The following is a 57,671-nucleotide window of genomic DNA, read 5'->3' as shown; positions in this document are numbered from 1 at the left end:
TATGAAAAGCAATGGAGACAACATAGTGAAAATCGACTATCATATGAAAAACAAGTGAGTGATATTGAAATAGGCATAGCTGAGATTGATCAAGCTGTTCTACAATCGCAGAAAGCTTCAACACAATACTCTGAGACAATTCGCAATCAAGAAAAAAACGAGGAAGTATTACGATTATTTCAAGACTATAAAACAAACAAATCTAATATGAAGACCCTCGAAAATCAATTACTTGAAAAGAAAAAGAAGATTACACAAGCTGAAATCCAATTAGGTGATGCTAAGAAAGAACTAGAAGAGATGGAGCGGGCTATCTTTCAATCTCATGCTAGTCTGTTAGCATCTAATCTTGTTGATGGTCTGCCATGTGCGGTTTGTGGTTCAGTGACTCATCCTAATCCTGCTATACATGATGAAAACAATACAACTCAGGAAGCTTTTGAACAACAAAAAGAAAAAGCGAACAAAGCGGAGCAGTTGTTTATTAAACTTCAAAGGGAGTATGATAAGCTGCAAATGCAGTTTGAAAATATTCAAGATAATGTCAACAAACAAGTTACTGCTCTCGAAGATAAAGTATCGGACTTTTGTGTGGAAAATATCGATGATCATATACAATATAGTATTGATTTAGCTAAGAACTTATCTATAAACGTGGCGAAACTACTCGATCAGAAAAAAGCTTTACCGGATTTAGAGCAAAAGAGAGTAACGTATAAAGATAAGCATACAAGTCTATTAACATCATTAAAACAAGAGAAAGAAAAAGAAGACTCATCAAAAGAGCTATATATTAAGCATCAGACAAAATGGTTAAGCATGATGGAAAGACTCCCTGAACAGCTAAGGTCTTATGCTGACTATGAAAAAGCTTTAAAAGCTGCCATTTCAAAACGTGATGAGCTACAACAATTACTTGAAAGTAAGCAAAAAATATGGCAGCAATACCTACAAGAAGAGACGAAAGTAAAAAGCACGATTGAGACATATGAAGAAAATCTATCGTCTCTTCAGGTTGAATTAGAACGTGAACGAGATCTTTTTAAGCAGGAGATGGAGAATCAAGGTTTTGAATCATATCAGTCATATGTAAAAGCTAAAAAAGAAGATTTTGAGATAGAAAAACTGAAAAATGAAATTGAATCTTTTGATAAGGAATATCAACATGTAAGTAGCTTATTTACAAATATAGAATATGTATTGAAAGATGTAGAAATGCCTGATATTGAAAGTTTAGAACAGCAAGTGCAAAATCTAATAGATGAAATGAATAAACAGCGAGAGATTATAAGTGAAATGCATGTAAAAATACAGCAAAATGAAAAGGTTATTCGGAAAATGACCATGGCAATTGATAAGCGTAAGGAAATTCAAAGGGAATATGAAACAATCGGTCATTTATATGAAATTTCAAAAGGTCAAAACCCTTTCCGTATTACATTTGAACGTTTTGTATTAGCTGCCTTTTTAGATGACATTTTACTAGAAGCAAATGAGAGATTAACAAAAATGACCAGCGGTAGATATCGTTTATTGAGAAAAGTCGATCCAACTAGAAGAAATATTCAAAGTGGTTTAGAATTAACCGTTTTTGACCAATACACAGGTACTGAAAGGCATGTTAAAACGTTGTCTGGTGGAGAAAGTTTTAAGGCATCTCTTTCTCTTGCCTTAGGTTTGGCTGCGGTTGTTCAACAAAATGCAGGAGGTATTTCGTTAGAGACAATGTTTATCGATGAAGGCTTTGGAACATTAGACCCTGAATCATTAGATCAAGCAATCGAGGCGTTACTAGATATTCAAAGTAATGGACGCTTGGTAGGAATTATCTCACATGTTCCAGAATTAAAAGAAAGAATTGATGCAAGGCTTGAAGTAATGGGTCAACAAAATGGGAGTACTACAAAATTTATATTAACGTAAATCATATTAGGCGTATCTAAAATACAATCATTTTGGATACGCCTCTCGTTATTAAATAAGAGTATTTTCCTATGCATTTTCCGATTTCACAGTTGTTTTCATAAATCCTTGTTTTTTTGTTACTTGGTAGTTCACTAAGAATATTCCAGTGAAAATTAGAATTCCACCTATAATAATGTACCAATGTAAAGGTTCGTCTAATAATAATGCTCCAGAAACAACTCCAAAAAAAGGAGCTAAAAATAAAAAAGCACTTGTTTTGCCAGGCTCACCTTTTTGAAGTAGGAAAAACCATAGTGAAAACTGAACAATTGAAGCCATTATCGCTAACCATAATAATATAATGATTGATTGGCTATTTATACTAAATGAAGGTGTTTCTAATAAGAAACTAAGCAATAACAACAAGCATCCTCCAAAAAACATTTGATAGGCAGAAAGTACCCAAGTGTCAAAAGCTTCGCCCCATTTTTTTATTAACAGAGTTGCAAAAGCCCAGGAAACTGCAGATAAAAAACCTAACAGAGTTCCAACTTTTAAATCAATTTGTCCTCCCATTGTTATAAATACACCTATAAAGCCCAATAAAACACCTCCCCATTGTATTACTCTGTAGTTGTTTTTAAAGAAGATGGTTCCAAGTATAACTACCAACAATGGATTCATAAAAGTTAAAATCGAAGTGGCACCAGCATGAATGGTTCTTAGACTAATAAATATACACCCCATTACTCCAGTAGTTTGAAAAAAACCAATAATAATCATTCTTAGCCAATTCTGTATCGTTTTAGGATGGGTTCTTTTTAGACAAGCAACAATTATCATCATGATGACTCCAGCAATAAGAAAGCGCAGCGAGACGAGTAGTAAAGGTGTTGTGTGCATAAGTCCAATTTTACCAATTGCAAAAGAAGAACCCATTAAAAATGTAGTAATGATAACAAGTAATCCAAATAGATATTTATTCATATTTATCTCCCTATGTAATTAAAAAATATCAATAATGTTTTTTATGACTAGATAGCTGTCAAATATTATTTGAACTAATTAAATAGTCACTAGATATTACTCTTCACATTTGATGACTATAAAAGAAGTGAAATTAGCTTGATAAGTTGAGATAGAAAAAAAGAAAACCACCGTATTTTTTATACGGTGGTAGAATTCTCTGATGATGGATCTTTCATAAAAGTAAAGGTACAAATAGCTTAGTCGCTTTAATTAAAGATAACACATTTCATCTTTATTACAATCTTTTCCATGTGATAAATTTAAAATATTCTCTATTTTACTCTATGTGGGCAAATTCCATCGAGGCTGCTCCCGTAGAATTCTCGCATCATGCCCTTAAACGACTTTTTTGCTCATCTTATTCACAAATCGAAACAGCCTTTATTAATTACATATCATGACTTGAATTATGTTTTTGACGACTGTGTTTCCGATTTTTTACCTTATGAGAGCCACTTAAAGGCGCAGGCTGCCCAGATTGATGTTCTTTTATAGCATGCTTCTTAGGTCCTTTACCATCAATTACACTCATTTACGATTCCTCCATTTTTTGAAAAGATTTTTATTGAAAAATAATGATTCACACTAGCGAAACATGGGAAATAAGCTTCAATAAAATCTAACTAGTTTAACTTTTTTTCTGTTGAGAACGAGCTCAATCAAAGCAAAGTTTCACTTTATAAAATTTGTAAAGTACGCTGTTTTTATTCATCGAATAAATGAAATGGTTTTGGTGAAATCTATCAATAAAATGATGAAAGGAGTCTTATTATGCCTTATAGAAAAGATAATCAATATGCCTTTCAAGAAGCACAAGAAAAAACAAAAGAAGTAAGTGATGTTCTTGAAAAAATGGATTCAACTGATGCAGCATATGGTCAGCAATTAAAACATTTGAAACAAGAAATAGAAGTAGCATATCAACAAATTGAAAATGCGTTGGAAATTGCGTCTGAACATCAAAGGAAGCAATTAGAACAATATCAGCAATTCTTACATGATATAGTTAGTGATTTGCAAGAATCATAAATGGGGTCATTCAACGTTATTATTTTATATTTCCTCTAAATGAATGAGAATCGTTTTCCTTCTTTTGTAATGCTATATTAGAATAACTTGACACTTTCTGGAGCAATTAGTAAGTTAGAGTAGAATCTAAAATTAATACATATTTGGAGGGAGAAAGCTTTGAGCAGTCAAATGGATTTTTCACAAGTTATATCTAATCGTCATTCAGTTAGGGAGTACGATTCCTCAGTTGTTATTTCTCAAGAAGAAATTAAAGAAATGATACAGGAGGCATCCTTAGCTCCATCTTCTTGTAATTTACAACCATGGCGCTGTTTAGTATTTAAAGATAAACAAGCCAAAAAAGACTTGAAAAAAATTGCTTATAATCAAGATTGTATTGAAACATCTTCAGCAGTAATAGCCATTCTTGGAGATATTGATATGTATAAAAATGCTGAAGCTATTTATAAAAGTACTTATGAAGCAGGATATATTGATGAAGAAATGATGAAAACAAATGTTGAAAAATATACAGAGTTGTTTTCAAAGGCTTCTATTGAATCAAGAGCACAAAGTGTCTCATTTGATGCGGGATTATTTTCTATGCAGCTAATGCTAGTAGCAAAATCTAGAGGCTACGATACAGTAACAATCGGTGGCTTTGACAAAATAAAATTTATTGACACTTTTGATATAGACGATCGATATTTACCGATTGTATTAATTGCGTTAGGTAAGGCTGCTTCACCAGCGTTTAAGACAACGCGTTTACCAGTGGACAAAATTACTTCTTTTATTTAACAAAGATAGATGTCCTATTCTATGGAAAAAGGTTGAAGCTTTAATAGAATCGTTTGTATAACAAATGAAGAGAGGTTCTTCAAAAAGTTCATTTTTAAATGTTTGAACTTCTTGGAGACCTCTTTATTACATTATGGGTTATAATGGTATAAATACATAACTTACTACGGTTCAAAAGGAGAATAGGAAAATGAAAGCATTAATTCATGCGGGTAAAAGTGGATTTGCAGGTTTATCATATGGTCGTATTCAAGAAGGAAGTCCTGGACCTGGCGAGGTTCGCGTTCGTTTGAAAACAGCGGGTTTAAATCATCGTGATTTATTTGTACTTAATCGTCATCAGCCTGATGAAGCACCTTTAGTAATTGGTTCAGATGGTGCAGGTGTCATTGAAGTTGTAGGGGAAGGTGTTGATGTTGACCAAATCGGTAGTGAAGTAATAATCAATCCGGGATTAGGTTGGGATAGAAATAGTGATTGCCCGCCTGAAGAGTTTGAAATCATTGGACATCCTTTTCATGGAACATTTGCTGAAAGTATTATAGTGCCTATTGAAAATGTAGTAGAAAAACCCAAATATTTAACTTGGGAAGAAGCAGGGGTATTATCTTTAGCTGCCTTAACCGCTTATCGTGCTCTTTTTACAAGAGGGAAAATTAAACATGATATGAAAGTCTTAATACCTGGGATAGGGAGTGGTGTCGCTACATTTTTACTGCAATTTGCAAAAGCAGTAGGAGCTACTGTATATGTTACTTCACGTTCTAAAGAAAAAGCTAATGCAGCTCTTCGTCTAGGTGCAGATAAAGCGATTGATAGTAATGTTGATTGGGATGTTGTGCTTAATGGCGAGAAAGTGGATTTAGTTATTGAATGTGTTGGGGCTGCTACATTTAATAAATCATTAAAGCAACTTCGACGCGGAGGGACAATTGTTACATTTGGTGCTTCTGCGGGAGATGAGGTTCAAATTAATTTGAGAGATATATTTTATGGACAATATAATATCTTAGGATCTACAATGGGCAGCGCTGAAGAGTATAAAGAGATGTTATCTTTTATTGAAGAGAATCAAATTAAACCTGTTATAGATGGAATGTATACGTTAGAGCAGTTTGAAAATGCGTTTCATCGTATGGAGAAGGCTGAACAATTAGGGAAAATAGGATTTATCATTAGCTAATAGTGAATAATTGAAAGACGTTACAAAAGTGTTTTAGATAGCCCTTTGTAACGTCTTTTTATTTGTTTATAAATAAGTTCAGTAAATACATTCAAAGCTATATGTATTACTTGTTAATAGGCGAGAAAGTTTACGAAAATAACCTATTTTAATTAATCTCAATATTACCAACCGAAACAGATATGTTTAATTCGCGATTTTTGAAATTGTTGCTCTTAATGTTTTGGCCTGCTCCATTTATTATTATGTGATTTTTTAGTTGTGTATTATTTGTTGTAATGTGTCCATTTTTGGTTTCAATATTTAGTTGTATATCAGTTAAGTCTTGAGAAGATGGTAAAAGAATTTTTGCGTTTCCGTTAGATAGCTTTATGGTATTTTTCCCAATTATTTCTGAGAAGGTTATTTCTTTAAGACTACCCACATGATTATTAATTGCCACTTCTCCCTTTACTTTCCCCATTATAATAGCGCCATTTTTGGCAATGACTTGTATAGAAGAGCCTTTAAATGAATCTACCTTAATGTTTCCAATATTAGAAACTAGAGTTGTGTGATTTATTACTTCTATATCTTCTAGGTGAATATTTCCGTTTTTAGTATGAACCTTAATGGACGAAAGTAACCTTTCTGGAATGAATAATTGCAATGTTGTTCTTTTTACATTGCCAGGGATGAAATACATCCATTTTTTGGGGATAGCCTTAACAGTTAAAGTCGCTTGGCCTTTATCATATTTCAACGCCAGTTTTGGTTTTATGAAAAAAGATGCTTTCCCTGACAACTTATAATGTATTTTTGTCTCGCTTTTTAAAATCTCAATGTTTGTAACATCTGAATTAATGATAATATGATTTACTTCTTTAAGTTCTTCGCTGTTAACAGCTTTACTTTCAGATTGCTTTAATAAAATAGCCATTATTGAGAACGCCATTATGAAAACCCCCATTATACTGAAAAATGATTTTACTTTTATATTCTTAATTCTTAACAAAATAATTACCTCCCTTATTAAATATTTTAGTAATTAAAACATTTAGTTATTATAATATATATTTGTTTTAATAATCTGTCAATATGGATCATCGTGTGTCGACTAATTTTGAACAAATTGTATTTATACATATAAAAAAGCAAATCAATATGATTTGCTTCAGAATGTATACAAAAAGACATGAAAATAATTTTCTCTTCATGTCTTTTGTCATTATTTGTATTTGTAAATAGAAAAACGGAAGATGTAAGTTCTTTATGATGTACTTTTTAAGTAATTTTCAACAATATTAGCTCCGTTTTCCTGTGAAAGTAGCCAGCCATTTAAAATTTCTTGTAGTAAAAATAAATATCGCCAGTATGGATCTTATACGAAAATCTTGTAAGGTTCTTTTACGCATTCAGTTGATTGGAGTGGAGAGCGGCGACTCCTACGGGAAAAGCGGCTCGGCCCCGCCCAAGGAAAGCGTCCGCTCGCAGCGGAAATCAACGTTTTTTCTACAGTCTGAAGCAAACCGATAACAGTTAATATGCTAAGAATGTTTATCATTTAAGCTTACATGGCAATTTAAAAACAATGAACAATTGGTAAGCTAATGACAGAAAATGAATGATGTTAACCAAACGTTCTATTTGATTTGTTTACAGTTTATTTTGTAATTTTATCAAATACTTTATTAATGTCTTTTAAAATATCTGAAATGTTCATTAGTTGTTCATCTGAGAACTTTGAAAAAATGCTAGCTATTTTTGTTTCACCTTCATTAGTAAGTGAGACTCTTACGACCCTTCGATCATCTTTAATCCTTACTCGTTCTACTAATTGTAGTTCCTCTAGTTTGTCGCACATATTTGTTGCCGCCCCAGGAGTTAACATAAAACCTTCTGCAATTTCAGTGATTTTCATATGTCCATATAGCTTAAGCTTTAGTAATAATAGAATAAGATTTTCTGAAAGAGTGTCATCATGCGTGAGGAGTTTAATGAATTCATTTGATTTCTTTTGAAGTTTAAACATTTCATCAACTACATTTTGTATGTTTTCTTCTGTAGTTTTATTCATCTTGTTCATCCCTTTTTATTTTAGTTACTAAAATATATGTTGATTATATATTATATTTATTAAAAATGATACTGATAATATCATTTTCAATATTTGAATTGTTGATATATATGAGTAAATAATCAGCTATTTATACTCGTTTTAAAAGATTATCTCGTGTTGCTGTTGACTTTGTGTATATATAATGAGATATTGTGTATATACTATATATACAATATGATGTGTGGTGATTAAATGGATATCATAATTAGTAATTCAAATTCGAAACCAATATATGAACAGATTTCCTCGCAAATTAAAAATTTTATTATGACAGGTATTCTTAATGAAGGGGATGCACTCCCATCCATGCGCTTGTTAGCAAAAGAATTACGGGTAAGTGTTATAACGACGAAGCGAGCTTACGAAGATTTGGAACGTGATGGTTTTATTGAAACGGTTCAAGGTAAAGGAAGCTTTGTAGCTGGAAAAAATATTGAATTTGTAAAAGAAGAACAGCTTAGAATTGTTGAGGAATACTTAGTAAAAGCCGTAAATGTTGCAAAAAGTAGCGGAATTACAATCGATGAACTTCAAGAAATAGTCAATATGCTTTATGAGGAGGAGTAACAGATGGATGCTATCTTAGAAGTAGAACATGTAACAAAAAATTATGGAGAATTTGCTATTAAAGACTTGAACTTTACCTTACCTAAAGGGAGCATAATGGGATTTGTTGGTGAGAATGGCGCTGGTAAAACAACTACTATCAAATTAATTTTGAATTTAATTAAGATGGATAATGGTTCGATCCAATTATTTGGATTAGATCATATTAAGCATGAGAAAAAAATCAAGGAACAGATTGGTGTCGTTTTTGATGAAAGTTATTTTCATGATAATTTAAAAGTTGGAGATATTTCTAAGATTCTAGATAAGGTTTTTAGTAATTGGGATGAGGAGCTCTACAATCAATACATAAACAAATTTAATTTACCTAGAAATAAGACGGTAAAGGAATTTTCCAAAGGAATGAAAATGAAGCTATCTATTGCAACAGCTTTATCACATCATCCGAAACTTCTTATATTAGATGAAGCTACAAGTGGCCTTGACCCTGTCGTTAGAAATGAAATATTAGATGTGTTTTTAGACTTTATTCAAGATGAAGAAAAATCTATTCTATTATCTTCTCATATTACGAGTGATTTAGAGAAAGTAGCCGATTATATCACATATATTCATAACGGTAAGATTATCTTTAGTGAATCAAAGGATGAATTAATGTATAATTATGGTTTGTTAAAATGTGGTAAGGGTGAATTCGAGGATATAGATTTAGAAGATATAATTGGCTATCGGAAAGGTCAATTTGGCTATGAAGTTTTAGTTAAAAATAAGGAGCAAATGCACAGAAAATATCCAAAAGCCGTTATAGATACAACAAACATAGAAGAAATTATGTTATTTCATGTAAGAGGTGAGCAAAAATGACTGGATTATTGATTAAGGACATTTTAAATTTGCGAAAATATGCGATGACAATGCTTATTTTTATAGTGTTTTATTCCGCGCTTTCCTTTACTATGGATGATCCAGGCTTTATTAGTGGTGCTATTGTGCTTTTTTTTACAATGATTTCAATCACTTCTTTCTCATATGATAATCTTGCAAAATGGGATAATTATGCATTATCTCTACCTATTACTCGTAAAGAAATGGTGTTGAGTAAATATATACTGGCGATGTTATTGGCAATAGGAGGGACATTATTTTCTATAGTTGCTGGTGGTTTAATCGTTTTTATCAAAGATATAACGAGTTTTAAAGAACAATTAGTCATTTCATATTGTTTATTTGTGATTGCAACACTATTTATAAGCGCATTATTACCTCTTATTTATAAATATGGGGTTGAGAAAGCGAGAATCATGATCGTAGTAGTGATTGGTTTGCCGTCCATCCTTCTTTTTGCTCTCTCAAAAATAGGAGTTCTTATGCCGACCGATGAACAATTTATGCTGTTACTTAAACTATCTCCTATTTTCCTTGTAATCGTTCTTTTTGTTTCATATTTTATTTCATTAGAAATTTACAAAAAAAAAGAACTGTAATGGTTCTATAATTAGAAGGAGGCTAGTATGGCTTCCTTCTAATTATTTGTACGTAGCGATTTGCAAGAACCTAACAATCATTCTGTCTAAATTTGGCGATTTGTAGAATCTTTAGATTTGTTTGTCGTCCGTGTACTTTAATGGTCGATATTAAGAATAAGAAGACAGAATATGATACTAAAGCTACTGCTATTGATTCTTTTTACGTTTTTTATTATTTTGTCTTTGTACAGCGGTTAATGGCTCATTTGCATATTCCTCATTGTAACCAGCTCCAGTTCCTTGAGCAGATGCTGCATTCATACCTGGTCTGACATGATTCGCCTTTTTTTTCACCAATTTAATCACCTCAATTCTACTTATTTAGCTTATTTTCCCCTAATTATTTATTTTATAAAAATAATAATATTTATTTATAAATGAAAATGTTTCTCAATTGATCCACTGAAAAATGCAGTAATATCAAGGTTCATAATTTAGTCAATTATTTACTATAAGAAATACTTATCATTAACAATAACTTTCTTGTAATTTACTCATGATGTTTATTTTTGTAAAATGTATATGAAAGGGAAGTAAGATAAAATAAATATTCATACTTTTCGACATATTCGTTTTTTTCCTTTATAGTTAAAGTAGAGCTGGGCAAAGTGTTTGTCGAGCGGAATTTCTATGGCTATTTATTATAATTAAGGAAGAAAAGAGGGGGAACGTGTAATGGCAAAAAATGATATTTTTAAAGCGCGCTCTTCTTTCAATGCGAACGGAAAAAGCTACAACTATTACCGTTTAGGTGCATTAGAAGAAGCAGGAATCGGCGCAGTTTCTAAATTACCTTATTCAATTAAAGTTCTTCTTGAATCTGTATTACGTCAAGAAGATGGCCGAGTAATTACAAAGGAACATGTTGAAAACTTAGCAAAATGGGGAACTAGCGAAGTTCAAAATATTGATGTACCTTTTAAACCTTCTCGTGTAATTTTACAAGACTTTACTGGTGTTCCAGCAGTAGTTGACCTTGCTTCAATGAGAAAAGCAATGGCTGACCTTGGTGGAGACCCTGAACAAATTAATCCTTTAATTCCTGTTGACCTAGTTATTGACCACTCAGTGCAAGTTGATAAAGCTGGTACTGCTGATTCATTAAAAGTTAACATGAATTATGAATTCGAACGTAATAATGAGCGTTATCAGTTCCTAAGCTGGGCGCAAAAATCTTTTGATAACTATCGTGCAGTACCACCTGCAACTGGTATCGTTCACCAAGTTAACTTAGAGTATTTAGCAGCAGTTGTTCATGCTCTAGAAAATGAAGACGGAACTTTTGAAACATTCCCAGATTCATTAGTGGGTACTGACTCACATACAACAATGATCAATGGTATCGGTGTTTTAGGATGGGGTGTAGGTGGTATTGAAGCCGAAGCAGGAATGCTTGGTCAACCTTCATACTTCCCAGTTCCAGAAGTTATCGGTGTTAAACTTATTGGTCAACTTCCAAGTGGAGCAACAGCTACTGACTTAGCTCTTAAAGTAACACAAGTGTTACGTGCGAAAGGTGTAGTAAATAAATTTGTTGAGTTCTTTGGCCCTGGTGTAACAACACTTCCATTAGCAGACCGTGCAACAGTTGCAAACATGGCTCCTGAGTATGGTGCTACTTGTGGTTTCTTCCCAGTTGATGAAGAAGCATTATCATATATGCGTCTAACAGGAAGAAATGAAGAGCAAATCAAGGTTGTTGAAGAATATTGCAAAGCAAATGGTTTATTCTTAACTGCTGATAGTGCAGATCCAATTTACACAGATGTAGTTGAAATTGATCTTTCAGCAATCGAAGCAAATCTTTCTGGTCCAAAACGTCCACAAGATTTAATTCCATTATCACAAATGAAAGAACAATTCCATAATGCATTAAACGCACCAGCAGGTCCTCATGGATTCGGAATTGATGCTGCTGATAAAGAAAAAGAAATTATTGTTAAACTAGCTGATGGTTCAGAAGTTCAAATGAAAACAGGAGCAATTGCTATTGCTGCAATTACAAGCTGTACAAATACTTCTAACCCATATGTACTAGTTGGAGCAGGTCTTCTTGCTAAGAAAGCAGTAGAAAAAGGGTTACAAGTACCCGCTTATGTTAAAACATCTTTAGCGCCAGGTTCTAAAGTTGTTACAGGATACCTAGCCGATTCTGGTTTACAACCATACCTAGATCAATTAGGTTACCAAATCGTTGGTTACGGATGTACTACATGTATCGGTAACTCAGGTCCATTAGCTCCTGAATTAGAAAAAGCAATCGCTGATTCTGATTTATTAGTAACATCAGTACTTTCAGGTAACCGTAACTTTGAAGGACGTATCCACCCACTAGTTAAAGGTAACTACTTAGCTTCACCACCATTAGTTGTTGCTTATTCACTAGCTGGTACTGTTGATATTGATTTCGCTACACAAGCAATCGGTAAAGATAAAGATGGCAAAGATGTAATGCTTTCTGATATTTGGCCAACAGCTGAAGAAATTAAAGAAGTTGTAAACAAAACAGTTACTCCTGAATTGTTCAAAAAAGAATATGATACTGTATTTACAAATAACGAACGTTGGAATGAAATTAAAGTAGGTAATGATCCATTATACACTTGGGATAATGAATCAACTTACATTGCAAATCCTCCATTCTTCGAAGGATTGAAAGCAGAAGCTGGTACAGTTGAACCACTAAATGGCTTACGTGTTGTAGCTAAATTTGCTGATTCAGTAACAACTGACCACATTTCACCAGCTGGATCAATTGGTATCAAAACTCCAGCAGGTTTATACCTACGTGAAAATGGTGTTGAACCAAGAGATTTCAACTCATATGGATCTCGTCGTGGACACCACGAAGTAATGATGAGAGGTACATTTGCAAACATTCGTATCCGTAACCAAGTAGCTCCTGGTACAGAAGGTGGATACACTACTTACTGGCCAACTGGCGAAGTTACATCAATTTACGATGCTTGCATGAAGTACAAACAAGACGGAACTGGCTTAGTTGTTCTAGCTGGTAAAGATTACGGTATGGGATCTTCACGTGACTGGGCTGCGAAAGGTACTAACCTTTTAGGAATTAAAACAGTTATCGCTGAAAGCTTCGAGCGTATTCACCGTTCTAACCTAGTGTTAATGGGTGTTCTTCCATTACAATTTAAAGAAGGCGAAAGCGCAGATACTCTTGGATTAACTGGTAAAGAAACAATCGCAGTTACTGTTGATGAATCTGTAAAACCAAGAGATTATGTAAAAGTAACAGCTACTGCTGAAGATGGTACTGTTAAAGAATTCGAAGCATTAGTACGTTTCGATAGCGAAGTTGAAATTGATTACTACCGTCATGGTGGTATCTTACCAATGGTACTTCGTGAAAAATTACAAGCTGCGAAACTACAAGCTTAATATTATAGAAATGATAGAAGAGCCCTAAAAGTAGATGATCTACTTTTAGGGCTCTTTTAACTTTGTATGTTAACTTATCTATTATTGATTATGAGTAAAATGAAGGCGAACGAAGTATTTTTATCATAATTTTGTTAATAAAACATAGGATAGATTAATAGTCTTGAATTTATATCAAAATTATTGTTTAATAGTTTTTTTGATAGGAAATAAGATAATATTTCTTTGTTAGGAGAGACATTAATGAAAATAATAATGATTATTATATCTATTCTAGTATTCTATATAGTAGTTGAAGTTGGTGTTAATATTTTTCTTAATTATGGTCGTGAAAAAGAAAAAAAGTCATTTAAAGAAATATTTAAGAGATTTTCTAGGAAAAAACAAGGACAGGATGTTTAGTGCAAGTAGATGATTACTCTTGTATTGTTGATAATCTGATGGCTGAAAGACGAGAAGACAAAATATAATTATAGAAGAGGGTGTCCAAAAAGTAAAAATTCGATGGATATCCTCTTCTATTTTATGTAAGTTTTGTATTCTTACTTATCTCAACTAAAGAGTAAAATAAAAGATGCATAGGACAAAGCCCGTAACATTATTTTTTTAGAATGAAAATATACTATATATCAAATAGTCGATAAAAAATGGAGTTAAAATAAAGCGTAGGGGCCTCTGAAAAATGATAAATCACTTTTCAGAGGCCCCTTAATCTATTTCTTCACATATATGTAGCTTTCAAACTATCTGTAATGAATTTTTTAGCAAGTCTCTACATCAAATTCTTCTACAGGCCACCAATGGTTTCCGTCGGATTCTAGTAGATCATCTGCGCTATTAGGTCCCATAGAACCCGCTGGATAGTTCGGGAAGCTAGTTTCTTTTTCATTACTCCATATTTTTGATATGTTATCTACGAATTTCCAAGATAATGCTACTTCATCCCAATGCGTAAAGTTAGTGGCATCTCCACGCATAGCATCATAGATAAGTTTTTCATATGCTTCTGGAGTATTCATTTGATCGGATGTTTTTTTACTATAGCTTAATCGAATAGGTTTAGTTGATACAATTTTTCCACCTGAGTTTTTTACATTAAGATGTAGAGTAATGCCTTCTTCAGGCTGAATATGTATCACGAGTAAGTTTGGACTTAACTCTTCACTTGGATTGTAATATAGATTCATAGGAATATCTTTAAATTGAACAACGATTTTTGTTGTTTTTACCGTCATGCTTTTCCCTGTTCGAATATAAAAAGGAACACCAGCCCAACGGAAATTATCGATTTTGAGTCTTCCAGCTACGTACGTTTCTGTATTAGAGTTTTCATTTACCATTGGTTCATGACGATAGTCTATTTTCTTTTCTCCACCAACTTCACCTTGTCCATATTGTCCTCTTACAAAATTCTTCTCCACTTCTGTATTGGAATAAGTTCTCAATGATCGAAGTACACGAATTTTTTCATTACGAATATCTTCTGTATTTAAGGAAATAGGAGGCTCCATTGCTAGTAGAGCAACCATTTGTAACATATGATTTTGGACCATGTCTCTTAAGGCACCACTTTTATCATAATATCTACCACGTTCTTCAACACCTAGTGTTTCACTAGATGTAACTTGGATATTTGATATATAACGATTGTTCCACAACGGTTCAAACATCATATTAGAAAATCGAATAACTTCTATATTTTGCACCATATCTTTACCGAGATAATGGTCGATTCGGTATATTTCATTTTCTTCAAAAGAGCCACGAATCTTTGTGTTTAATTGTTCAGCAGATTCGAAGTCTTTTCCAAATGGTTTTTCAATTATGACACGTTTATAACCTTCTGTTTTTGTCAATCCTGATAATTTTAAATGTTCAGTTATCGTGCCGAAAAATTCAGGAGCCATAGCTAGATAAAACAAGCGATTACCATCTAATCGGTGGATTTCTTCTGTTCTTTCAGTAAGGTCTTTCAATTCTTTATATGATTGGGAGTTAGATACATCATGAGAGTGGTAATAGAAATGATTAGTGAATTCTTCCAACTCTAAATGATTAATCTGTTTTACGGCTGAGAGAATAGACTCTTTAATCATGTTATGATATTGATTTATAGTAAGTTCTCTTCTTGCTACACCTATTACGGCAAAGTGTTTATTAATTTTTTTTCTACTGTATAATCGGAAAAGAGAAGGATATAATTTCCGATGAGCTAAATCACCAGTTGCTCCAAATAGCATAATTAGTGAATTTGGTCTCTGTTTGTTATTCACAATAGGAACCTCATTTCTGCAAAGTTGTATATAATAAATATAAAAGTATAATAAATTACGTTATATTAAATTAATTATTATTATATATCATTATATTCAGAAAATGAATTATCACGACTTACAATCATATTATCTTTCGAATTTTTTAAGAGATAGTGATCATGAAATACTGCTGGTATAAGTTTTAAGTGATATACTGTTGCGAATTATGGTAATCTAAGTATCATGCGAAAAGGGAGCTTTTTTAAAATAATAAAATAGATAATATAATATTAATGTAGGATTGGGAGGGACATAGAATGGAATTTGTATTTTTAGGTACAGGAGCAGGAGTTCCTGCAAAAACTCGAAATGTTTCATCCATAGCCCTTCAGTTGCTCGAAGAAAGAAAGGCTGTTTGGTTATTTGATTGTGGAGAGGCTACACAACATCAAATATTACATACTTCCGTAAAACCGAGTAAAATAGAGAAAATATTCATTACTCACTTACATGGAGATCATATTTTTGGTTTACCGGGATTATTAAGCAGTCGTTCTTTTCAAGGAGGTACAGATGAACTTACTGTATATGGACCTGAAGGAATTTCCGAATATATTACTACTTCATTAAAAGCAAGTGGTACACATTTAAAGTACCCTTTGACCATTATTGAAATTATGGAGGGAATTATTTTTGAGGATGATTCTTTCACAGTGGAAGCTCGTAAATTAGATCACGGAATATTAAGCTATGGATATCGCATAACGGAAAAAGATCGTCCTGGGGAATTACAAGTGGACGAATTATTGAAGCTTGGCTTAAAACCAGGACCTATATTTAAAAAAGTAAAAAATGGAGAAATCATTCCATTAGATGACGGTTCTATTATAAATGGGAAAGAATTTGTTGGTGAGCCTAAGAAAGGGAAAATTATAACGATTCTAGGTGACACTCGGATTTGTGAAAACAGTAAAATACTTGCAAATAATTGTGATTACCTAATACACGAAGCAACATTTGCAGCTGAAAGTGGGAAAATGGCCTATGAATACCATCATTCAACTACTGCACAAGCTGCTACTATTGCAAAAGAATCAGGTACTAAGAAATTAATATTGACACATATTAGCTCACGTTACTTGGCGGAAGATATCCATCATTTACTTCAAGAGGCTATCGAAATTTTTCCGAATACGATTATTGCTGAAGATTTAATGAGACTAAAAATTGTTAAAACTGATGTGGATTAATTCACATCAGTTTTTTAAAATTCGGAATATTGGATAAAACGCGTTTAAGGGGTAGGCAATACTGGCTATAATATAAGTGTAGAATAACGATGATTTGATTGATATTTTACAAAAGTGAGGAAATTATATAGGGGTATTTTTCTAGGAAAAATGTTTAAATACTGTTCTTATAGTTTTCGATAAGAAGGGCATTGTTCAATTGGATTTTATCATTTGAATAATGCTTTTTTCTACAAATAGGGAGGAAAACATCATGACCATAATAAATCAATTAAGACCTACTGCTTCTACGAAGACTATGCTTAAACATGAAACCGATATTCATCTAAAAAGTCACTTTGCTGACATTTTAAAATATCAATCATTTCAGAAAATAGACCAAGAACATTTCCATGTCCTAGCTACATTACTTGAAGATGCCATTCCAGAAGGAGTAGAGATTTTACTTAATTATTTGCAATATTTACAGGGGAAAGAACACATATCGATTAACAGAAAAGAAGTTGAGCAATATATGCATTCTTTACTCCATGCCGAAAGAAATGAGCAATATTATGAAAATATCACGTCATTCTTTAACGTTCTTATTGATAAAAAATATCCCGTGTGTAAATTGTTAACTGCTTTTAATCAAATTCATTTTTATTTCCAAACTATCTTACTTTCCAAAAAAGGTATGCGTCCAAATAGATGCTTGGAATTAATGACGAGCTTACAAAAAGGCGTGAATATTGAACAGCAACTATTAATTGATATGTCCAATAAGCAACTACTAGAGGTAAATGCTATTAACATATCAAATTTAATAAACAAAAATACAGAAATTATGTTTATGCGAGACTTTTTATCGAAATTAGATACGCAAGATCATCAAATCTTGAATATTAAAGCTGCAAGTGAAGAATTATCTGTGTCTGTAGATGAAGTAGCGTAACATGCTGTGTCGGTTGCAGAAAACACAGATGAGGCAGTCGAATTATCTGAGGAAGGACAAAAAGTAGTAGGGGATGCTATTAATGAAATTATCTTAACCAAAGAAGAGTTTGCTCAAATTGTTACAAAGGTTAATGAGTTACAAAATTCAGTTGCAAAGATTGAAGAAGTAGTTAAAGTAATTCATAGTATTGCAGATCAAACGAATTTATTAGCTTTAAATGCCGCAATTGAAGCTGCAAGAGCAGGAGATGCAGGTCGCGGTTTTGCTGTTGTAGCGGAAGAAGTACGTAAACTATCTGATAATAATGTCATGTCACTAAAAACAGTTAAGGATAATGTTGCGACACTTCAAGCTGTATCGACCGATATTTTTAATCTAACAAACAAAACAAAGTCCGTGATTGAAAAGGGTGTTTCAGAAGCTCAAAATACGATTCCTCTTATTTCACATATCATTGAAAGAATGAAGGATATTAATGATAAAACAAATGGTACAGCAGCAACTGCTGAACAACAGTCGGCTGGAATAAATGAAGTAGCTAAAAGAATGACGAATATCGCGAACATATCATCAGAATTAAATGATTTAAGTCATGTTACGATTGATGCTATACATGACCTAAGTACGTTGATTAGACAATATCGTGATTGTGTCTTTGATGGCACGACTCAACTTACTACACGAGCTTTACTAGAATTAGCGAGGTCAGATCATCTACTATGGAAATGGAAAATACATAATATGCTTCTTGGTGTAGAAACTGTACATCCAAATGACGTGAATGAACATACGGATTGTCGTTTAGGTAATTTGTATTTTAATCAAGATACTATTGAAATGATTGGTGAAAATAAGCATTATCAAGAACTTAATCAACACCCTAAAGATGTGCACGATTACGCTAGAAAATCTGTAATAGCATATGAATCTAGAAATATTGAGGAAGCAGAAATGTACTTTAAAAAACTAGAAAGTGCCTCTGAAAAGGTAATGAATTTAATTGATGAGATTATTGAAGATTTAGGTTTATGAAAATAAAACTAAGGAATGTTATTTAGTTAGAATAATCGATATATAATGCAACATGATGATTTCTCCCAGTAGATTTTTCAAAAAATAACCTCTATTGAATAAGGCTCTTTTTTTAGCAAATCTATGTGTGCCTCTTGATATCATTTTTTGGTATTTGAACGATTAACTTCAAAATAAAATAAGATCATGTAATGTGAATAATGAGCGAAAATGCTTGAGACTCACTAATCACGAAGTGTAAAGATTAGAGCAAGATTGAACAAGGAAAGGTAATATTACTCTATGAGAAAACTTTTTATTTTAAAGAATATAGGGATTGTTCCTATTAATCTGTTTTGATAAAATAATGAAAAATCTTGACGGGGGTTTCATATGATAAAATATCCGTTTTTACCAAAAGGGGCAACAATTGGTGTTACAGCGCCTTCTTCAGGAGTTCCGCCTGAGTTGCATGATTTAGTAAAGCTTTCTTGTCAAAAGCTTGAAAAAAAAGGCTATAAGGTTGTTTGCGGTGAGACTGTTTGGAGTCAACATAAAGCAAAATCATCTCCAGCAAATCAAAGAGCCGATGAATTTAATAAGATGATACAGGATGAAGATATCGATGCGATTATCCCTCCATGGGGAGGAGAGCTACTTATTGAAATACTTGAACATATGGATTTCGAAAATATAACGAAAAAATGGATTTTAGGTTATTCGGATATTAGCTTATTGTTATTGGCAGTTACATTAAATACTGGGATTGCAACAGCTCATGGGACTAATCTTGTAGATTTAAGAGGAGAGTTAACAGACGAAACAACTGCTATGTGGGAGAATGTTTTAACAGCGAATGTAGGAGAATCTGCTATCCAATATTCATCAAAGAAATATCAAAAAGAATGGTCTCACGATCAACCTTCTCCATGTGTATTTCATTTAACAGAGAAAACGTATTGGAAATCGGTATCAAAGCAAATGGTGCAAATACAAGGGCGATTACTTGGTGGTTGTATAGATGTCATAAGACATTTAGTAGGCACTCCATATGGTAATGTATCTCATTTTAGAAGACTATATATCAATAACGAACCGATAATATGGTATTTAGAAAACTGTGAAATGTCTACCGTTGATTTAAGAAGATCATTAGTACAAATGAAGTTAGCTGGATGGTTTGAAGGATGTTCGGGTTTATTGTTTGGGAGGAGTAGTGCAAATAGGTCAGTTAATGATTATACAATAGAAGATGTATATAAAGAGTTATCAGAAGAACTTGAAATACCAATTATTTTTGACGTTGATTGTGGTCATGTACCTCCACAGCTTACATTTATAAATGGGGCATTTGCAGAGGTGCATGTAGAAAATGGTAAAGGCACTCTTATTCAATATTTTAAGTAATGACAAGAAGTTAAGGTGTTTTATTAAAAGATATGTACATTACTAATTTAGTAGAGTGTAAGATTTCTGTTAATAGATTATGAAGCGTTTCTTACAAAAATGGGCTTTTTTTAATGGAAAGGCAAGTGAGTATAAATAATGTTATGCCATTTACTAGTATGAATAAGTAACTGTTCTTTTTAATAGATAGGATTATCGCTATGAAGCCTATAAGAAAGACAAAAGGAAAAAGGATGAAAGAAAAGATGTTTAAGTAACACAATTCTGTTAATACGACTGAAAAAAAAGTTAGAAATACTTTAAAAAGAGAAATATTCATTTGTACCCCCTTAGTATTTTTAAGTAATCTATATCGTAATTGTTAAGGTATATATTATGTTAACATATTTTCAATGTTGTTTATTCATCTTGTATTTATTGTTGGAAAATAGACAATATAATGAACAAATTATGTGTTGACAAATAATGTTGTACAATAGAGGAAAGTTTGATTGTTATATTAATATTATTAAAGGGTGTAATACTGACTGAACAACATCTAAAGATTACATAAATGGAACAAATTTATCTGAAATTAAAGAGGAAAATCTTTCTATATTTTGATTGATTTTAACTATCAATTATCGTAATATTGTATTAATTCGATATATTTAGCGTTGAAGAAGAAGAGTAGAGAAAAAAATGGTTACAGAGAGCTGATGGTTGGTGCGAATCAGTGCCGGATTTTTGTTGAATGGGCTTCGGAGCTTCTAGATTGAAAAAGTAGTAGGTCTAGCGGATTGTCTTACCGATAAAAGAGACTACGTATCGAATTTGATTGTTGTTTCTGTACGGAATGAGTGCGTTTACTTGGATAAGCGAATAAAGGTGGCACCACGGGTTACTCGTCCTTTTTTAGGATGAGTAACCCTTTTTGTGTTTCTATATAGGAGGGTAAATAATGAATAAAATAATTTTAACAGGGATTAAGCCAACAGGGCGGATACATTTAGGGAATTACATTGGAGCGATTAAGCCAGCACTAGAGCTCGCTAATAATTCTGAATACAAAGCTGCTTACTTTATTGCAGATTATCATGGTCTAACAAAAATTCATGATGGTGACGAAATGAAAAAATTGTCATATATGAATGCCGCAACTTGGTTAGCGTTAGGTCTAGATCCAAATAAAGTCATTTTTTATAGACAATCGGACATTCCTGAAATTTTTGAATTAAATTGGATTTTAGCTTGTTTTACCTCTAAAGGTTTAATGAATCGAGCTCATACATATAAAACAATGGTTGAAACAAATAAGGAGAATCATAGAGATATCGATCAAGGTATTAATATGGGAGTTTTTTCGTATCCGATTCTGATGGCAGCAGATATTTTATTATTTAAGACTGAAACTGTACCTGTTGGAAAAGATCAAATACAACATGTAGAAATTGCGAGGGATATCGCAGAGAGTTTCAATCATATATATGGAGATACGTTTGTACTACCAAATTATAGAGTTCAAGAAAGTACATCTGTTTTACCGGGATTAGATGGGAGAAAGATGAGTAAGAGTTATAATAACACGATTCCTCTATTTGAAGAACCTAACCAATTGTTTAAGCTAATCAATAGGATTAAAACAGATTCGTTACCTGCTGAAGCAGAAAAAAATCCAGATCAATCGATTATTTTTACATTATTTAAAGAATTTGCTTCTCCAATTGAAATAGCAAATATGAGAAATCGATTTGTAACTGGAATCGGGTGGGGAGAAGCTAAAAAGGAATTGTTTGTTGTGATGAACCAATTTCTTGAAGAGCCTCGTGAGAAGTATAACAAGCTCATGGCTTCGCCTAAAAAGCTAGATGAAATTTTACACTATGGCGCTGAAAAGGCGAGGGAAGTTAGTCAGCCATTTTTAAAAGAGATTAAACGTAAGATTGGCTTGTTCTAATTCATACAACATCATAATAAACCTTTTAGATCAATAACCTAATGTAAGAAGACAAATATCCTAAAGTGAAACTGACAAAAGTCTGTTTTCTGAAAAAATGATTGCTTTTTGTAATAAGACGGATATGTTAAAATTGGTAAAAATAACATTTGTGAAAAATAGGGAGTTCTGATCTATTTAGGAGTGATATTATTTTTTTGATATAAGGGAGGAGAAATTCATGGGAAATAGTTTTTCATCACTTCTGCCAAATCATCAAGAATTTATCAAGAAGCAAAAAATTTTTTTTGTTGGCTCAGCACCATTATCTGCGGAAGGACATGTGAACATATCTCCAAAAGGTCATGATGTATTACGTATTTTCTCTCCAACTGAAATTGCATATTTAGATTTAACAGGTAGTGGTAATGAAACGAGTGCACATTTACATGAGAATGGTAGAATCACTTTTATGTTTTTAGCTTATGATGGATTGCCTATGATATTAAGACTTTATGGAAAAGGGAAAACAATATTACCCGAGACAGAAGAATGGGAAGAGTTCATACAGCATTTTGAAATTCTTCCTGGCGCGCGGCAAATTATATATGTTGAAATAGAATCGGTTAAAACATCGTGTGGATTTAGTGTCCCTTTTTATTCATATGGAGGAGATCGTAATATTCTTCATCAATGGGCTACTAACAAAGGGGATGTAGAATTAGATTTATATCGAAAAAAGAATAATTCAATAAGCATGGATGGGATTGTTACCCCACTTGGAGAAGGGATATCTAGCATTCATGATGATTAGAAGGAATGAAAAGGACTGAAAAAGATATCGATTTTCAGTCCTTTCATTCGTCTCCTCGTTAGTGTAGTAAATGTATGATTGACTGGATAAGGAACCTTTAAAGAGTAATACCAAGTACACTATTTGTTGCTCTTTTTAAAGCGAATGTGAAAATGTAAAAAATGTTTTTGCTCCTAATACATTTAATGGTCTTCTGAATGTTGACTATCATCGCTACTTAAATTTTGATCAGTTTTTGTTTTAACAATTTGTATACTTTGCTGATCGTTATTTTCGATAACGTGTTTTAGGATTGACAATTTATTTTACCAAAACTGCTAATAGTAGGAAAGCCATTCCTTTAATTCTGCTAAAGGCTCCGGCTGTAAGTGATAAATTTTTTCTCTCCCTATTTTTTCTCCAGAAACAAGTTTTGCTTCAGAAAGAATGTGCAAATGTTTAGCGATAGCTGTGCGACTTATCGGAAAATGCGAAGTTATTCTTGAAATCGGTAAATCCTCCTTTAAAAGCAGACGAAGTACTTCTCTGCGAGTTGGATCAGCGATAGCCTGGAATACATCATATTTGGGAGGAGATGAAGTCATTTATATCTCAACAACTTTCTTTAATTTGACATTTACGATATCAATCCAACCATGATTCATTCTATCACGGATAACAGAGCTTTCTGTGTTTGCCTTCGAAATAATCGCTTCTTTTTCTCCCCACCCACCATGAATTAAAGTGAATTCTGTTTTTTGGTTTCCAAGATCTTTCAAGATAAATGAAACAATCCATCCATCAGTATCCCATGAAAACTTAAGTAAATTTGGTTCACTCACTTCTAACACTTTACATGGAGAAGGTCCAAATGGTGATTGTAAATGAAATTCTTGCCCTACTATTGGTTGAAAATCATCTGTGGTCATAAACCATGAAGCAATTCCTTCTGCTGTCGATACTGTTTCCCAAACTTTTTGTATAGGTGCATGATAAATAACCGTTTGTTTTATGTCTTCTAATTTATTTTGTTTATTCATATCTATTCTGAATCTCCTTTAATTAACTAAAAAGTAACACCTTATGGTTTTGTGTTGTATCATATAACACCTTTTGGTTTTATGTCAATGCTATTTATTATTATGTTCAATAATCACCCGCTATATAGTTAATATTAAAAATATTTAAAGTTTTGAATTAATGAAAAAGTTTGATAACATGAAATTAAATGAAAGGAGGGTACTAATATGAAAAAAAGAATAATGAAGTTCCTATCAATTGGAATTGGGTACTCTACCGCCGTTTTTTTTATTTGATCTAATCATGGGATAAGTCTGTTTATTTTTAGATAAAACGACCTATGTTCATTGATTAGGAATTTCTAATTCAAGTACAAGAATCCACAGATCGTTCTCTGTGGTATTGTTTTAATACAAAAACCACAGACCTTTCTGTGGTTTGTTATTTTTTTACTCTGTTGTACGTTACTGTTGATATAAAAAAGCGGAATTTCTTCAGACATCTGCGAATAAGCTGCACATTGGAAATATGCGAGCGAGGATGCTTACGATTATTCTGTGGAAAGAGACCCATTTTTCAATATATAAACAGTATAGTTTAATAGAGTTTTTTCATAAAGGAGGAAGTAAAATGGAAATAAAGAAAGAGATTTGCATTAGATTATTAGAAGCATCTGATGTAGAAAATTTATTAACTCTTGAGAGAGAGAACAGGGACTTTTTTAAACTATATACACCTCTAAAAGAAGAAAAATATTATACGTTTGAGGGACAAAGTGAGAGAGTGGAAAAAAGTATGTTATTAGCAAAGGAGGGTACGATGTATTCATTTGGGATTTTTCGTATCAAAAATCATCAATTAATAGGCAATATTACTTTATCAGAAATTGTAAGAGGACCATTACAAAGCTGTTGGATTGGATATTATTTAGATAAAAAGCAAAACGGAAAAGGCTACATGACTGATGCTGTTAAGGATGCAGTCCATTTTGCGTTTAATGAATTGAATCTGCATCGTATTGAGGCTGGGGTTATGCCTCACAATAAAGCATCAATAAAGGTGTTAGAAAAAGCAGGGTTTCATAAAGAGGGGATTGCGAAAGAAAATGTACAAATATATGGAAAATGGGAAGATCATCAAATATTAGCGATAATAAATAAATGATAAACAGTTTATAAGAGCAGCAGAGTAATAATTACTGAATTATATTTGATTTTATATAAGAATTATGGATTAGTTAACATAAGATTTATGTATTATACTTCAAGAAAATAGAGACTTAAAATAGGAGGTAATAAGGAAAGAGGCGATTTGATATGAAAGCAATAGTTGTATCGGAGTTCGGTTCACCAGAAGTGTTGAAATATACGGATATTAATATTCCCAAAATTAATAACGAACAAGTCTTGATAAAAGTGGAGAAGAGTAGTGTAAACTTTGCTGATATAAAAGCTCGTTATGGTAATAAAGGAAATCAAATATTTCCCTATGTACCTGGATTAGATACAGCGGGAGTAATTGTAGAAATCGGCAGTGATGTAAAAGGATTAGAAATCGGTAATAGAGTAATCGCTTTCCCATCAAGGGGTTCATATGAAGAATACGTAGTAGCTGATGCGAATTTAACGTTTGTAATTCCCAATAGTGTTTCCTTTGATTTGGCAGCAGCTTGCCCAACGGTATCTTTTCTCTCTTATAAACTATTAGTTGATGTCGCTCGGATAGAAAGAGGAGAAACCATCTTAATTCACTCTGCAGCAGGAGGTGTAGGAACTACAGCTATACAACTTGCAAAAATGTTGGTGTAAATATTGTATTGGATTCTGTGGCAGGAAATACAACTGAAAAAAGTCTAGAATGTTTGGCGAGTTATGGACGATTAATACAATTTGGGAATTCTAGTGGTAAGCCAGGAATAATTAAAACGAGTGATTTGCATTCTAGTTGTCGATCGATACTTGGATACAGTCTCGGAACAACGAGAAAATTAAAACCAGAATCGTTAAGGAATACTGCCAATCAGGTGTTAAAATACTTAGAAGATCGGTCATTAAGTATTCATATTGGTAGTGAATTTCCATTGAGTGAAGCAGTATTAGCACATAAACTGATGGAAAGTAGAAAAAGTTTAGGGAAAATAGTATTGAATGTTTTGAACTGAGATGTATTGACGAAAAAATTTATAGGTTCTTCAACTTGAAATCGGGTGCTTTTTTCGTTTATGAGTAACAAGAAGGCTACATAATCAAACCACATTCAGAGGAGAATGTGGTTTGATTATGCTGGATAATGGATGGTCATGCTTAAACGGGTTAAAGTGTTGCCAGAATTATGGTAGCTATGTGGCCGATCCGCTTTAAAGCGAATCGAGTCTCCACTTTTCACCGTATATTCAAGACTATTTACTCGAATGGTAATTTCACCATCAAAAACTGTAATAAATTCCTCTGTTCCATCTCGATGTCCATCAGCACTTAGGTATCCGCCTTTTTCAATCTCAACAGAATAAATTTCAAAGCGTTGATTTTCTTGAAAAGGAAAGTAAGGATATACTCGATATTTGCCGTTATCTTCAGAAAGCACTTGAATATCGCTTTTTAGAATTACTTTTGTATCTGGCTGAGGGCTATGAATAAGAGAAGTAAAGGAAATTTTTAATCCATTTGCTATTTTCCAAATAGTTGTTATGGTAGGACTTGATTCACCACGCTCAATTTGTCCAATCATTGTTTTACTAACTCCAGTTAGTTCAGCTACTTTTTCAAGACTTAATTTTTCGTTTTCTCGTATAGTTTTTAGATTTTTCGCGAGAATAAGATGAATTTCTTCCATAAAACACACTCCTAATCGTGTACAATATAACGTCTATATTATACAATATAAAGCAAAACGTTATATTGTTCATTTTAGGCATTATAACATACGGAGTGGGGGGAGTTGTATAATGCCTTTTGTATCATTTTTGATATATGTGATTGTTACAAGTTTTACACCAGGGCCAAATAATATTATGGCGATGATGTTTGCTAACCAATATGGTCTAAAAAAGACCATAAGATTTTGTTCAGGAGTCAGTGCGGGATTTTTCGTCATTATGTTATTATCCACTTATTTTAATCTCATGCTTAAAAGTGTTATTCCGAAAATAGAATTGATTATGAGTATTGTAGGGGCAATTTATATGGTTTATTTGGCCATGAAAATTCTTTTTAGTAAAGATACGGTTCAAAATAATGAAGAAGATAAAAATAATGGTTTTTTTACTGGTATGTTCTTGCAATTTGTTAATCCAAAAGGTATTCTATATGGCATTACGGTAATAGCTACTTTTATCTTACCGTATTACAATTCACATATAAGTTTATTATTCTTTGCATTGTTCTTAGCATTAGTTGGTTTTTTAAGCACCCTTAGTTGGAGTTTATGTGGCTCTGTTTTTCAGAAATTTCTTTCAAAATATAAAACTCCATTTAATATTATTATGGCATTATTGTTAGTATACAATGCTATCTCTATTTTGATTTAAAATATAGACTGTTTTCATAAAGTTTGTAGACTTTTATCAAACCAAGTAGTAAAGTATTACCTTAAATTCGGCTCTAGGAGTCTCGCATTTCACGCATCAAAAAAGTTAATGTAAGACCAAAAAAAATAATAGGATAATATAGATTAAAAGGAAGAAATAGACAGCTAATCAATATTAGTAAATGAGGAAGTATAAATGAAAGAAGAAATTTTAAAGGCTATACAACAAATTGAAATAGATTATGAAGTAAAGGTATTATTTGCCTGTGAATCAGGTAGTCGTGCTTGGGGTTTCCCTTCTAAAGATAGTGACTATGATGTTCGTTTTATTTACGTACATAAACCAGAGTACTATTTGAGTATTGATCCTGTCGGTGTTGGGAAAAAAAGAGATGTTATTGAGCTGCCAATTAACAATTTACTTGATGTTACGGGTTGGGAGCTTACTAAAGCATTGAAGTTGTTTAGAAAATCTAATCCACCTTTATTAGAATGGTTACGCTCAGGCATTGTATATTATCAAGCCTTTTCAACAACCGATCGAATAAAAGAGCTAAGCGCAACTATTTTTTCTCCAACGTCATGTTTGTATCATTATCTAAATATGGCTAATACAAATTTTCGCGAATATTTAAAGACTGATATGGTACGAATAAAAAAATATTTCTATGTGTTACGACCGGTCTTAGCGGCACGCTGGATAGAAGCTTTTCATGAATTCCCTCCAATCGAATTCCAAACTCTTCTGGAGAAAGTTGTTCCTGATGGAGAGTTAAAAAAAGAGATAAATGTATTGTTAGAACGTAAATTACGAGGGGATGAGCTAGATATGGAGCCTCGTATAAATTTAATTAATTCATTTCTCGAACAAGAATTGAAGCGTTTGTTGGAGTATGCACAGAAGGTTTCAAAAGAAATAGAAGACCCAACTCCTCAATTAGATATATTATTTCGTAATACTTTAAATGAAGTATGGAAATCGTAGTTTTGGATTTATGGAGGACTTATTTTCAGAAGAAAAGTTGAAGTAAAATGTAAGAAGGTGCTTGGTGCTTGTGGTCCAAGCATCTTTTTATTATGTTCTTAGTCATTTTCGTTTGTTTATTAGGAAAGTGTTAGTATAAATCTATTTATACTAAATCTATTAGATTCTTCTACATATTGTGACAATATTAGTATGATAAGAGAATGAAAAAAGACTGTTAAAAACGAACTGGCTATATTTGGAATTTGTTTGTTATCAGAATTCGTAGGATTATGCAAAGATTTTTCTATAAAAGAAATATATTTTGTTTTTGTCTCTTATTCTCGAGTATATACGATTGAAGGCGCACGAATATGTTAGATACGGATTAAGAAACAACTAATTATGTATGAGTAGGAGTGATATATATTACGATTGTATTATTTTTATTAGCAGGATTAGGTGAAATTGGTGGTGGATATTTAATATGGCTATGGCTAAGAGAAGGAAGACCATTTTATTATGGCATTTTAGGGGCAGTTAGATTAACATTTTATGGTATTGTTGCAACTTTTCAATCTTTTCCTTCTTTTGGACGTGTTTACGCAGCATATGGAGGGATTTTCATTGTTCTATCAGTCTTATGGGGATGGGGAGTAGATAAAAAAGCTCCTGATGTATACGATTAGATTGGTGCAGCCATTTGCTTACTGGGTGTTTCAGTTATGTTGTGGGGACCACGAAATTAATAGTACTGCAATATTAAAAAATCAAAACTGATTAGTCATGGCGTTATATACTTGATTTTGATGAAGTGTGTATTCATTCTGATTTATGGTTATCTTGTGACAATGAGAAACGTATTAAAAAAACTACAAGGGTAAGCAAATCAAGTCACTGAGAAGAATGTTTATATCAATCGTTGTCGTTTTAGTAAGATGTCTCAATGAGGCAAGTCTATGTTTATTTTTGGTGAATAAACCAATCAAAAAGAGCGAAACTGCTTTTTTGTTAAAATTTTTCATATAAATATAAGGGTGTTAGGATGAAACAGTTATTTTACACTGGAATTGAACAGGCAAAGTCGTGTATATTTCCAGTAATGATTTTTTTAAGTCTAGCTATAACAAAGATTGTAGAAATACCATTTATCGCTCGCTATGATTTAATTCTATTGATTTGTTTAGTTACACAGATTGGAATGATTGTTTTTAAAATAGAAACATGGGATGAAGTCAAAGTCATTGCAGTCTTTCATCTAATAGGGCTTGCATTAGAATTATATAAAGTACATATGGGTTCATGGAGCTATCCTGAAGATGCTGTCACTAAAATTTTTGGGGTACCGTTGTATAGCGGTTTCATGTATGCGAGTGTTGCAAGTTATATGTGTCAGGTATGGAGAAGAGTGGATTTAAAATTGTCAAATTGGCCACCTACATGGGCTGTTGCTATTTTGAGTGCTAGTATCTATTTTAATTTTTTTACGCATCATTTTAGTTATGATTTTCGTTGGGTGTTAAAAATAGTAACCTTGCTTATCTTTTTTCGTACATTTGTTCATTTTACAGTTAATAGGCGCACATATGCAATGCCGTTATCTTTGTCTTTTATTTTAATTGGTTTTTTCATTTGGATTGCAGAGAATATAGCAACTTTTTTCGGAGCATGGCAATATCCAAATCAACAACAGCATTGGGAAATCGTTCATATTGGTAAAATTAGTTCTTGGTTATTACTTGTTATTGTGAGCTTTTTAATAGTGGCGCAATTAAAACATGTAAAAGCAAATCGAGAGAAGCTAGGTTCATTAAATCACGAAAAGACAATGTAAATAATGAATGAATTTTTCTAATACAAAGCGCTCCGAACCATAAGGTTTGGGGCGCTTTTATTAAGAATCAGTGACTTTAGATATGATCATATTAGCGTATGCTTGGGCCATCATTTTGTGTTAAGTGTACACCATCTTTTACGAAATATTCATTATGTCCAGCACTATTATTATACCAATCTATGATAGAAGTATTATTGTGTTGTGAGAAGTAGCGGCATTTAATAATGATTTGTTTACATAGTTTTGCCAATGGTCAGGGACACATGTATTAACAAGGGAAACCTGTTTGTCTTTACCAATGGAATCAATGTTGCTAATTGTTTACTGTGAAAGGCACCATTAGAGCCCAAAGCGATAATAACAATTTCTCCTAAATTTCCTTGTTGTTTCATTTGATGAATGATTGCTTCTGCCTGGTGTATTTGTCTACTTATTTTTGCGTCTATTATTATATTTTTCTAAATATGGAGCGACTGCAATCATGACGGAATCTCCGATAACACTTATCTTTTTAGGGTTTTTTGTTTAGTTTGAGTTTCTTGTGAGATTATATTTTCCTCGACTCATCAAGATTTTGGAGTGTGTTTGTCGAAATGAAGAGGAAAGAGATTATAAAAATAGAATATTTAATTTAGTGAATATAATTAGCGATTGAAGTGTAAGGTGCGAGACTTTTGTGGGAGACACCACCCAGTATCCTGGGGCGGAAGCTAACTAAACCTTTATTCACTACTTGTTCATAGGTAAAAAAGTTTATGAAAATAGACTTTATTTATGGTTAATAAATGGAAAGGGGCATTCTTGTGACAAAAGGAGGGATGGAAATGAATTTTCCAAAGTTAGAAACGAGTAGACTTAACTTAATTCAAGTATTGAATCAATATGCTGAGAATCTATATGATATTTTTTCAAGAGATGAAGTTACGAAATATTATGGAATGGATAGCATGAAAAGCGTTCAAGAAGCTCACTTGTTAATTGAGCATTTTTATAAAATATACGAGAATAAACGAGGAATTAGATGGGGGATAATATTAAAAGAAAACGGTGAATTAATTGGAACAATTGGATTAAACAATCTTAATATAGGGAGTAAACGAGCTGAAATCGGTTATGAATTGCACCCGGCGTATTGGAATAAAGGATTTATTACGGAGGCTGTTAAGGAAGTATTAAACTATTCCTTTAACGAATTGCAATTATTTAGGGTTGGGGCAGTTACATATCCACAGAATAGAGCATCTATTCAGTTGTTGAAAAAAATGGGGTTTTCTAAAGAAGGATTGTTGCGAGGTTATTTGTATCAAAATCATTTATCACATGATGTTATCATTTTTTCTTTGCTTAAAACAGAATGGCAAGAATAATTTATACATATTCGAAGTCCAATAAAAAGAACATGTAACAATGGATTACATGTTCTTTTTATTGACTAGCTTACTGTTCTACCAGCCTCGTACATATGGTTTTGGTGCCGCTAATTCTGTTCGTAATTCTTCTGCAGCAGTTCTTGGCCAATAAGGATCTTTAAGTAATTGTCTGCCAATAAAAATGAAGTCTGCTCGTTCATTTTGTAATATTTCTTCAGCTTGAAGCCCTGAAGTGATAAGACCTACTGCGCCTGTGTTAATTTTGGCAAGCTGTTTAATTTTCTCACTATAAGGTACTTGATAGCCAGGAAATACTTGGATTGTAGCTGGAACTACAGCGCCCGAACTGACATCAATAACATCGACACCATCATTTTTTAACCATTTTGCAATAGTTACGTAATCATTGATAGTTAGACCTTCTGGGTGATAATCGTTTGCTGAAATACGCACAAATAAAGGACCATCCCAAACGAGCTGTACTGATTCGATAATTTCTTTTAGGAAACGATACTGATTTTCAAGTGATCCACCATATTCATCCTTACGCTTATTTGTTAGAGGCGATAAGAATTGGTTAATTAAGTAGCCATGTGCCGCATGGAGTTCAATTATATCGAAGCCTGCTTTCTTAGCTCTTAATACAGCTGCTTGAAAAGCTGCAATTGTTTCCTGTATTTGATTTATTGTTAATTCTTTAGGTGTTTGATATTTATCGTCAAATGCAATAGCTGAAGGTGCAAAGATATCTCCACTTACAGTCGCTTTTCTACCTGCGTGAGCAATTTGGATAGCTGCTTTTGCATTGTTCTCATGAATGAGTCTTACTATTTCCGATAATCCCTCAATATGCTGATCACTCCAAATTCCTAAATCTTTCGGACTGATTCGACCTTGAGGGGAAATGGCGGTTGCTTCGAGCATAATTGTTCCTACTCCACCCACAGCTCGACTACCATAGTGGACTTTATGCCAATCTTCCACTTCGCCATTTTCTTTTTCTGAACTATACATACACATCGGTGACATCACAATTCGATTTTTGACTGTTACATTTTTAATGGTATAAGGTGAAAAAAGTTTGGTGCTCATAAACATGGTTCCTCCTTATTGAAAAATGAAATATTGGCCTCACTAATGAAATAGCCTATATAAATAGTATAACAATATTATTAGTCGGAAATGTAGGAATAAAGATTGCAGTTGCAGAGATATTAATTGAAGATTCTACAACTACTATAGATTATATACAAAAAAGAGGATGTCCAAAAAGTAAAAATTCGATGGATATCCTCTTTTGTTTTATCTGAGTTTTATACGATCCTTATCTTAACAAAAGAATAGAATAAAGTGATGCACAGGACAAAGCACGTAACTTCAGCTTTTTTTAGAAAGTAAACATACATTTTATAGCAATTAGTTCGTAAAAAATGGAAATCGGTTACAGCGTAGGAGCCTCTGAAAAATGATATAAATCACTTTTTAGACGGTCCCTTTTTTTCATATTGGGTTAAAGTTCCTTGGTGGAAACTCATTTGCCACATGCCATTTTTTCGTTTCCAGATTGAACTTCGTAAAGAATGCTGTTGCCTTGTACAATCTACTATTCGATACGTAACCAGAGCGATATCTTCTTTTAATGGATGTAGGGGAAAATCAAAAATCTCCATGTCTCTAATCGTAATTCCCTCAGGTCCAATTTCGTTTTTATACCATACCTTTCCGGAGCTTGAGAATTCAAAAAAATCATCCGCTAACAATATAGAAAGCTGTTCTGATAATTGACGTACATCTGGCTGTAACAATAATTTTTCCAATTGATATAATTGTTCACTTAAAGATGTTGGAGAGCTTTCCGTGTGGTAGCCTCCTTTTATCAGTTTTATTAAATAGAAATAGTCTTTTTATTTATTTCTTCCGTAAGCTTTTGCCCCATTCGCTTAGATTGCTGAGCAGCTTCTACGATACATTCTGTCAATGCTTCCTGAACATTTCTGGATTGTAGTATCTTTATTCCAGCCTCAGTTGTGCCACCAGGTGATGTTACTTCCTGTCGTAATACTTTAGGAGTTTTTGGTGACTGAAGTAGCATTTCTGCTGCGCCAATAATGGTTTGCAAAATTAACGATTTCGCTGCATCTTGTTCCAGTCCTATTAATTCAGCTGAGTTTTCCATAGCCTCTATTAAATAATAAATATAAGCTGGGCCACTACCTGAAAGTCCGGTTACAGCATCTAATTGTGATTCATTGACAAGCGTTACTGTACCAATTGTTTCAAGCAGTTCTGTAGTCATGGTTAGCTGCTTTTCTGTCACAACGCTATTATGAGAAATAGCAGTGGCCGACTGTCCAACTGCAGCTGATGTATTTGGCATTGTTCGAATAATAGCCATTTTTCTTTCAATGATCTTTTCAATGTTTTCTATAGAAACACCTGCTACAACAGAAACTAATAGCATCCCGTCTTGTAAATATGATTTTATGGATGATAGAACAGTAAGTACATCTTTTGGTTTAACAGCTAAGATGACTATGTTTGCATCTTGAAATAATGTTTCATATGAATGAGTGGTTGATACACCATATGTCTCACGTAAAAATTCTAGTCGTTCCTGTTTACTTCGATTCATGACAGTAATTTGATTAGTTGTTATATGACTTCTTTTTATGATGCCAGAAATCATTGCTTCAGCCATGGACCCTGCACCTACAAAGGCAATTTTATTCATAGAGAAGACCTCCAAATTAGATTTGTATTACGAACTTAGATTAACTCTAAGTTTGTTGAAAAATGTAAGATATTGTATCTGTGTGAAAATGTATAAAAATAAAAAAACCTTTCATCCTTAAAAAAGGACGAAAGGTCTATCTTCCGTGGTACCACCTTTGTTCATTTTAAGATAATTTCTTAAAATGCACTTCATGTTCCGATATCGTTGGAATACGGTTAGGTTTTCCTAACAGCTCATAAGGTAGGTTCGATAAAATAGTGGACTATGAAGTCTTCCAGCCAGTGAACTTCATTCTCTGCATGTCGTATTTTATTTACTATTCTTATTCGATGCCTAGTAAATATTCTAATATTCATTAGATTATGAAGGAATATTGTTATGTATGTCAATAGATATAAATGGATTTTATTAAATTTTTGAAAAAAGATGTGAAAATAATGACATAAGTGCATGTTAGTAGTAGAATTGAAATAATATAAAATGAATGATTGTTCATAAATTTCAAAATAAATTAGGTGAATAACAATGACGTTATGGAAAAATGATATCGCTAAAATAACTATTCCAACCCCGTTCCCTGTTGGTGATGTTAATGCATTTGTAATAAAAGGAGACGCGCTTACACTAGTGGATGCTGGTCCTAAAACCGAAGAAACTCATCAAGCCATTCAAGCTGGATTGAAGGATTTGCGTCTTGATATGAAGGATATTGACCAAATCATTATTACACATCATCATCCAGATCATGTTGGGGGAGTGGATTTCTTTGAGGAAGGTACTCCTATTTTGGGACATGAGAATAATAAATTTTGGCTAAACCCAGATGAAGCAATTTTTCATTATTATGAAGGTTTTTATCTCGATTTAGCAAAAGAATTAGGCATCCCATCTGAGTTTCATAAATATGTAGGCACAATGAAAAGTGGTTTAAAATATAGCTGCAATAGAAGTTTGGATATCTCAATTAAAGAAGGTGACACGGTACCTGGTTTGAATGATTGGGTTGTATATGAAACACCAGGTCATGCGGAAAGTCATATATCATTATATAGAGAAAGTGACGGTGCGTTTATTGGAGGAGATTTACTATTACAAAAGGTATCTCCAAATCCATTAATAGAGCCTCCTATGAAAGAAGGAGACGATCGTCCCAAATCACAATTATTATTAAATCATTCTTTGAATAGATTATTAGAAATGCCAATCCAAACAGTATTTGCAGGGCACGGTGATGAAATTCATCAGCCTAATGATCTAATACATAAGCGCTTGGCTGCTCAACATGAAAGGGCAATGAAGGTGAGAGAGTTATTGAAACAAGAACCGGCTACTGTTTTACAAATCTGTATGAAGCTATTTCCAGGTATATACCAAAAGCAAATTGGGTTAACATTGTCAGAAACATTAGCTCAATTTGATTATTTACTTGATTTAGATGAAATTAGAGGAGAAGAAACAAAGAATGGAATTGTATATTCTGTTAAGTGAAAGTTTTGCAAAAATTAATTACCACAAATGATGTTAGTATGATAGAATGATGTCAAGTTTAATAGAGCAACATTGATAGGGGAGCTTGCACGAGCAGGCTGAGAGTAAGCAAAATGTAGCTTTGACCCTTTAACCTGATTTGGATAATGCCAACGTAGGGAATTTTTATATTAGTATCTAAAAGATGCGATATACCCTATTGGTATATCGTTTTTTGTTTTTGCTGTTTTCTATAAAGTATAGTTTTACCAGTATTAAAGATCGATTCGAGCGTAAGGAATGAGTCTCTTTTGGAAGCAGTGGGGTAGGAGAGGACCAGCTGTGTTATGGATAAGGGAGGATGCTCGCCGATGCTTCGTGTAAAGCGAGTTTTCTAGAGTGAAAATCTATTCCACCTATACTCACCACTTGTTGGGTAAAAGGTGGTAATCGAGACTTGTCGATGGGGAGTATCGAGTAACAAAGCTTAGAAGTAAATAAATTTTTGGGGGGCTTGCACAAGCAGGCTGAGAGTAAGTGAAATGTAACTTTGACCCTTTAACCTGATTTGGGTAATGCCAACGTAGGGAATTGTATTTGGTTATTCTTATGCGATATACCCATTTGGTGTATCGCATTTTCTTTTTTAGAAAATAAAAATTTTTATCGAATGGAGGAGACTAGAATGTTTGAATCAATCCTGGAAAAAGTGAGAGAAACAACCCCTTTAGTACATAATATTACCAACTATGTAACAGTAAATGATGTAGCTAATGTAATATTGGCCTGTGGTGGTTCTCCAATTATGGCGGATGATGTAGCTGAGGTAGAGGATATTACCAGCATTTGTAATAGCTTGGTAATTAATGTTGGTACATTAAATGAAAGAACGGTTCAATCTATGATTTTAGCAGGAAAAAAAGCAAATGAACTTGGGCATCCAGTTATTCTTGATCCTGTAGGAGCAGGGGCATCAAAGCTTCGAACTGCGACTGTATTTAAATTGTTGGAAGAAGTACGCTTTTCTGTTATTCGCGGTAATATTTCTGAAATGAAAACAGTATTTGAAGGAAGCGGTACAACAATGGGAGTCGATGCATCTGCAACAGATAAAGTAACAACTGAAACACTCGAGGAAGCCATTTTATTTGCTCAACAATTGAGTGAGAAAACAGGAGCAGTGATTGCTATCACTGGTGAAATTGATTTAATAGCAACCAACTCGAAGACGAATATAGTCCATAATGGTCATCCTATGATGTCAAAAATTACAGGAAGTGGATGTATGCTTACAGCCATTATTGGTGCATATTGTGGAGCGAATCCCGATCGTTTATTAGAAAGTACCACAGCGGCTGTTTGTGCCATTGGATTAAGTGGTGAGCTTGCCTATCACAAAATGCTTCAATCTGATGGGGGAACGTCCACATTTAGAATGCATTTAATTGACTATATGAGTAAGATGAATTCTACAAAGTTGAGTGAGGGGATAAAAATTGAAAGTAGATAAATCTTCATTGCTACTTTATGCTGTTACAGATCGACATTGGGTGAAGGAAAGCTCTTTAGTACAACAAGTTGAAGCAGCTCTTAAGGGAGGCATTACCTTTTTGCAACTACGTGAAAAAAATCTGTCCAATGAAGCTTTTTTAGAAGAAGCTTTACAAATTAAGCAGTTAACGGATAAATATGACATTCCTTTTGTTATCAATGATAATGTTGATGTTGCACTTGCTTGTGATGCGGATGGTGTTCATATAGGTCAAGACGATTTACCTGTAAATATAGTTAGAGAAAAAATAGGACCTAATAAAATTTTAGGTGTATCTGCTCATACAGTTGAAGAAGCAAAAAGAGCTGAGGATAATGGAGCAGATTATTTAGGAGTAGGTGCTGTTTTTAACACGGCAACCAAGCTTGATGCCAACACTGTATCCTTTCAAACATTAAAAGATATTTGTGAAAGAGCTACGATCCCTATAGTAGCAATAGGTGGTATTAATGAAGAAAATATGACGAAGTTAGGTGGAACTGGTATTGATGGTGTTGCTGTTGTTTCAGCTATTTTTGGAGCAGATGAAATAGATAAAGCTAGTCAACACTTGTTAGCTTTGTCAAAGCGAATGGTGAATGAATGAAAAAATATGCCATATTTGATCTTGATGGAACTTTAATAGATTCTATGAATGTATGGGACATGGCTGTATGTACCTTTTTGCGAAATAAAGGAATTATTATGCCAAATGAATTAATAACGGTATTAAATAAAAAAAGCTTTGAGCAAGGTGCAAACTACTTAATTCAACAGTTCACTTTAGATTTGACAACAGAAGAAGTAATGGCTGAAATTCATGATTTCATAATTCATCAATATATGAATGAAGTCCAGTTAAAACCTTTCGTCCTCGAATTTTTAGAGAATGTAGAAAATCAAAACATAAAGATGTGTATTGTTACTGCATCGGAAAAGAAATTGGCAGAATTAGTTCTAAAAAGATTAAAGGTTCTGGATTATTTTGATTTTATTCTTACATGCGGAGAAGTTGGTTATGGAAAAGATACACCCGATATTTTTTATTTAGCTGCTCAAAAATGGGAGGCTAATATCTCTGAAATTATGGTCTTTGAAGATTCGCTTCATGCTATCCAAACAACAAAAGCAGCGGGTTTCTATACCATAGCTGTTTACGATCGTTCAGCAGATAAGGATAACAAAATGATTCAACAATTAAGCGATAAATATATCAGTAGCTTTGAAGAATGGAGGGATGCAGAATGAAGAAGGTATTAAGTATAGCCGGATCAGATTGTAGTGGAGGAGCAGGAATTCAAGCAGATATAAAAACTATAACAGCTCATAACATGTACGCCATGAGTGCGATTACGGCTTTAACTGCACAGAATACGACTGGTGTATATGCTGTTCAAGAAGCAACACCTGAATTTGTAGGTCAACAATTAGATTGTATTATGAAAGATATTTTTCCTGATAGTGTGAAGATCGGCATGGTTTCCTCTCCAGACATTATTCAAGTGATCGTTGATAAATTAATCGATTATCGTCCCAATCATATTGTTGTCGATCCCGTTATGATTTCTACTAGTGGTAGCAAACTATTAAATGAAGATGCCATGGACATGCTTATTACGAAATTAATACCATTAGCTAGCTTAATTACACCAAATATACCTGAGGCTGAATGTCTAAGTGGTATGGTTATACATAATAAAGAAGATATGCAAAAAGTAGCTCTTAACATTGCAGAGAATTATAAGGGGCATATCTTAATCAAAGGTGGTCATCTAGAGGAAACGGCAGATGACTTACTATACAGTGATGGCCAATTTACTTGGTTTCCTAGCGTGAAAATTGATAATTCGAATACGCATGGTACAGGTTGCACACTATCTTCTGCCATCGCTTGCCACTTAGCAGATGGTTGTGATATGAAAACAAGTATTCAAAAAGCAAAGCAATATATAACAGGTGCCCTTTTAGATCAACTCAATTTAGGTGCAGGAAATGGCCCATTAAATCATTGTTATACGCTTGCAATGAATAATGAATTAAGTTAACAATATTAACCGCTTTCTAATTTGAGAGCGGTTTTTTCAAATATATAAAAAATTACAAATATGAATAAATCAAATATGATAAAATAGATGAATAAGCTATACTGAGGAATAATGGAAAATTAGCTTTGAGGTGAAGTTGTGCAAAAACTAGTCAATAAAAATATAATCATTACAGGTGCATCAAGTGGATTAGGAAAAGAAATTGCTTTTCAATCCGCAGCTGCTGGTGCTAATGTATTTCTATTAGCGAGAAGCATTGAGCGTCTTCAAAAAATAAAGAAGCAAATAGAAGAAGCATATCAAGTGAAAGTGTACTGCTATCAATTGGATGTTTCTAATGGTAGTCAAATAGAAGAAGTATTCACAAATATAGAGAGACAGATTGGAACAGTTGATGTATTAGTAAATAATGCTGGATTCGGTCTGTTTGAAGAAGTTATTAATCTTAATCTTGATGAGGCAAAGAGAATGTTAGATGTAAATGTCTATGGATTAATAGCTTGTACTAAAATGGTCGTTCCTTCAATGGTAAGAAAAAAAGCGGGTCACATTATTAATATTGCCTCGCAGGCTGGTAAAGTTGCCACACCAAAATCGAGTGTCTATGCGGCAACTAAACATGCTGTATTAGGATTTACGAATAGTTTGCGCTTAGAAATGTCTGAGCATAATGTATTTGTAACAAGCGTAAATCCTGGACCAATTGCAACACAATTTTTTGATATAGCCGATACGTCAGGAACATATGTGAAAAATGTTCAGAAATATATGTTGAAGCCAGAACATCTAGCTAAAGAGATTATCTCTTGTATGTTGCATAATAAGAGAGAAATTAATCGTCCAAGATGGATGAATGTTGGGGCTGTTTTTTATTCTGTTTTTCCTCGTACTTTTGAAGGTGTTGGTAAGAAATTTTTCTTTAAAAAATAGATTGCCAGATCTTAATGAGGTGAAGAAATGAGAGTGTTACTAGCTGTTTGTATGATAATAAGCATTTTGTTAGGAGGATGTGACCAAGAAAGCGTTCATCCAGGGAAAGTTGGATTTATTACACAATTTGAAAGTAACGATAAAGTGCTAATTGGTGATGTCTTATATCATATTACGCGTGACACGAAAATTCGTACTTCTGATGGAGATAAATTACATAAAAAAGATTTAAAAATAGGTATGAAAATACAGCCTTTTTTTGAAGGTGGACTAGCGGAAACCTATCCAGGAAGAGCGAATGCAAAGCTCTTGAGAATATTAACGGACGAAAACAGTAAGCAGGAAGCTGTTATGATGATTAATGTCATAGACCAACTTCGTCGCAACGAGGATGAACACTTTCTTATTACAAACATTAAACATGTAGAAGAAGAAAATAAATATATTATGGATGTCAAACGTCGTTCAAATGTTGACATGGGGTTTACTATTACAGTAGATGAAGACACATATAAAATTCAATTTATGGAAGTATAGATGAGGGACTGTATCAAAGTGTTTTTTTAGCTCTTTGATACAGTCCCTTTGCCTATCCATGTTAAGTAAATATAGGGAATAGGGTCTTTTTTTATATTTAGAAATTTTTCTGAAACTTTTTCGTGGAATGAAGGTCTAATATATAGTAATGAAGGTTTGTAGGGGGAGTTTTACTTGGAGGAGGAGCAACTTACTATACGAGCAATCAATGGTGATGACATTGCATTTTTACAGCTAATGAATCTTCATAAATTGCCACTTTATAAGACAGCATTAGCTTATTTGAAAAATGAAGAAGAAGCATTAGAAGCCATTCAAGAAGTTACATGTCGTGCGTATGTGAATATAAGTAAGGTTAGAGAAGCGAGCTTTGTTAAAACATGGTTGATTCGGATTATGATTAATTACTGTAATGATAGATTGAGGAGCAAAAGCAAAATTGTTCAACAAGAAGAATTGCTGCATGTTCAAGTTTTTAAGGATTCATACGAGCAATTGGAAATTTTAGATGCAATGAATAGTCTAGATGAACGAGCAAAAGAAATCATAATCCTAAAATATTTTCACGATTTGAAGATTAAAGATATCGCAGCTGTTCTTAATCGTCCAGAAGGTACGATTAAATCATGGTTAAATCGTGCTTTAGCCAGTTTACGGCAACAACTTGAGGATAAGGAGGTGGAGACAAATGCTAGAGAAAGAAGAAAGCCAACTGAACCAGGCGAAAGAAGTCTTAGATAAGATTGAAATACCTATCGACAAATTAGATGCCTCAATATTAAATGGTCTACAAAAAGGAAAGCAATTGAAAAAGAAGAAAAAGCAAAAGAAAACATGGATGATTAGTATTATTTCGGCCGCATTGTTATTTATAGGCTTTACTTCTCTTTTATCTGTCTCACCTGCTTTTGCAGATGCTATAGCTAAAATTCCAGGTATGGAGAATTTTGTGGACGTGTTTAAAAGTAATAAAGGTTATAGTGATGCAGCAGAAAATCATTATTTAGAGAAAATAAATAGTACACAAGAAAAGCAAGGTATCAAGGTTACAATCGATTCTGCTATCAAGGATGAAAGTGGAATGGTGATTTTTTACACTATTGAATCAGACAAAAATTTGACTGAGATGAAAGTTGAAATGATGGGGCTCTATGATCAGCAAAAGCAATCTTTATTGGAAGGATCTTCTTATACATCTGGTAGGGGTTTTGCTAATATAAAAAAAGCAGAAAAACAGTCAGATAAATTTGAATTTGACCATGTTAACCTTTCAGGAGTAAAAGATTTTACATTGAAATTAAAAGTGCATAAACTCGATTTTTCTTTTGATTTCAATTTGAAGAAGCAGGTATTTATGAAAAAGTATCAAGTGAATAAAATGGTGTCGATTGAACAACAAAATGTTTTTATTAAGAGTGTCACGCTCTATCCATTAAGAGCAGATGTTCATTTGGCTATCGATCAAAGTAAAAATAGTAAGGTATTATTAGAGTTTGAAGATATGCGCTTGGTAGACGAAAATGGAGAGATTTGGGGTAAGATTGCAGATGGGATGACGGGTAGTGGAGGAAGTGACGGTCAGGATCGTCATATCTATTTGCAAAGTAATTACTTTAAAAAGCCAAAAGAATTGTATTTAATGGTTAATAAAATACAGGCGCTCCCATTAAATCATTCTAAGTTAGTTGTAGATACGATAAAGCAACAAATTATCGATGCTCCTGATATTCGTATACAAAATATAAAAGTATCAGGTCACACTGTCGAATTTTCTTTTATAACAAATAAGGATTTTCACTATTCTATTTTTGGTGATATCACTGACGCTACTGGTAAAAAAATAGATGTTGCGACGAGCTTTACTTCAGGTGGAGGAGAAGAAAGACGTATTGGCTTTGAGCTTCCAAATAATCAGCCTTTTCAAAATCCAATTTCGATAAAACTAAATTATTACCCTAAATGGATTAATGATGATGTAAAATTACAAATCAAATAAAAATCATAAAACTGTAGAAAATATTTCTACAGTTTTATGATTTTTGGTTGCTAATATAGGATGTTCTGAGGTATAACTACTACATATGTGAGATTCTTTTGAAAGAGGTACGTATAGCGATGGATAAGCAATATCAATATGATGTGATGGAAGTGTGCTTATTAGCGGGAAAAATCCTACTACAAAATGGAGCAGAAACTTTTCGCGTCGAGGATACGATGGTACGAATGGCGAGGGCTTTCGGCATTTCTAAATGTGATAGTTTTGTCATTCCTACAGGCATAATTTTTTCAGTAGAATCTAATGATTTACAAAAAACGCAGCTTGTTCGAGTTTCACAAAGAACAACAGATTTGTTAAAAGTAACACAGGTGAACAGAGTATCTCGTAGTATAAGTGAAAAAACAATGAATGTAAAAGAAGCTCATCTTACATTAACCGGAATAGAGTCGGCACCATTTGCTTTTTCTACTACAACACAAACGTTTGCTGCTGCTTTATCAAGCGCTTGCTTTGTGATCATGTTTTTAGGAAGCTGGTATGACTTCATTCCTGCTTTTATTACTGGTGGATTAGGTTTTATGGGCTATTTATTTTTTAATTGGCTTGTTTCAGTTAAGTTTGTTTCAGAATTTTTAGCATCTGTTGTAATTGGACTTGTTTCTTATTTTTTAGTACAAATTGGAGTTGGACATGAAATAGATAAAATTATAATCGGGTCAGTCATGCCACTTGTCCCTGGGTTATTAATAACCAATGCTGTTCGCGATTTAATGGCAGGCCATTTAGTTTCCGGAATCTCTAAAGGAGCGGAAGCTTTTTTAACAGCCTTTGCGATTGGTGGCGGAATCGCAATTGTGTTTACGCTAGTTTAAGGTGGGATTTATTATGGAATATTTGGCTCAGCTTGTAACAAGCTTTATTGGTTCAGCAGGCTTCGGTGTTATTTTTAATGTGCCGAAAGAATCTCTCGCAAAATGTGGCTTTGTTGGTATGGCAGGGTGGCTTTGCTATTACATACTTTCTCAAAATGGAATTGATATTATTCCAGCAACTGCTATGGCTGCTACTTTAATCGCTTTAATTAGTCAATTTTTCGCTAAAATGTATAAAACACCATTAACCATTTTTACAGTTGGTGGGATTATTCCACTTGTTCCTGGTGGATTAGCTTATAATGCAATGAGACATTTTGTGGAAAATGATTATAATATGGCTATCAGTTTAGCAGCTAAATGTTTTTTAATCTCAGGTAGCATAGCTATTGGATTAGTGTTCGCGGAAGTACTTCATCAAATTGTAATGCGTTTCCGTCGTCGAAAAGTTTTGTAAGATGTAAAAGTTGGTGCATTTTTCCTTTTGGTATGACTCAGCAGGAAATTCTCCTAGAATGTAGAATCTTTATTTTATTACGTTTTATGATACAAAATAAAGAGTAATGGAGTGTGAGTAATGGAGTGTGATATCGTGAGTGCAACCTATCCAGTTATGCAGGGAGCAGAACCGTTCTATCATGAAGGGAGTTCTATTGGAATTTTAGTTTGTCATGGTTTTACGGGAACTACGCAAAGTATGAGACCGTTAGGAGAAGCATATAAAAATTTTGGCTTTACGGTATGTGGACCTCGTTTGAAGGGGCACGGAACGTCGTATGAAGAGATGGAGACAACATCTTATCATGATTGGATTGCTTCAATTGAAGAAGGCTTGCAATGGTTAAAAGAAAGATGTCATGTTATTTTTGTTACTGGGTTATCAATGGGCGGTACCTTAACGCTTTATTTAGCAGAGAAATATCCTGAAGTAAAGGGAATTATTCCTATTAATGCGGCGGTTTCATTACCAGCTATGGAAGCATTGCTGCAAGCAGAGCATCCAAGGTATATTGATGCAATTGGATCAGATATTAAAGATCCAAATAGTGTTGAGCTAGCCTATGAAAAAACGCCAACAAAATCGGTTGAACAAATTGTAGAACTAGTTAAAGTGGTTCGAATGGATTTAAACAAAATTATCTGTCCTGCCTTAATATTTGTATCTGATGAGGATCATGTCGTTCCACCGGATAATTCGATGATCATTTTTGAGAATATATCTTCGGATGATAAGGAATTGTACCGACTGACGAATAGTTATCATGTGGCTACTTTAGATTATGATCAATCGATCATTATAAATCTAAGTCTTGCGTTTATTAATAGAGTATTAAATAAATAATTTACATAAATCCTTGGCTATAATAATGGCTAAGGATTTTTATATTTCGCTGTTTCCAGCATGAAAGTAAAGGGTTAAATTGGGAAATTTGTGATACTAATGGTAGAAGAATAGAGATTAGAAGTATTTGATACAGTCACTGTGTCAAGCTTGTAACAAGTTTGTAAGTTGTACAATGAATGAACAATTTAATGTGATAAAATTCACAAAAAAGTAACTTACCATACTAAATCTATGTTGTATAATTTGAACGAAGGTATATAAGCATAAAAGTTTTATTTAGATTAAAGATAGTATTAATATAATATATTATTTGTAAATTGTTGCTTATCTTAACTACAATGGAAGATTTACATAGTGTATAAGTATGTAATGAAATGGAGGAGGAATATAATGATTGAAAGGCAAACTTTAGCCGGTTTTAATGTCATTGTTATGACCGAAGAGCAAAGCAACTCTAAGGCTGTTTTGTGCCCTGAAAGAGGAGGGATTTTAATTCAGCTTGCTCTTCGTGGTAAAGAAATTTTGTATTTACAGGAAGAAACTTTTTCAGATATTACGAAGAATATTCGTGGTGGTAATCCTGTTTTATTTCCAATATGTGGACCATTACCGGATAATGAGTACGTTCTTGACGGGAATACATATTCAATGAAACAGCATGGTTTTGCTCGAAACAAGCCTTGGAAAGTAGAAGCGATGGAAGCCAATAAAGTGACTTTATTATTAGAAGATGATGAAGAAACAAGAGAGCAGTATCCTTTTGAATTTTGTTTGCGTTTCACGTATGAACTAAAAGATGGACAATTACTGATTCATCAGCAATATGAAAATCGTTCACAACGTGTTATGCCGTTTTATGCTGGATTTCACCCTTATTTTAAAGGAAATCATTCAAAGTCTAAATACAATATTCCTAGTTCTCAATTTTTTGATTATAGTGATAACGAAACGAAAAAAAGAACGGGTGCTACAGCTGATTTAGATATACGTGACACAAAAGTGTTTCTTCGTTTATCGGACTCTACTTCTAGTATTCAAAACGAACGTTATACGTTGCATGTATCATATAGTCAGCATTTTAAACATGCATTGCTGTGGTCAGAACGACCAGAGGAATATATTTGTTTAGAGCCGTGGATGGCAGAAGCAGGAAGCCTTACGAATAAGGAAGATATTATCCAATTAGAGCCAGGGAAAACATTAGAAGCAGAATGTTCTTATTCTATTGAGTAAAGATGGTTTAACCAAGTAAAGTAATATGAGGCTCGTTATATAAAAAAGAGGTTGTGTCATATAGTTGACACAACCTTCTACTTTTATAGGAGGATTAAACTACACTGTATATTAGTTTAAATGTTTACCCAAACACTTTTAACTTCGGTATAGTTGTTTAATGCATAAGAACCCATTTCTCGACCGATACCGGATTGTTTATAGCCACCGAATGGAGAAGCTGCATCAAAGGCATTATAACAATTGATCCAAACTGTACCTGCTCGTAATTTATTCGCTACATAATGTGCATTCGAAATATTTTCTGTCCATAATCCAGCTGCTAAGCCATAATCAGTTGCATTAGCTCTTTCGATGATTTCATCTAAATCATCAAATGGCATCGCTGAAATAACAGGACCGAAAATTTCTTCTTTCGCAATTGTCATTTCATCATTGACCGAACTGAAAATGGTAGGAGCAACAAAGTAACCTTCTTCACGTGGTTTTACACCACCGACCAATAGCTCAGCACCTTGTTCTAATCCTTTTTCAATATAATTCATAACTCGATTTTGTTGTACGCTAGATACTAGAGGACCAATTTGTGTAGAAGGATCTAAACCGGCTCCTTGTTTAATATTTTTGGCATGTGAAACCATATCAGCGACTACATTGTCATAATGCTTTTTCTGAATGAATACACGTGAACCTGCACAGCAGACTTGCCCTTGATTAAACATTACTCCGTTTAATGCACCCGGAATAGCTCTTGAAAGATCGGCATCCGCTAATATAATATTAGGTGATTTTCCTCCGAGCTCAAGAGTAACTCGTTTTAATGATTGAGAAGCAGAAGCCATTATAGACTTCCCAACTTTTGTTGATCCTGTGAATGCGATCTTATCAACTTGTGGATGATCGACTAATGATTGACCGGCTGTAGCACCAAAACCAGGAACAATGTTAACTACTCCAGCTGGGAAACCGGCCTTATCTATTAATTCTGCTAAATATAGTGCTGATAGCGGAGTTTGCTCTGCTGGTTTCAATACAACTGTACAGCCAGTAGCAAGTGCAGCACCAAGTTTCCACATCGCCATAAGGAGAGGAAAGTTCCAAGGAATAATTTGCCCCACGACTCCGACAGCTTCGTGTCTTGTATAATTAAAATAGCTACCACTTACAGGAATTGTTTGACCAACAATTTTTGTTGACCATCCTGCATAATATCTCATATGTTCGATTGCAAGTGGAACATCTGCGTTTGTTGTTTCTGCAATAGGTTTACCATTATCTAATGTTTCTAATTGTGCTAAATCTTCTTTATGTTCTTCCATTAAATCAGCTAGTTTGTACATTAATCGGCTTCTTTCAGCAGCGCTCATTTTTGACCATGGACCCTTATCGAATGCCGCTCTTGCCGCTTTAACAGCTGCATCAATATCTGCAGCATCTGCTTCATAAACTTCTGCTAATACCTCTCCGGTGGCAGGGTTAGGTGTAGTAAAGGTTTTTTCAGAGACACTTTCTACAAACTGTCCGTTTATGTACAGTTTCTTTGGTTTACGAAGAAATTCTTGTAATTCTTTGCTGATTTCCAACATTGCTTGGCTCATACTTGTTACCTCCTTCAAAATATTCAGTGGTAATGAGTCCTGTAGTTCAATAGTATGGAAGCGATTTCATTACTATATGTAAAATACTAGAATAAATATAAAAAATTTACAATCATTTTGCTTCATATTTTTTAGTAATATTTCGACATATTTCCTTGTAGACAATCGTTTATTTTGTCGTTTTAATATGTTAGTATTTAGTAATGCGAAATAATTATAGATAGCTTACGTTATAAATAATGTTAGCTGTTTATGCTAGTTTAGGAGATGTATAACCTTGATTCAAAAAGAAAGACTTTGGACGAAGTCCTATATTATGTTAATTTTAGGGAATTTATTTACTTTTATGTCTTTCCAAATGTTAATACCTACCTTACCACCATATGTTAAGTCAATTGGTGCCTCGCAATTTGAAGTGGGCTTAATGACAGCTCTATTTTCTGTTGGAGCGGTTTTTATTCGGCCTTTTATAGGTTTTATGCTAGAGTTTAAGGCACGTAGAATGCTTGTATTAATTGGGGCATTAGCTTTATTAGTTGTTACATTATTTTATCCACTTACTAATATTGTTATTGTTTTGTTAGCTTTTCGACTTATTCATGGAATTGCTTGGGGATGGTCAACGACAGCAAATGGAACAGCATCTGTAGATTTAATTCCAAATTCAAGATTGGGTGAAGGAACGGGCTATTATGGTCTTTCGATTACTCTAGGAATGATTGTTGCACCAAGTCTAGGGCTGGTTTTGTACGAAAAGGCATCGTTTGATATTTTAATTTATGTTTCAGCATTTCTTGGCGTTATCGCACTTATTTTGTTATCTATTGTACGCTATCAAATGCCCGAATCTGTTGCGAAGGTAGATCGTAAGCAGCTGAAATTTTCATATTCTGCCTCATTGATGGAAAAATCTTGTCGTTTTCCGGCGTTGCTTACTCTTTTAATAGCTTTTGGATATGGGTCGATTGTGTCATTCATCGTTATATTTGGTAATGAGAGAGGAATAGAAAATATTTTTATTTTCTATTTAGTAAATGCAGTATTTGCAACTATCTCTCGTCCGATTACTGGAAAAATGTTCGATCAAAATGGCCCACGTAGGATTGTTTTAGTATGCTCGCTATTAACATTTGCCGCACTTTGGGTTCTGTCTCTTGCACATAATAGCTTTCATTTAGCGATAGCTGGAGCATTATTAGGCGTGGGTTATGGGTCAATTTTACCGACGTTACAGTCATGGGGATTATTTATTACACCTCCTCATCGAAGAGGAATAGCCAATGGAATGAGTTTTTCAGCTATCGATTTAGGAATTGGTTTAAGTGGTTTAGTTTTTGGTTTGTTAGCTATCTTTTTGGATATTTCTACGATATTTCAAATTTCCAGTTTCTTTATCCTTATTGTTTTTGTGCTTGTATTAATGAAGCCTGAAAAAAATATGGCACTTAAGCAAGAAACTTTATCTTCATAAGGTTCGGTTAGAAACAGTGAGATTTTTCCAAAGAAAAGCAGTTTAGGTGAGACTAACAGTGACCCTTAGCATACTTTTTATACTAATCTCAACTGCTTTTGTTTAGGATTGCTTTCATTTTTCTAGTAGAATAAAGATAGTTTACTAACATACGATTAAAGAGGGATTTTGAACATGAATATTCGAAAAGCAACAAAAGAGGACAGAAAAGAAGCAGCAGTGCTCATCTATGATGCCATACATGATATTGCTCATGTATTAACAGGGGAGATTGATAAGGAAAAAGTACTTGTTCAGTTGGAAGAATTTTTCTGTCAAGAAACGAATCGAATGAGTTATCATAATTGTCTTGTGAAAACGGTAGATCATCAAGTGGTAGGGCTTGTGATTGCCTATCATGGAAGTGATGCTTTGCAATTAGACGAGCCAATATATAGACATCTTCAATCCAAACAACCAAATGTTGAAAGTATAATTGATCCAGAAGCAGATGAAAAGGATTATTATTTAGATACATTGAGTGTAAATCCATCATTTGGTGGAAAAGGTTTTGGTACGGAACTAATCAAAGCAACTATAAACTATTCACTTGAATTAGGATATTCTTCTGTATCTTTAAATGTAGAAGAAAATAATACAAAAGCACGTCAATTGTATGAACGCTTAGGATTTGAATTTGAAAAAAATATTACAATTAATCATCATACGTATGCTTATATGGTGAAATACGTATGATTTAACTTTTAATAATGATAAAAAGGGTGTGAAGTGGGTTTATATCATCTTCACACCCTTTTTCATACATCTTATTCATTTTGTAAGGCTTGTATTATTTGTTTTCTTCTAAAGTTGCACGTACGGTAGATTCAAATTGTCCACGATGTGATCCATCGCAGTATGGTTTTTTTTCAGATAAGCCACAGCGGCATAGAGAGACAACAGATTTTGTTGGGAATACATTTCCATCGACATCAATTACTTCAAATTCGCCAGTAACTCGTAAAGGTCCATTATCCATTACTTTAATTTCAACTTTTGACATGATGTAGCCTCCTTTAATTTAATCGTAAAATTATTTATTAAAAATTTCAACAATTGATTCGACAGTGTGACATTTTTATTGATGTGTTTATCTTGTTAATTTAAGAAAAGTATACTGGTTACACCCCATTAACAAGCTTTTTCGAGCTGATTAATAGGGGCATTTGGGTTCCTAGGTCTAGTTGGAACGGGATAAATCAGATGTAAATGATTTTAAAAATTGGTCAACCGCTTTTTCGTACTCTTCTGGATTTTCATTTAATGATTGAGCATGTGCCCCATTTGGCGCAATGAAAAGTTGTTTCTTACCTGGTTTCTTTTCAAATAATTGTTTTGTCATTGAAACGGGTATGTACGTATCTAGCTCACTGTGAATAAATAAAACGGGTTTTTTTATGTTTTGAATGACTTCAATTGGAGATACGTCTTGTAATCGATAGCCGTCACGCATTTTTAAAAAGGAATTACCTATAGGAAGGACTAGCCAATTAGGTAATGGTGTGCTTTCTTTAATTCGATATTTGACTTGTTCTTGAAAGCTTGAAAAAGGACAATCAGCAACATAAAAGGCTGCATCATCAGAAATCGTACCAGCGTATAACAGACATGTCGCAGCACCCATTGATTCACCATGAATTCCAAAATAGACGTCATCGCCTTCACGATTTTTAAGTTCCTTAACTACTGCTTCTAAATCCCATTTCTCGTAATAACCATAGCTACTCGTTTTTCCACCAGAATCGCCATGTCTACGATGGTCATAAATGATAGCATTATAACCTTTTTTTAAAAAGATATTCATGTATTTTATGGAATTGAATTTATTTTCAGTAATTCCGTGACAAAAGATCATCCATTTGTTTGTTGGATAAGGCTTAACGAATAAACAATCTAATTTGTAACCGAAAGGAGATTCTACCATCACTTGTGTTTTAGGTAGAGAATCAAAGTCTTTAGGAACCCATCTTTTAGCTTTTGTTTCACGATCACGTATAACAGCCTCGTCTTTCTTTTTCATAAACATAATAATGTTAGTAAAAAAGATACCGAGCGCAGCTATAGCCGAAAAAAAAGTTGCTATTGGTATCCACCATTTTTTTTTCATAGAAGTTTACCTCCATTTCAGCTTCTTTATTTCATTCTAACACGTTTAAAAATGAAATAAACGTCAAACTTACAATTAGTCCCTCGTTTTAAGGAAGAGGGGCTATTTCTTGTCGTGGAAAAATGGTGTGAAATTTCTATTTAATTAATAATAATGTAGAAGTTAAGCTTTTACTAAGAGCCGTTTTCAGCAATATTTAGTAAGTAAAATATAATGTGTTGTTATTGGAAGGGAGTTTTAACCAATATTCCTTATATGAAAAACGTTTTTGCTTTTGTTCTTCATTCTTTACACGTTAACAGCTAATAATACCCATGCTATAATAGATTACGAAGTAAGGAGGTATTGAAATGAAAAAGAAAGCACATCAAAAGGTCCAAAAACAAGATGATTCAATGACATTATCCAATATTCTTAATAAAGATTTAGTTAATCAGTTGAAGAATAAACAAAGAGAGCTTATGAAGGAAGAACAAGAACAGAAAGAGGCATTAGAGCAACAAAAAAGAGAAGAAAGAAGAAGAGCGGAAAAAAACAAAACATTTGCTGAACTGTTAAGTGAAGATAACAAGGATTGGCGTAATTTTAAATAAGAAAAGTGGAACTGAAAAAGATGCCTATGCATACAAATCAGTTCCACTTTTCTTTTTACAAACGATGTTGAGTATATGTGTTAGCATGAGTTAATGATTGTAGCAATTGTATTTCTTCTCTAGTTAATGGAGCAGATTGTGCAGCTTTAATATTTTGTATAACCTGTTCTTTTGAACTTGCACCGGGAATAATTGCTCCTACGGAATGATGTGAAAGAATATATTGTAATGCTATATCAAGAAGATTTCTAGAAGCAAATGCCTCTCTTAACTGTCCAAGTAGCTCTTCTAATTCATGATAGATATAATCTAAATAACCATTTTCTTTTATAGAAGGACTACACTTTTCTAACATTCTTTCACTTAGTATTCCTTTAGCGATAGGACCTCTAGCAATGATACTTATATTTTTATCTTGTAAAAAGGGCGACCATTCTTCTGGTCTGCGATCCAGCAAGCTGTATTGCATCATAACTGACACTATGTTTGATTTGGATGCGTAAGATTGAATAACATTTGGACGTATGGAAGAAATTCCGTAATAGCGAATGAAGCCTTCTTGAACAAGCTCTTCAAAAGCTTCGATTACTTCTTCATGATTATCCTCCATCGTTCCACCATGTAATTGATAGAGATCGATATAATCTGTATGTAAACGAAGTAAACTGCTTTTTATAGCTTCTTTAATATATTTTTTGGAGGCATCCCAACTCCATGTTTCTTTGTTATCCCATTTGTTACCAACTTTTGTTGCGAGAATGACTTTTTCTCGAACTGATTTTAAAGCTTTACCTAGGAGCTTCTCGTTATTTCCAAAATCATATAAATCCGCTGTATCAAAATAGTTTACACCATGTTCTAATGCTGTTTGTATAATTTCAACGGCATTATCGGGGTTTGTGCCAAGTGACATGCAGCCAAGACCTATTTCAGAAACATAAAGATCAGACTGGCCAAGCTGTCTTTTTCTCATATTTATCAATCCTTTTATTTAGAAGTTTCTTTTATTATATAGGAAATAAAAAAAGAAATGGAAGTAAGTAATCCTTTAGTAGGTATAACATGCTACTTATTAATCCAATGATATACATAGTGATAGTTTTGGCGATATTCTTGTAATTTAGCTTTAATTTCCCAAGCCTTTCCACATAATATTATTTTATTTTTGCCAATGTATACTTTCATAGAATAACCTCCAAAATCATGATATGGTAAAATATATGATTTGTTTGTCAGAGAATAGAACTGGAGGTAGTTATAAATGTATAAATTTGAAGAAAAGACAATTGAAAGTCAGTCGATTTTTAAAGGAAATGTAATTAGCTTACAAGTAGATGAAGTTCAATTGCCAAATGGAAAGAAAAGTAAACGTGAAATTATTAAGCATCCTGGAGCTGTTGCTATTTTAGCTATAACAGAGGAAAATAAAATAGTAGTTGTTGAGCAATATCGAAAAGCATTAGAGAAATCTATAGTAGAGATACCAGCTGGTAAGCTAGAGCCTGGAGAAGAACCACTTGTAACAGCTGCTAGAGAATTAGAAGAGGAAACGGGTTATGTTAGCGAAACGTTGGAACATATCATTTCTTTTTATACATCACCTGGCTTTGCTGATGAAATTATCCATTTGTATTTAGCGAAGGGATTAACAAAAAAAGAAAATTCGGCACCGTGCGATGAAGATGAATTTGTAGAGGTAGAGGAAATTTCTTTACAAGAGGCAGTGCAATACATAAAAGAAAAGAAAATAAATGATGCAAAAACGGCTTATGCAATTCAATATTTACAATTATTGCAGATTACAGGGAAACACAATCTGTAATTTCGGCTGATGGTATTGTGTTCAAAGAGAGATGTTTAGTGGAACCCTCTTTTATTTTTGTCTCTTTCTAAAAGATTGTTGTTTAAATCATTTCGTTTAATAAATCCAGCATAGATATGCCAAAAGCAAGAGGCTTCTCAAAATGATTAAACATTTCGAGAAAGCCTCTTTACTTTTTAGCGAATTGTATCCATTCCCGTATTTGATTTTACTAGGATTTCATCGTAGGTAACTTGATTGTCTTCAACACCTGATTTTTTAGAAACGAGTGTTCCAATAAATCCAGCTAAGAAACCTAGTGGAATTGAAACAATACCTGGTGTTGATAAAGGAAATAGCGGTTCTCCCACGAACATCGCTTTACCAACTTCCGGACTAAATACGTTTGGTCCAACAACTACAAGACCAATCGAAGTGACTAGACCGACAACCATAGCCCAAATAGCACCGTTTGTATTGAAACGCTTCCAATAAATTGTGTAGAGAATAACTGGCAAATTAGCGCTAGCTGCAACAGCGAAAGCAAGCGATACAAGGAATGCTACGTTTAAGCTTTGAGCAAATAACGCTAGAATGATAGAAAGTACAGAAATACCAATTGAAGCGAAACGAGCCATGTTTACTTGTTGCTTTTCTGTCGCTTTTCCACCTTTCAAAATTTCATTATAAAAATCATGTGAGAATGCAGCAGCAGCTGTTAACACTAATCCTGCTACAACAGCTAGAATTGTAGCGAAAGCGACAGCGGAAACAAATGCGAATAACATGTTACCACCTAATGCCTGAGCTAACAGTGGAGCAGCCATGTTCCCAGCTTTGTCAGCTGCTACGATTTTTTCACTACCTACAAATGCAGCAGCTCCGAATCCTAAGAAAATAGTCATTACATAGAAGATTCCAATGATCCATGTAGCATAAACAACAGAGCTACGAGCTGTTTTCGCATCACGTACAGTGAAGAAGCGAACGAGAATGTGAGGCAGACCTGCTGTTCCTAAAACGAGTCCTAGAGTTAAAGAGAGGGTATCAAGTCCTACGGTATATTTTACCCCCGGATTAAGAAAGGCTTCTTTTAATGGTGTATCAGATTTCATTTGATCAAACATATCAAGTATATTGAAATTGAACTTAGCAAAAACAATAATAGAAATTAAGAATGTACCAACCATTAGTAGAATGGCTTTTACGATTTGTACCCAGCTTGTAGCATGCATGCCTCCAAAAATAACATACACAGTCATTAATACACCTACAATTAGTACTGAGGTAGTATATTCAATACCAAGTAAAAGTTTTATAAGTGCGCCAGCTCCAACAAGTTGAGCAATCATATAAAATGTAGAAATTGTAATCGTGTTAAATGCTGCAAATCCTCTAATTTTCTTCGCGTTAAATCGTACAGCAATCATATCTGCGAAAGTATATTTTCCTAAATTTCTTAAAGGTTCTGCTACAAGATAAAGAACAACAAGGTAAGCAACGAGGAAACCTATACTATAAAAGAAACCGTCAAATCCTGCTAAGGCAATTGTACCAGCAATCCCTAAAAATGAAGCGGCAGACATATAGTCTCCGGCGATGGCCATACCATTTTGCCAACCTGTCAGTCCACCACCAGCTGTATAAAACTCACTGGCGTTTTTCGTTTTTTTGGATGCCCAATATGTAATAAATAGGGTACCTGAAACGATAACTAAAAACATAGTAAAAGCGGCAGTATTCATAGTTTACCTCCCTTTTTCCTCTAGTATTTTTTCAGAAAGCTCATCGAACTTGTTAGCTTTTTTGGAGTAAATCATACAGAAGGACCAAGTCATTACGAATTGTAAAAAGGCAAAAACCCAAGCCCATGTGATACTGCCAATAAAAGGTTTGTTAAGAATCGTCGTGTAAGAAGTTAGAATTGGTAATGCAAAATAAAAGCAAAAGAAGAAGATAGTGAAAGGAATAATAAATTTTTTCTTTTCTTTCAAAAGAAGTTGAAAACTAGAAGATCGAACGATTGCTGAGTATTCTTCAGGAGTAGTTTGAACAGCTTTACTTGACTGTTTCTTTTGAATTTCCATACGCAGTCCCCTTTCTAATATCAAGAAATGTAAGTGCTTTCAAAACAGAGAATGCCGAATTGTTTAGCTATCACCTCCTTTATTGTATCGAAGATAAGCAATCTAAATATAGTAAACATTCTGAAAATTATGTCATTGGTTATTATACTATCGAGGAAGAGAAATGCACAAGAGTAAAATTACATTTTAGGGAAAAAATGTTTTTCACTATAAAGATAGTGATAAAAAATAAGCATATTCATAGAGTTCTCTCATACAATCTAGTAAATAGCCATAGGAGGAAAAGAAAATGAAGAAAAAGTCGCTGTTTCATAATGTAGCAAATAATCATATTAAAGAAAATTCCTCATTGTATATGTTTATTATTGTGTTATTTTTAATGGGAGTTATTAGTGGAGCAATTGTTGTTAATAGTTTAAGTTTTACCCAAAAAGAAGATTTACTCTATTATTTATCCAGATTTTTTGGGCAAGTGAGTGAAGATAATATCGCTACAACATATGATATGTTCATAGCCAGTGTTACTCATAACATGAAGTATATAGGCTTGATTTGGATTCTAGGTATATCTATCATTGGATTGCCTCTAATTTTAATTCTACTATTTTTAAAAGGAGTAGTTATTGGTTTTACTGTAGGATTTCTAGTAAGTGCTATGGGATGGAGTGGCTTTAAAATAGCATTAGTGGCTGTGCTTCCACAAAATATAATACTAGTACCTTTGACTATTTTTATAACAACTTTATCACTAGCTTTTAGTATTGTAATTATACAAAGAGTGTTTGTTAGACAAGTTAGAAAACCGTTGGCACCCATGGTATTTAAATACGTAGCAGCTCTTTTCATCTCCTTGATTTTTATTTCTGGTGCTGCTGCAATAGAAGGGTATTTTTCACCATCTTTTATGAAGCAAATAGTAGGACTTGTTTGGTAAGCTTATTAATTGGTGGAAGTCCCTGAGACATTTAGGAAGTAGCAAGAAGGACAGGTTCAATAGTTTAGGAAAGAGTGAGGAAGCCTGCCTTCTAAAGCACAGAGCGAATGAATTAGATTGGATTGGACCATTATCAAACTAGGAAGTTTAACATCGTTTTGTATACTTGTTGACTATCAACAAGGAGTGAGTGAATTCAACGCGAAGCAGCTCGCTTTTTTGCGTGTAAGATTGTGAGTCTCCTCAGTTATAAAGCCAATATAGCTTAAATTAAAATGATTCTTTCATTATAATCATTTTATTTACTTAAAAATAATAATTCTATTTTGACACTTCCCATCGATTTGATATAATGGATTATGTGAAAGACTGGGAGGAGAAAAGATGGAAGAAAGAATCGAACGTATTAAAAAACAGTTGCATTCATCGAGTTACAAGCTAACTCCTCAAAGAGAAGCTACAGTTCGCGTTTTATTAGAACATGAAGAAGATCATTTAAGTGCAGAAGATGTGTATTTATTAGTAAAAGAAAAATCTCCAGA

At 33.4% G+C, this 57,671-nt stretch carries 59 protein-coding genes, 2 pseudogenes, 2 riboswitches and 2 other annotated features (2 of these 65 cut by a window edge); of the genes and pseudogenes, 42 read left to right on the top strand and 19 right to left on the bottom strand.

The features are described from left to right. Positions 1–1,923, top strand: the 3' portion of a protein-coding gene (locus BN349_RS10055; RefSeq protein WP_019242176.1) for an AAA family ATPase. 1,200 nt of this gene lie to the left of the window's left edge; only the last 1,923 of its 3,123 coding nucleotides appear in the window; its start codon lies off the left edge, out of view; its stop codon occupies positions 1,921–1,923. A gap of 69 nt (positions 1,924–1,992) precedes the next feature. On the opposite strand, the gene BN349_RS10050 is transcribed toward BN349_RS10055, so the two are convergent. Both BN349_RS10050 and BN349_RS10045 read right to left on the bottom strand, forming a co-directional pair. Beyond that, entirely contained in the window at positions 1,993–2,892 is a 900-nt protein-coding gene (locus BN349_RS10050) for a DMT family transporter (RefSeq protein ID WP_019242175.1), read from the bottom strand. Positions 2,893–3,322: 430 nt separating this feature from the next. After that, on the bottom strand, positions 3,323–3,466 hold the full coding sequence (locus BN349_RS10045; RefSeq protein WP_019242174.1) for a small acid-soluble spore protein P: 144 nt from the start codon (positions 3,464–3,466) through the stop codon (positions 3,323–3,325). A 239-nt stretch (positions 3,467–3,705) separates the two neighbouring features. Between BN349_RS10045 and BN349_RS10040 the strand changes: the two genes are divergently transcribed. The 3 genes from BN349_RS10040 (at position 3,706) to BN349_RS10030 (ending at position 5,929) form a co-directional block, all read left to right on the top strand. Continuing rightward, a complete protein-coding gene (locus tag BN349_RS10040; RefSeq protein WP_019242173.1) occupies positions 3,706–3,963 on the top strand; it encodes a hypothetical protein in 258 nt (85 codons plus the stop codon). Between the two features lie 159 nt (positions 3,964–4,122). Next, positions 4,123–4,746 carry a nitroreductase family protein gene (locus BN349_RS10035; RefSeq protein ID WP_019242172.1) on the top strand — a complete coding sequence of 208 codons (624 nt, stop codon included), beginning with the start codon at positions 4,123–4,125 and terminating at the stop codon, positions 4,744–4,746. 190 nt (positions 4,747–4,936) lie between these two features. After that, positions 4,937–5,929 (top strand): zinc-binding dehydrogenase, encoded by a 993-nt coding sequence (locus BN349_RS10030; protein WP_019242171.1) that lies wholly within the window; start codon positions 4,937–4,939, stop codon positions 5,927–5,929. Positions 5,930–6,077: 148 nt separating this feature from the next. Here BN349_RS10030 and BN349_RS10025 read toward each other — a convergent pair whose 3' ends face one another. Continuing rightward, positions 6,078–6,923: a DUF4097 family beta strand repeat-containing protein gene (locus BN349_RS10025; protein ID WP_019242170.1), complete on the bottom strand. Its 846-nt coding sequence runs from the start codon at positions 6,921–6,923 to the stop codon at positions 6,078–6,080. Positions 6,924–7,571: 648 nt separating this feature from the next. Then, positions 7,572–7,985, bottom strand: coding sequence for a MarR family winged helix-turn-helix transcriptional regulator (locus BN349_RS10020; protein WP_019242169.1), 414 nt, complete (start codon positions 7,983–7,985; stop codon positions 7,572–7,574). Positions 7,986–8,219: 234 nt separating this feature from the next. Here BN349_RS10020 and BN349_RS10015 point away from each other — a divergent pair, with 234 nt between their 5' ends. Genes BN349_RS10015 through BN349_RS10005 form a run of 3 tightly spaced genes read left to right on the top strand, consistent with a single transcriptional unit; the run spans position 8,220 to position 10,078 of the window. Further along, entirely contained in the window at positions 8,220–8,594 is a 375-nt protein-coding gene (locus BN349_RS10015; RefSeq protein ID WP_019242168.1) for a GntR family transcriptional regulator, read from the top strand. Between the two features lie 3 nt (positions 8,595–8,597). Continuing rightward, positions 8,598–9,458, top strand: coding sequence for an ABC transporter ATP-binding protein (locus tag BN349_RS10010; protein WP_019242167.1), 861 nt, complete (start codon positions 8,598–8,600; stop codon positions 9,456–9,458). After that, positions 9,455–10,078: an ABC-2 transporter permease gene (locus tag BN349_RS10005; RefSeq protein WP_019242166.1), complete on the top strand. Its 624-nt coding sequence runs from the start codon at positions 9,455–9,457 to the stop codon at positions 10,076–10,078. Before BN349_RS10010 ends, BN349_RS10005 begins: the two co-directional genes overlap by 4 nt. A 189-nt stretch (positions 10,079–10,267) precedes the next feature. Here BN349_RS10005 and sspO read toward each other — a convergent pair whose 3' ends face one another. Next, on the bottom strand, positions 10,268–10,417 hold the full coding sequence (gene sspO, locus BN349_RS10000) for a small acid-soluble spore protein O (protein ID WP_026089264.1): 150 nt from the start codon (positions 10,415–10,417) through the stop codon (positions 10,268–10,270). Between the two features lie 378 nt (positions 10,418–10,795). Between sspO and acnA the strand changes: the two genes are divergently transcribed. Then, entirely contained in the window at positions 10,796–13,522 is a 2,727-nt protein-coding gene (gene acnA, locus BN349_RS09995; protein ID WP_019242164.1) for an aconitate hydratase AcnA, read from the top strand. A 243-nt stretch (positions 13,523–13,765) separates the two neighbouring features. Beyond that, positions 13,766–13,924, top strand: coding sequence for a hypothetical protein (locus tag BN349_RS25880; RefSeq protein WP_019242163.1), 159 nt, complete (start codon positions 13,766–13,768; stop codon positions 13,922–13,924). Between the two features lie 359 nt (positions 13,925–14,283). Here BN349_RS25880 and zwf read toward each other — a convergent pair whose 3' ends face one another. Continuing rightward, entirely contained in the window at positions 14,284–15,795 is a 1,512-nt protein-coding gene (gene zwf / locus BN349_RS09985; RefSeq protein ID WP_019242162.1) for a glucose-6-phosphate dehydrogenase, read from the bottom strand. A 299-nt stretch (positions 15,796–16,094) separates the two neighbouring features. Here zwf and rnz point away from each other — a divergent pair, with 299 nt between their 5' ends. From rnz to BN349_RS09960, 7 genes and pseudogenes are all read left to right on the top strand, one after another. Beyond that, a complete protein-coding gene (gene rnz, locus BN349_RS09980; protein ID WP_019242161.1) occupies positions 16,095–17,027 on the top strand; it encodes a ribonuclease Z in 933 nt (310 codons plus the stop codon). A gap of 253 nt (positions 17,028–17,280) precedes the next feature. Beyond that, positions 17,281–17,961 (top strand): protoglobin domain-containing protein, encoded by a 681-nt coding sequence (locus tag BN349_RS24870; protein WP_019242160.1) that lies wholly within the window; start codon positions 17,281–17,283, stop codon positions 17,959–17,961. 153 nt (positions 17,962–18,114) lie between these two features. Continuing rightward, positions 18,115–18,471, top strand: a pseudogene (locus tag BN349_RS26890) (methyl-accepting chemotaxis protein); the annotation flags it as partial. A 39-nt stretch (positions 18,472–18,510) separates the two neighbouring features. Further along, complete coding sequence (locus BN349_RS26885) at positions 18,511–18,996, top strand: CZB domain-containing protein (protein WP_425457721.1); 486 nt, start codon at positions 18,511–18,513, stop codon at positions 18,994–18,996. A gap of 372 nt (positions 18,997–19,368) precedes the next feature. After that, positions 19,369–20,382 (top strand): S66 family peptidase, encoded by a 1,014-nt coding sequence (locus BN349_RS09970; RefSeq protein ID WP_019242158.1) that lies wholly within the window; start codon positions 19,369–19,371, stop codon positions 20,380–20,382. A 647-nt stretch (positions 20,383–21,029) separates the two neighbouring features. Continuing rightward, positions 21,030–21,277, top strand: a binding site (T-box leader). A gap of 45 nt (positions 21,278–21,322) precedes the next feature. Next, the gene (locus BN349_RS09965) at positions 21,323–22,318 is read left to right on the top strand and encodes a tryptophan--tRNA ligase (protein WP_019242157.1); all 996 of its coding nucleotides are present in this window, start codon (positions 21,323–21,325) and stop codon (positions 22,316–22,318) included. A gap of 220 nt (positions 22,319–22,538) precedes the next feature. Then, a complete protein-coding gene (locus BN349_RS09960; protein WP_019242156.1) occupies positions 22,539–23,111 on the top strand; it encodes a pyridoxamine 5'-phosphate oxidase family protein in 573 nt (190 codons plus the stop codon). Between the two features lie 317 nt (positions 23,112–23,428). Here BN349_RS09960 and BN349_RS23765 read toward each other — a convergent pair whose 3' ends face one another. Next, positions 23,429–23,695 carry an ArsR/SmtB family transcription factor gene (locus tag BN349_RS23765; RefSeq protein ID WP_019242155.1) on the bottom strand — a complete coding sequence of 89 codons (267 nt, stop codon included), beginning with the start codon at positions 23,693–23,695 and terminating at the stop codon, positions 23,429–23,431. Next, on the bottom strand, positions 23,696–24,130 hold the full coding sequence (locus BN349_RS09950; RefSeq protein ID WP_019242154.1) for an SRPBCC family protein: 435 nt from the start codon (positions 24,128–24,130) through the stop codon (positions 23,696–23,698). It abuts the gene before it with no gap. A gap of 610 nt (positions 24,131–24,740) precedes the next feature. Between BN349_RS09950 and BN349_RS09945 the strand changes: the two genes are divergently transcribed. Together BN349_RS09945 and BN349_RS23760 are read left to right on the top strand one after the other, a co-directional pair. Further along, positions 24,741–25,274 (top strand): GNAT family N-acetyltransferase, encoded by a 534-nt coding sequence (locus tag BN349_RS09945; RefSeq protein ID WP_019242153.1) that lies wholly within the window; start codon positions 24,741–24,743, stop codon positions 25,272–25,274. A gap of 152 nt (positions 25,275–25,426) precedes the next feature. Further along, positions 25,427–26,271: pseudogene (locus BN349_RS23760) on the top strand (quinone oxidoreductase family protein). A gap of 116 nt (positions 26,272–26,387) precedes the next feature. Here BN349_RS23760 and BN349_RS09935 read toward each other — a convergent pair. Further along, positions 26,388–26,942: a helix-turn-helix domain-containing protein gene (locus tag BN349_RS09935; RefSeq protein WP_019242150.1), complete on the bottom strand. Its 555-nt coding sequence runs from the start codon at positions 26,940–26,942 to the stop codon at positions 26,388–26,390. A 112-nt stretch (positions 26,943–27,054) separates the two neighbouring features. Between BN349_RS09935 and BN349_RS09930 the strand changes: the two genes are divergently transcribed. The 5 genes from BN349_RS09930 (at position 27,055) to BN349_RS09910 (ending at position 31,803) form a co-directional block, all read left to right on the top strand. Further along, positions 27,055–27,636 (top strand): LysE family transporter, encoded by a 582-nt coding sequence (locus BN349_RS09930; RefSeq protein ID WP_019242149.1) that lies wholly within the window; start codon positions 27,055–27,057, stop codon positions 27,634–27,636. Positions 27,637–27,831: 195 nt separating this feature from the next. Next, positions 27,832–28,620 (top strand): nucleotidyltransferase domain-containing protein, encoded by a 789-nt coding sequence (locus BN349_RS09925; protein ID WP_019242148.1) that lies wholly within the window; start codon positions 27,832–27,834, stop codon positions 28,618–28,620. Between the two features lie 398 nt (positions 28,621–29,018). Next, positions 29,019–29,288 carry a hypothetical protein gene (locus tag BN349_RS23755; RefSeq protein ID WP_019242147.1) on the top strand — a complete coding sequence of 90 codons (270 nt, stop codon included), beginning with the start codon at positions 29,019–29,021 and terminating at the stop codon, positions 29,286–29,288. A gap of 356 nt (positions 29,289–29,644) precedes the next feature. Further along, positions 29,645–30,433 carry a DUF817 domain-containing protein gene (locus tag BN349_RS09915; protein WP_019242146.1) on the top strand — a complete coding sequence of 263 codons (789 nt, stop codon included), beginning with the start codon at positions 29,645–29,647 and terminating at the stop codon, positions 30,431–30,433. An 827-nt stretch (positions 30,434–31,260) separates the two neighbouring features. Further along, positions 31,261–31,803 (top strand): GNAT family N-acetyltransferase, encoded by a 543-nt coding sequence (locus BN349_RS09910; RefSeq protein ID WP_019242145.1) that lies wholly within the window; start codon positions 31,261–31,263, stop codon positions 31,801–31,803. Positions 31,804–31,881: 78 nt separating this feature from the next. Here the strand turns inward: BN349_RS09910 and namA are convergent, their stop codons facing one another. The 3 genes from namA to proC all read right to left on the bottom strand — a co-directional run bounded on the left by namA (position 31,882) and on the right by proC (position 34,552). After that, positions 31,882–32,898: an NADPH dehydrogenase NamA gene (gene namA, locus BN349_RS09905; RefSeq protein WP_019242144.1), complete on the bottom strand. Its 1,017-nt coding sequence runs from the start codon at positions 32,896–32,898 to the stop codon at positions 31,882–31,884. A 383-nt stretch (positions 32,899–33,281) separates the two neighbouring features. Next, positions 33,282–33,623: a nuclear transport factor 2 family protein gene (locus BN349_RS09900; protein ID WP_232423543.1), complete on the bottom strand. Its 342-nt coding sequence runs from the start codon at positions 33,621–33,623 to the stop codon at positions 33,282–33,284. 68 nt (positions 33,624–33,691) lie between these two features. After that, entirely contained in the window at positions 33,692–34,552 is an 861-nt protein-coding gene (proC, locus tag BN349_RS09895; RefSeq protein ID WP_269719697.1) for a pyrroline-5-carboxylate reductase, read from the bottom strand. Positions 34,553–34,657: 105 nt separating this feature from the next. Beyond that, positions 34,658–34,879, bottom strand: a binding site (T-box leader). 186 nt (positions 34,880–35,065) lie between these two features. On the opposite strand from proC, the gene BN349_RS09890 reads away from it, so the two are divergent. The 13 genes from BN349_RS09890 to BN349_RS23750 all read left to right on the top strand — a co-directional run bounded on the left by BN349_RS09890 (position 35,066) and on the right by BN349_RS23750 (position 46,499). Then, positions 35,066–36,028: an MBL fold metallo-hydrolase gene (locus BN349_RS09890; protein ID WP_019242141.1), complete on the top strand. Its 963-nt coding sequence runs from the start codon at positions 35,066–35,068 to the stop codon at positions 36,026–36,028. Positions 36,029–36,095: 67 nt separating this feature from the next. Further along, positions 36,096–36,206, top strand: a riboswitch (TPP riboswitch). Positions 36,207–36,503: 297 nt separating this feature from the next. Then, positions 36,504–36,614, top strand: a riboswitch (TPP riboswitch). 78 nt (positions 36,615–36,692) lie between these two features. Continuing rightward, a complete protein-coding gene (gene thiM / locus BN349_RS09885) occupies positions 36,693–37,517 on the top strand; it encodes a hydroxyethylthiazole kinase (protein ID WP_019242140.1) in 825 nt (274 codons plus the stop codon). After that, positions 37,504–38,145, top strand: coding sequence for a thiamine phosphate synthase (thiE, locus tag BN349_RS09880; protein WP_019242139.1), 642 nt, complete (start codon positions 37,504–37,506; stop codon positions 38,143–38,145). Before thiM ends, thiE begins: the two co-directional genes overlap by 14 nt. Continuing rightward, entirely contained in the window at positions 38,142–38,786 is a 645-nt protein-coding gene (locus tag BN349_RS09875; RefSeq protein WP_019242138.1) for an HAD family hydrolase, read from the top strand. Before thiE ends, BN349_RS09875 begins: the two co-directional genes overlap by 4 nt. Next, complete coding sequence (gene thiD / locus BN349_RS09870; protein WP_019242137.1) at positions 38,783–39,583, top strand: bifunctional hydroxymethylpyrimidine kinase/phosphomethylpyrimidine kinase; 801 nt, start codon at positions 38,783–38,785, stop codon at positions 39,581–39,583. Before BN349_RS09875 ends, thiD begins: the two co-directional genes overlap by 4 nt. Before the next feature lie 138 nt (positions 39,584–39,721). Continuing rightward, positions 39,722–40,513, top strand: coding sequence for an SDR family NAD(P)-dependent oxidoreductase (locus tag BN349_RS09865; RefSeq protein WP_019242136.1), 792 nt, complete (start codon positions 39,722–39,724; stop codon positions 40,511–40,513). A 27-nt stretch (positions 40,514–40,540) separates the two neighbouring features. Beyond that, the gene (locus BN349_RS09860; protein ID WP_019242135.1) at positions 40,541–41,050 is read left to right on the top strand and encodes a hypothetical protein; all 510 of its coding nucleotides are present in this window, start codon (positions 40,541–40,543) and stop codon (positions 41,048–41,050) included. 174 nt (positions 41,051–41,224) lie between these two features. Continuing rightward, entirely contained in the window at positions 41,225–41,791 is a 567-nt protein-coding gene (locus BN349_RS09855; RefSeq protein ID WP_019242134.1) for a sigma-70 family RNA polymerase sigma factor, read from the top strand. After that, on the top strand, positions 41,739–43,046 hold the full coding sequence (locus BN349_RS09850) for a DUF4179 domain-containing protein (protein WP_019242133.1): 1,308 nt from the start codon (positions 41,739–41,741) through the stop codon (positions 43,044–43,046). The genes BN349_RS09855 and BN349_RS09850 overlap by 53 nt, the downstream gene beginning before the upstream one ends. A 119-nt stretch (positions 43,047–43,165) precedes the next feature. Next, on the top strand, positions 43,166–43,921 hold the full coding sequence (locus tag BN349_RS09845) for a threonine/serine exporter family protein (RefSeq protein WP_019242132.1): 756 nt from the start codon (positions 43,166–43,168) through the stop codon (positions 43,919–43,921). A gap of 13 nt (positions 43,922–43,934) precedes the next feature. Then, a complete protein-coding gene (locus BN349_RS09840; protein ID WP_019242131.1) occupies positions 43,935–44,378 on the top strand; it encodes a threonine/serine exporter family protein in 444 nt (147 codons plus the stop codon). A 135-nt stretch (positions 44,379–44,513) separates the two neighbouring features. Then, positions 44,514–45,263, top strand: coding sequence for an alpha/beta hydrolase (locus BN349_RS09835; RefSeq protein WP_026089262.1), 750 nt, complete (start codon positions 44,514–44,516; stop codon positions 45,261–45,263). Positions 45,264–45,656: 393 nt separating this feature from the next. Then, the gene (locus tag BN349_RS23750) at positions 45,657–46,499 is read left to right on the top strand and encodes an aldose epimerase family protein (protein ID WP_019242129.1); all 843 of its coding nucleotides are present in this window, start codon (positions 45,657–45,659) and stop codon (positions 46,497–46,499) included. A 116-nt stretch (positions 46,500–46,615) separates the two neighbouring features. On the opposite strand, the gene BN349_RS09825 is transcribed toward BN349_RS23750, so the two are convergent. Continuing rightward, positions 46,616–48,097 carry an aldehyde dehydrogenase family protein gene (locus BN349_RS09825; RefSeq protein WP_019242128.1) on the bottom strand — a complete coding sequence of 494 codons (1,482 nt, stop codon included), beginning with the start codon at positions 48,095–48,097 and terminating at the stop codon, positions 46,616–46,618. A 277-nt stretch (positions 48,098–48,374) separates the two neighbouring features. Here BN349_RS09825 and BN349_RS09820 point away from each other — a divergent pair, with 277 nt between their 5' ends. After that, a complete protein-coding gene (locus tag BN349_RS09820) occupies positions 48,375–49,568 on the top strand; it encodes an MFS transporter (protein ID WP_019242127.1) in 1,194 nt (397 codons plus the stop codon). A gap of 174 nt (positions 49,569–49,742) precedes the next feature. Further along, the gene (locus BN349_RS09815; RefSeq protein ID WP_019242126.1) at positions 49,743–50,303 is read left to right on the top strand and encodes a GNAT family N-acetyltransferase; all 561 of its coding nucleotides are present in this window, start codon (positions 49,743–49,745) and stop codon (positions 50,301–50,303) included. Between the two features lie 94 nt (positions 50,304–50,397). Here BN349_RS09815 and BN349_RS09810 read toward each other — a convergent pair whose 3' ends face one another. Both BN349_RS09810 and BN349_RS09805 read right to left on the bottom strand, forming a co-directional pair. Then, positions 50,398–50,610, bottom strand: a complete 213-nt coding sequence (locus BN349_RS09810) for a CDGSH iron-sulfur domain-containing protein (RefSeq protein ID WP_019242125.1) — start codon at positions 50,608–50,610, stop codon at positions 50,398–50,400. Between the two features lie 177 nt (positions 50,611–50,787). Beyond that, positions 50,788–51,714 (bottom strand): alpha/beta hydrolase, encoded by a 927-nt coding sequence (locus BN349_RS09805; protein ID WP_019242124.1) that lies wholly within the window; start codon positions 51,712–51,714, stop codon positions 50,788–50,790. A 350-nt stretch (positions 51,715–52,064) separates the two neighbouring features. Here BN349_RS09805 and BN349_RS09800 point away from each other — a divergent pair, with 350 nt between their 5' ends. Continuing rightward, on the top strand, positions 52,065–52,307 hold the full coding sequence (locus tag BN349_RS09800) for a YqkE family protein (RefSeq protein ID WP_019242123.1): 243 nt from the start codon (positions 52,065–52,067) through the stop codon (positions 52,305–52,307). 55 nt (positions 52,308–52,362) lie between these two features. Here the strand turns inward: BN349_RS09800 and BN349_RS09795 are convergent, their stop codons facing one another. Together BN349_RS09795 and mciZ are read right to left on the bottom strand one after the other, a co-directional pair. Beyond that, on the bottom strand, positions 52,363–53,280 hold the full coding sequence (locus BN349_RS09795) for an aldo/keto reductase (RefSeq protein ID WP_019242122.1): 918 nt from the start codon (positions 53,278–53,280) through the stop codon (positions 52,363–52,365). Between the two features lie 92 nt (positions 53,281–53,372). Continuing rightward, on the bottom strand, positions 53,373–53,492 hold the full coding sequence (gene mciZ / locus BN349_RS09790; RefSeq protein ID WP_019242121.1) for a Z-ring formation inhibitor MciZ: 120 nt from the start codon (positions 53,490–53,492) through the stop codon (positions 53,373–53,375). 76 nt (positions 53,493–53,568) lie between these two features. On the opposite strand from mciZ, the gene BN349_RS09785 reads away from it, so the two are divergent. After that, a complete protein-coding gene (locus BN349_RS09785) occupies positions 53,569–54,129 on the top strand; it encodes an NUDIX domain-containing protein (RefSeq protein WP_019242120.1) in 561 nt (186 codons plus the stop codon). Positions 54,130–54,305: 176 nt separating this feature from the next. On the opposite strand, the gene BN349_RS09780 is transcribed toward BN349_RS09785, so the two are convergent. After that, the gene (locus BN349_RS09780) at positions 54,306–55,853 is read right to left on the bottom strand and encodes a solute symporter family protein (RefSeq protein WP_019242119.1); all 1,548 of its coding nucleotides are present in this window, start codon (positions 55,851–55,853) and stop codon (positions 54,306–54,308) included. Between the two features lie 3 nt (positions 55,854–55,856). Next, a complete protein-coding gene (locus BN349_RS09775) occupies positions 55,857–56,195 on the bottom strand; it encodes a DUF485 domain-containing protein (RefSeq protein WP_019242118.1) in 339 nt (112 codons plus the stop codon). A 289-nt stretch (positions 56,196–56,484) separates the two neighbouring features. Here BN349_RS09775 and spoIIM point away from each other — a divergent pair, with 289 nt between their 5' ends. Together spoIIM and fur are read left to right on the top strand one after the other, a co-directional pair. Next, positions 56,485–57,129, top strand: a complete 645-nt coding sequence (spoIIM, locus tag BN349_RS09765) for a stage II sporulation protein M (RefSeq protein ID WP_019242116.1) — start codon at positions 56,485–56,487, stop codon at positions 57,127–57,129. 384 nt (positions 57,130–57,513) lie between these two features. After that, positions 57,514–57,671, top strand: the 5' end (the start) of a protein-coding gene (fur, locus tag BN349_RS09760; RefSeq protein ID WP_019242115.1) for a ferric iron uptake transcriptional regulator. Its footprint extends 301 nt past the window's final position; 158 of the gene's 459 nt are visible here — the first part of the coding sequence; the start codon lies at positions 57,514–57,516; the stop codon falls past the right edge of the window.

Origin of the sequence: Bacillus sp. AP8 (assembly GCF_000321185.1) — a bacterium.
Lineage (GTDB): Bacteria > Bacillota > Bacilli > Bacillales > DSM-1321 > Bacillus_AD > Bacillus_AD massilioanorexius.
This window is presented reverse-complemented; position numbering and strand designations above follow the sequence as displayed.

Bases quoted from the DNA above. Each gene is read 5' to 3' on its own strand.
- BN349_RS10050 (WP_019242175.1), bottom strand. From the start codon at position 2,892: ATGAATAAATATCTATTTGGATTACTTGTTATCATTACTACATTTTTA.
- BN349_RS10045 (WP_019242174.1), bottom strand. From the start codon at position 3,466: ATGAGTGTAATTGATGGTAAAGGACCTAAGAAGCATGCTATAAAAGAA.
- BN349_RS10040 (WP_019242173.1), top strand. From the start codon at position 3,706: ATGCCTTATAGAAAAGATAATCAATATGCCTTTCAAGAAGCACAAGAA.
- BN349_RS10030 (WP_019242171.1), top strand. From the start codon at position 4,937: ATGAAAGCATTAATTCATGCGGGTAAAAGTGGATTTGCAGGTTTATCA.
- BN349_RS10020 (WP_019242169.1), bottom strand. From the start codon at position 7,985: ATGAATAAAACTACAGAAGAAAACATACAAAATGTAGTTGATGAAATG.
- BN349_RS10015 (WP_019242168.1), top strand. From the start codon at position 8,220: ATGGATATCATAATTAGTAATTCAAATTCGAAACCAATATATGAACAG.
- BN349_RS10010 (WP_019242167.1), top strand. From the start codon at position 8,598: ATGGATGCTATCTTAGAAGTAGAACATGTAACAAAAAATTATGGAGAA.
- BN349_RS10005 (WP_019242166.1), top strand. From the start codon at position 9,455: ATGACTGGATTATTGATTAAGGACATTTTAAATTTGCGAAAATATGCG.
- acnA (WP_019242164.1), top strand. From the start codon at position 10,796: ATGGCAAAAAATGATATTTTTAAAGCGCGCTCTTCTTTCAATGCGAAC.
- BN349_RS25880 (WP_019242163.1), top strand. From the start codon at position 13,766: ATGAAAATAATAATGATTATTATATCTATTCTAGTATTCTATATAGTA.
- rnz (WP_019242161.1), top strand. From the start codon at position 16,095: ATGGAATTTGTATTTTTAGGTACAGGAGCAGGAGTTCCTGCAAAAACT.
- BN349_RS24870 (WP_019242160.1), top strand. From the start codon at position 17,281: ATGACCATAATAAATCAATTAAGACCTACTGCTTCTACGAAGACTATG.
- BN349_RS26885 (WP_425457721.1), top strand. From the start codon at position 18,511: ATGACGAATATCGCGAACATATCATCAGAATTAAATGATTTAAGTCAT.
- BN349_RS09970 (WP_019242158.1), top strand. From the start codon at position 19,369: ATGATAAAATATCCGTTTTTACCAAAAGGGGCAACAATTGGTGTTACA.
- BN349_RS09965 (WP_019242157.1), top strand. From the start codon at position 21,323: ATGAATAAAATAATTTTAACAGGGATTAAGCCAACAGGGCGGATACAT.
- BN349_RS09960 (WP_019242156.1), top strand. From the start codon at position 22,539: ATGGGAAATAGTTTTTCATCACTTCTGCCAAATCATCAAGAATTTATC.
- BN349_RS23765 (WP_019242155.1), bottom strand. From the start codon at position 23,695: ATGACTTCATCTCCTCCCAAATATGATGTATTCCAGGCTATCGCTGAT.
- BN349_RS09950 (WP_019242154.1), bottom strand. From the start codon at position 24,130: ATGAATAAACAAAATAAATTAGAAGACATAAAACAAACGGTTATTTAT.
- BN349_RS09945 (WP_019242153.1), top strand. From the start codon at position 24,741: ATGGAAATAAAGAAAGAGATTTGCATTAGATTATTAGAAGCATCTGAT.
- BN349_RS09935 (WP_019242150.1), bottom strand. From the start codon at position 26,942: ATGGAAGAAATTCATCTTATTCTCGCGAAAAATCTAAAAACTATACGA.
- BN349_RS09930 (WP_019242149.1), top strand. From the start codon at position 27,055: ATGCCTTTTGTATCATTTTTGATATATGTGATTGTTACAAGTTTTACA.
- BN349_RS09925 (WP_019242148.1), top strand. From the start codon at position 27,832: ATGAAAGAAGAAATTTTAAAGGCTATACAACAAATTGAAATAGATTAT.
- BN349_RS09915 (WP_019242146.1), top strand. From the start codon at position 29,645: ATGAAACAGTTATTTTACACTGGAATTGAACAGGCAAAGTCGTGTATA.
- BN349_RS09910 (WP_019242145.1), top strand. From the start codon at position 31,261: ATGAATTTTCCAAAGTTAGAAACGAGTAGACTTAACTTAATTCAAGTA.
- namA (WP_019242144.1), bottom strand. From the start codon at position 32,898: ATGAGCACCAAACTTTTTTCACCTTATACCATTAAAAATGTAACAGTC.
- BN349_RS09890 (WP_019242141.1), top strand. From the start codon at position 35,066: ATGACGTTATGGAAAAATGATATCGCTAAAATAACTATTCCAACCCCG.
- thiM (WP_019242140.1), top strand. From the start codon at position 36,693: ATGTTTGAATCAATCCTGGAAAAAGTGAGAGAAACAACCCCTTTAGTA.
- BN349_RS09875 (WP_019242138.1), top strand. From the start codon at position 38,142: ATGAAAAAATATGCCATATTTGATCTTGATGGAACTTTAATAGATTCT.
- thiD (WP_019242137.1), top strand. From the start codon at position 38,783: ATGAAGAAGGTATTAAGTATAGCCGGATCAGATTGTAGTGGAGGAGCA.
- BN349_RS09860 (WP_019242135.1), top strand. From the start codon at position 40,541: ATGAGAGTGTTACTAGCTGTTTGTATGATAATAAGCATTTTGTTAGGA.
- BN349_RS09850 (WP_019242133.1), top strand. From the start codon at position 41,739: ATGCTAGAGAAAGAAGAAAGCCAACTGAACCAGGCGAAAGAAGTCTTA.
- BN349_RS09845 (WP_019242132.1), top strand. From the start codon at position 43,166: ATGGATAAGCAATATCAATATGATGTGATGGAAGTGTGCTTATTAGCG.
- BN349_RS09840 (WP_019242131.1), top strand. From the start codon at position 43,935: ATGGAATATTTGGCTCAGCTTGTAACAAGCTTTATTGGTTCAGCAGGC.
- BN349_RS23750 (WP_019242129.1), top strand. From the start codon at position 45,657: ATGATTGAAAGGCAAACTTTAGCCGGTTTTAATGTCATTGTTATGACC.
- BN349_RS09825 (WP_019242128.1), bottom strand. From the start codon at position 48,097: ATGAGCCAAGCAATGTTGGAAATCAGCAAAGAATTACAAGAATTTCTT.
- BN349_RS09815 (WP_019242126.1), top strand. From the start codon at position 49,743: ATGAATATTCGAAAAGCAACAAAAGAGGACAGAAAAGAAGCAGCAGTG.
- BN349_RS09810 (WP_019242125.1), bottom strand. From the start codon at position 50,610: ATGTCAAAAGTTGAAATTAAAGTAATGGATAATGGACCTTTACGAGTT.
- BN349_RS09805 (WP_019242124.1), bottom strand. From the start codon at position 51,714: ATGAAAAAAAAATGGTGGATACCAATAGCAACTTTTTTTTCGGCTATA.
- BN349_RS09800 (WP_019242123.1), top strand. From the start codon at position 52,065: ATGAAAAAGAAAGCACATCAAAAGGTCCAAAAACAAGATGATTCAATG.
- BN349_RS09795 (WP_019242122.1), bottom strand. From the start codon at position 53,280: ATGAGAAAAAGACAGCTTGGCCAGTCTGATCTTTATGTTTCTGAAATA.
- mciZ (WP_019242121.1), bottom strand. From the start codon at position 53,492: ATGAAAGTATACATTGGCAAAAATAAAATAATATTATGTGGAAAGGCT.
- BN349_RS09785 (WP_019242120.1), top strand. From the start codon at position 53,569: ATGTATAAATTTGAAGAAAAGACAATTGAAAGTCAGTCGATTTTTAAA.
- BN349_RS09780 (WP_019242119.1), bottom strand. From the start codon at position 55,853: ATGAATACTGCCGCTTTTACTATGTTTTTAGTTATCGTTTCAGGTACC.
- BN349_RS09775 (WP_019242118.1), bottom strand. From the start codon at position 56,195: ATGGAAATTCAAAAGAAACAGTCAAGTAAAGCTGTTCAAACTACTCCT.
- spoIIM (WP_019242116.1), top strand. From the start codon at position 56,485: ATGAAGAAAAAGTCGCTGTTTCATAATGTAGCAAATAATCATATTAAA.